This window comes from Streptomyces sp. NBC_00076 (genome assembly GCF_045041235.1).
Lineage (GTDB): Bacteria > Actinomycetota > Actinomycetes > Streptomycetales > Streptomycetaceae > Streptomyces.
On the sequence record NZ_CP108242.1, the window covers coordinates 5708160 to 5765830 of the forward strand.

At 70.4% G+C, this 57671-nt stretch carries 24 protein-coding genes (1 of these 24 only partly in view); 17 read left to right on the top strand and 7 right to left on the bottom strand.

Annotated features, from left to right (window positions below; all coding sequences use genetic code 11):
- The 12 genes from OHA64_RS26020 to OHA64_RS26075 all read left to right on the top strand — a co-directional run.
- On the top strand, positions 1-262 hold the 3' portion of the coding sequence (locus OHA64_RS26020; RefSeq protein WP_405617052.1) for an MMPL family transporter. Its footprint begins 2072 nt before the window's first position; the window shows 262 of its 2334 coding nt (coding positions 2073-2334); its start codon lies beyond the left edge, outside the window; it ends in the stop codon at positions 260-262.
- A gap of 232 nt (positions 263-494) precedes the next feature.
- A complete protein-coding gene (locus OHA64_RS26025; RefSeq protein WP_405617054.1) occupies positions 495-710 on the top strand; it encodes an MbtH family protein in 216 nt (71 codons plus the stop codon).
- A 98-nt stretch (positions 711-808) separates the two neighbouring features.
- Positions 809-5830, top strand: coding sequence for an amino acid adenylation domain-containing protein (locus tag OHA64_RS26030; RefSeq protein ID WP_405617056.1), 5022 nt, complete (start codon positions 809-811; stop codon positions 5828-5830).
- Complete coding sequence (locus OHA64_RS26035) at positions 5830-26139, top strand: amino acid adenylation domain-containing protein (protein ID WP_405617058.1); 20310 nt, start codon at positions 5830-5832, stop codon at positions 26137-26139. Before OHA64_RS26030 ends, OHA64_RS26035 begins: the two co-directional genes overlap by 1 nt.
- Before the next feature lie 118 nt (positions 26140-26257).
- Positions 26258-27208 (top strand): ornithine carbamoyltransferase, encoded by a 951-nt coding sequence (locus OHA64_RS26040; protein ID WP_405617061.1) that lies wholly within the window; start codon positions 26258-26260, stop codon positions 27206-27208.
- Positions 27205-28530, top strand: a complete 1326-nt coding sequence (locus OHA64_RS26045) for an MFS transporter (protein WP_405617063.1) — start codon at positions 27205-27207, stop codon at positions 28528-28530. The genes OHA64_RS26040 and OHA64_RS26045 overlap by 4 nt, the downstream gene beginning before the upstream one ends.
- A 151-nt stretch (positions 28531-28681) precedes the next feature.
- Entirely contained in the window at positions 28682-29665 is a 984-nt protein-coding gene (locus tag OHA64_RS26050; protein WP_405617065.1) for a TauD/TfdA family dioxygenase, read from the top strand.
- 7 nt (positions 29666-29672) lie between these two features.
- Complete coding sequence (locus tag OHA64_RS26055) at positions 29673-30443, top strand: thioesterase II family protein (RefSeq protein ID WP_405617067.1); 771 nt, start codon at positions 29673-29675, stop codon at positions 30441-30443.
- A 7-nt stretch (positions 30444-30450) separates the two neighbouring features.
- Positions 30451-30660, top strand: a complete 210-nt coding sequence (locus OHA64_RS26060; protein WP_405617069.1) for an MbtH family protein — start codon at positions 30451-30453, stop codon at positions 30658-30660.
- Between the two features lie 125 nt (positions 30661-30785).
- Entirely contained in the window at positions 30786-35387 is a 4602-nt protein-coding gene (locus OHA64_RS26065; protein ID WP_405617071.1) for an amino acid adenylation domain-containing protein, read from the top strand.
- On the top strand, positions 35384-41326 hold the full coding sequence (locus tag OHA64_RS26070; protein ID WP_405617072.1) for an amino acid adenylation domain-containing protein: 5943 nt from the start codon (positions 35384-35386) through the stop codon (positions 41324-41326). The genes OHA64_RS26065 and OHA64_RS26070 overlap by 4 nt, the downstream gene beginning before the upstream one ends.
- Positions 41327-41504: 178 nt before the next feature.
- Positions 41505-41675 carry a hypothetical protein gene (locus tag OHA64_RS26075; RefSeq protein WP_405617074.1) on the top strand — a complete coding sequence of 57 codons (171 nt, stop codon included), beginning with the start codon at positions 41505-41507 and terminating at the stop codon, positions 41673-41675.
- 30 nt (positions 41676-41705) lie between these two features.
- On the opposite strand, the gene OHA64_RS26080 is transcribed toward OHA64_RS26075, so the two are convergent.
- From OHA64_RS26080 to sbnB, 6 genes are all read right to left on the bottom strand, one after another.
- Positions 41706-42617 carry a LuxR C-terminal-related transcriptional regulator gene (locus tag OHA64_RS26080; protein WP_405617076.1) on the bottom strand — a complete coding sequence of 304 codons (912 nt, stop codon included), beginning with the start codon at positions 42615-42617 and terminating at the stop codon, positions 41706-41708.
- 164 nt (positions 42618-42781) lie between these two features.
- Positions 42782-43819, bottom strand: a complete 1038-nt coding sequence (locus OHA64_RS26085; RefSeq protein WP_405617078.1) for a helix-turn-helix domain-containing protein — start codon at positions 43817-43819, stop codon at positions 42782-42784.
- Between the two features lie 256 nt (positions 43820-44075).
- Positions 44076-45668, bottom strand: a complete 1593-nt coding sequence (gene serA / locus OHA64_RS26090; RefSeq protein WP_405617080.1) for a phosphoglycerate dehydrogenase — start codon at positions 45666-45668, stop codon at positions 44076-44078.
- Between the two features lie 172 nt (positions 45669-45840).
- Positions 45841-46779: a TauD/TfdA family dioxygenase gene (locus OHA64_RS26095; protein ID WP_405617082.1), complete on the bottom strand. Its 939-nt coding sequence runs from the start codon at positions 46777-46779 to the stop codon at positions 45841-45843.
- 32 nt (positions 46780-46811) lie between these two features.
- Positions 46812-47888 carry a hypothetical protein gene (locus tag OHA64_RS26100; protein WP_405617084.1) on the bottom strand — a complete coding sequence of 359 codons (1077 nt, stop codon included), beginning with the start codon at positions 47886-47888 and terminating at the stop codon, positions 46812-46814.
- A gap of 55 nt (positions 47889-47943) precedes the next feature.
- A complete protein-coding gene (gene sbnB, locus OHA64_RS26105; RefSeq protein WP_405617086.1) occupies positions 47944-48942 on the bottom strand; it encodes a 2,3-diaminopropionate biosynthesis protein SbnB in 999 nt (332 codons plus the stop codon).
- A 374-nt stretch (positions 48943-49316) separates the two neighbouring features.
- Here sbnB and OHA64_RS26110 point away from each other — a divergent pair, with 374 nt between their 5' ends.
- Both OHA64_RS26110 and OHA64_RS26115 read left to right on the top strand, forming a co-directional pair.
- A complete protein-coding gene (locus OHA64_RS26110; protein WP_405617089.1) occupies positions 49317-49919 on the top strand; it encodes a peptidoglycan-binding protein in 603 nt (200 codons plus the stop codon).
- Between the two features lie 151 nt (positions 49920-50070).
- Entirely contained in the window at positions 50071-50643 is a 573-nt protein-coding gene (locus OHA64_RS26115) for a GNAT family N-acetyltransferase (protein WP_405624119.1), read from the top strand.
- Between the two features lie 394 nt (positions 50644-51037).
- Here the strand turns inward: OHA64_RS26115 and OHA64_RS26120 are convergent, their stop codons facing one another.
- The gene (locus OHA64_RS26120) at positions 51038-52288 is read right to left on the bottom strand and encodes an IS701 family transposase (RefSeq protein WP_405624121.1); all 1251 of its coding nucleotides are present in this window, start codon (positions 52286-52288) and stop codon (positions 51038-51040) included.
- A gap of 123 nt (positions 52289-52411) precedes the next feature.
- Between OHA64_RS26120 and OHA64_RS26125 the strand changes: the two genes are divergently transcribed.
- From OHA64_RS26125 to OHA64_RS26135, 3 genes are read left to right on the top strand one after another with little or no spacing between them, the layout of a single operon-like run.
- The gene (locus OHA64_RS26125) at positions 52412-52777 is read left to right on the top strand and encodes a hypothetical protein (RefSeq protein ID WP_405617091.1); all 366 of its coding nucleotides are present in this window, start codon (positions 52412-52414) and stop codon (positions 52775-52777) included.
- Entirely contained in the window at positions 52767-57023 is a 4257-nt protein-coding gene (locus tag OHA64_RS26130; RefSeq protein WP_405617093.1) for a DUF6531 domain-containing protein, read from the top strand. Before OHA64_RS26125 ends, OHA64_RS26130 begins: the two co-directional genes overlap by 11 nt.
- A gap of 5 nt (positions 57024-57028) precedes the next feature.
- Entirely contained in the window at positions 57029-57526 is a 498-nt protein-coding gene (locus tag OHA64_RS26135) for a hypothetical protein (RefSeq protein WP_405617095.1), read from the top strand.
- Positions 57527-57671: the final 145 nt, after the last annotated feature.

The window sequence follows — 57671 nt, forward strand, 5'->3', positions numbered from 1 at the left end:
CACGCTGTCCATGCTCGACTACAAGATGCTCGGCATCGGCATGGCGGTGGCCATTCTGGTGGACGCCACGCTGGTGCGCGGCGTGCTGCTGCCCGCGGCGCTGGTCCTGCTCGGGGACCGCAGCTGGACACTGCCCCGGGCGTTCGCCTGGATCCCCGCGGTGGCCGCCGAGAAGAGCCCGGAACCGCCCGCCGCCGGCCACGAGAAGGCCACGGAGGACACCAGGACGGAGGAGAGGGACAAGGACGTCGAACGGGTCTGACACCCCGACCGTCCGGCACGCAGCGGCCCGGCCACCCCACCCGTGGGGCGGCCGGGCCGCCGTGTTCGCCGTCACGGCGCCCCGATAGCTCCGGTAGAGCCGGAGTATGGGAGCCCTCGGAAGGATGAACAGCACGATGCCCGCAGCCTGACGGACCTGTCCGCAGGCCACGGAGCCGGTGCCGCGTCACGGCGGGCAGCGCCGACACACCACCCCGACGAGGAGTTCTGTCATGGCCGACGAGCGTGCCGACGACCGTATGTACCACGTGGTCCTGAACGACGAAGAGCAGTACTCGATCTGGGCGGCGGACCGTGACCTCCCGGCCGGCTGGCGGGCCGAGGGCACCACAGGCACCCGCGAGGAGTGCCTGGCCCGGATCGGCGAGGTCTGGACCGACATGCGCCCGCTGAGCCTGCGCCGCCGCATGGAGCAGGCGAGCGCCTGACACCTGCCCGCCCTCCACCGCCGACGGTCGCCCGTCCGTCGGTGAGTCGTGCGCGGCCGAGCCGCACCCCATCCACCGCTGACCACCCAGGAGTACCCATGAAGTCCGAGTCGGCACGGCACGGCTCGCTCGACGAGGCCATCACCGTCCACGAGCTCGTCGCGAAGCGGGCGGCTCGGACGCCGGACGCGATCGCCGTCATCGACGGGTCGCAGGCCCTCACCTACGCGGAACTGGAGGCGCGGGCCAACCGGCTGGCACACCTCCTGCGTGACCACGGTGTCGTCGCGGACTCCAGGGTCGGCATCTGCCTGGGCCGGAGCCTGGACCTGGTGACCGCCGTGCTGGGCGTGTGGAAGGCGGGCGCGGCGTACGCGCCGATGGACCCGGCCCAGCCGGCCGCCCGGCTGGAATGGCTGCTGGAGGACCTGGGGGGCGGTCTCGTCCTGACCGACGAGGCGACGGCGTCCACCGCCGAACGCGTCGGCGTCCGCCCCCTGGTCCTCGGCTCCGGCGACACCGCACGGCAGCTCGCGGACCGGTCGGCGGCCCGGCCACCGGCCCTGGAGGTGCACCCGGCCCAGGTCGCGTACGCGATCTACACGTCCGGCTCCACCGGGCGGCCCAAGGGCGTGCTCGTCACCCACGAGGGCATCGCCAACCGGGTCCGCTGGGCGGTCGACACCCACGGCCTGGGCACCGGGGACCGGGTGTTGCAGAAGACGGCCGTCACCTTCGACGCCTCCTGCTGGGAGATCTTCGCCCCGCTCGTCGCCGGCGGCACGGTGGTGCTCGCCCCGCCCGGCGCCGAACGCGACCCCGCGGCCCTGCTGCGGGCGGTGGCCGAGCACGAGGTGAGCGTCCTCCAGGTCGTCCCCTCGGTCCTCCAGGCACTCGCCGAGGAGCCCGGCTGGGCGGACTGTGGCGCGCTGCGGCTGCTGTTCTCGGCCGGCGAGCCGCTGCACGCCGAACTGGCCCAGCGCATCCTGGCCCGCCGCCCCGGCCTGACGATCTGGAACACCTACGGCCCCACCGAGTGCGCCATCGACGTCACCGCGCACCGCTTCGACCCGGCGACGACGACCGGACCGGTGCCCATCGGCCGCCCCATCCCCGGCATGCGGGTGCTGGTGCTCGACGCGGCCGGCGCCCCCGCCGCGATCGGCGCGCCCGGTGAACTCCACGTCGGCGGGGTCGGCGTCGCCCGGGGCTACCTGGGCAGGCCGGACCTGACCGCCGACCGGTTCGTGCCCGACCCGTACGGCAGGACCGGCGGCGCCCGGCTCTATCGCACCGGCGACCGGGTCCGCTGGAACCCGAACGGCTACCTGGAGTACCTCGGCCGGTTCGACGACCAGACCAAGGTGAACGGCGTCCGGATCGAACCCGGAGAGATCGAGGCGGCGCTCGTCACCCACCCCGGCGTCCGGGCCGCCGTCGTCGTCCCCGTCGTCACCGGGGAGGACGGGGCCGTCCGACTCGCCGCGCACCTGCTGCTGGACACCCCCGAAGTCCTCGGCGAGCTGCGGGACTTCCTGCGTGACCGGCTGCCCGAGAGCCACCTGCCGGCCGCATTCACGGACACCGGGGAGTTCCCGCTCACCGCCCACGGCAAGGTCGACCGGGCCGCGCTCGCCGCCCGGGGCCTGGATGCCGGGCCGGCTCGCACCGCTCCCCGCACCGACGCCGAGAAGCTTGTCGCGGGCGTGTGGGAGCAACTGCTGAAGACCGAGGGCGTCGGCGTCCACGACGACTTCTTCCAGCTCGGCGGCTCCTCCCTCCAGCTCACCCGGCTCGCCAACCAGCTGCGCGCGGCGGCCAAACAGGACATCCCCCTGCGCGGCCTGCTGACGGCCACCACCGTCGAGGCCCAGGCCCTGCTCATCGCCCCGGAGACGGCTGCCCCCGCCGCGCACCCGGCGGCCCCCGACAGCATCCCGCCCCTCCCGCGCGGCGGGACCCTGCCGGTCTCCTCGGGCCAGCGCCGCCTGTGGGCCCTGGACCGGATGAACCCCGACAGCGCCGAGTACGTGGCCGGCGTGTTCCTGCCGGTGCCGCCGGAAGCGGACACCGCCGCGGTCCACACCGCACTGGACGCCCTCGTGGCACGGCACGAGTCGCTGCGCACCCGGTACGTCACCGAGGACGGCGAACCCCGCCAGTACATCGACGCACCCACGCCCGTGGCGGTCCGCGAGACGGAGACCACCCGGGAGGGACTCGCCGACCTGCTCGGCGCCGCCCTCAGCCACGGCTTCGACCTGGAACGCGGACCGCTGCTGCGGGCCACGCTCGTGCGCACCCTCGACGACCGGCAGCGCGTCCTGCTGCTGGCCGTGCACCACATCTGCAGCGACGGCTGGTCGACGCGGGTCCTCCAGCGGGACTTCCAGGAACTGGTCACCGCCGCCGTCGCCGGCCGGGAGCCCCTCCTGCCGCCGCTCGGCGTGCAGTACGCCGACTACGCGGGATGGCAGCGTGCCCAGCTGACCGACGAAGCGGTCGCACGTGAACTCGCCCACTGGCGTGCCGTCCTGGACGGCTCCACCCCGGTGGCCCCGCCCACCGACCGGGTGCGGCCCGCGGTCCGCGACGGACGGGGCTCGGCGGCGGCGTTCTCCGTCCCGGCCCCGGTCGTGACGGCTCTCACCGACCTCGGACGAAGCCGGGGCGCCACGCCGTTCATGACCCTGCTGACCGCCTACGCCACCCTGCTGGCCCGGCACACCGCCCAGTGGGACCTGCCGGTGGGCACGCCTGTCGCCGGGCGCAACCGCCCCGAACTCGAGGACGTCGTCGGCTTCTTCCTCAACACCGTGGTGCTGCGCTGCGGGCTCGACGCCGACCTCACCTTCGTCGAGGCCCTGGACCGCGTCCGCGACGCCTGCCGGGACGCCTTCGCCCATCAGGAGCTGCCGTTCGACCTCCTGGTCGAGGACCTGGCCCCCGAGCGCGACCTGTCCCGGACGCAGCTGTACCAGGTCGCCTTCGACCTGCACGACGAGGAGTTCACCGGCCGGGCCACCGGCCTGGAGGACAACGACGCCGTCGTGGACGCCTGGCGGCTCGCCCACACCGACCTCACCCTGCTGATGCGGGGGTCCGCCGACGGAGGCATGGACGGCGTCTTCGAGTACGCCACCGCGCTGTTCGAGCACACCACCATGGAGCGCCTGGCCGACCAGTTCCCGCACCTGCTGCGGGCGGTCGCGGCCGACCCGGGCGCCCGGCTCGCCGACCTGCCCGTCGTCCCGGCGCGCGAGGTCGAACTGCTGGCGGGCTGGTCGTCGGGTGTGGGGCCGGTGGTGGAGCGGTCGGTGGTGGAGGTGTTCGAGGAGTGGGTGTCGCGGGTGCCGGAGGCGCCGGCGGTGGTGTGTGGGGATGTGTCGGTGTCGTTTGCGGAGTTGGATGCGCGGGCGAATCGGCTGGCTCATCATTTGCGGGCTCTGGGTGTGGGGTCGGAGTCGGTTGTCGGTGTGCTGCTGGAGCGGGGCGTCGAGTTGTTGGTGGGGTTGTTGGCGGTGTGGAAGGCCGGTGGGGGGTTCGTTCCGCTGGATCCGGTGTTGCCGGGGCGGCGGGTGGCCGGGATGTTGGCGGATGCCGGGGTGGGGGTGCTGGTCACTGGGGGTGGTGTGGTGGCTGGTTTCGGCGGTGTGGTGGTTGATGTGGATGCGGATGCGGTGGTGATTGCGGGGCGTCCGTCGTCGAGGCCGGGGGGCCGGGTCGATGTCGATCAGGTGGCGTATGTGGTGTTCACGTCGGGTTCGACGGGTCGGCCCAAGGGTGTGGTGGTGTCGCATCGGGGTCTGGCCAACCATGTGGGCTGGGCGGTGCGGGAGCTTGCGTCGTGTGGTGAGGGTGGCGGGGCGGTGTTCTCGTCCGTTGCGTTTGATTTGGTGGTGCCGAATGTGTGGGCGCCGTTGTGTGCGGGGCAGCGGGTGGCTTTGTTCCCGGCGGGGGCGGGGCTGGATGAGCTGGGTGGCTGGCTGGTGGAGCGGGGGCCGTTCAGTTTTCTGAAGTTGACGCCGGGTCATCTGGAGGTGTTGTCGCATCAGGTGACGGCTCGGGAGGCGGCTGGGCTGGCGGGTGTGGTGGTGGTGGCTGGTGAGGTGCTGCCGGGTTCGCTGGGTGGTCGTTGGGCGGGGTGGCTGGGTGAGGGCCGGCTGGTCAATGAGTATGGGCCGACGGAGGCGTCGGTGGGGTCGACGGTTTATCCGGTGCCGGTGGGTGTGGAGGGTGTGGTGCCGATCGGGCGTCCGTTGCCGGGGATGCGGGTGCATGTGCTGGATGTGCGGATGCGGCCGGTGCCGGTGGGTGCGTTGGGTGAGTTGTATGTGGGTGGGGTGGGTGTGGCCCGGGGGTATGTGGGTCGGCCGGAGTTGACGGCGGAGCGGTTTGTGCCGGATCCGTTCGGGTCTGTGGGCGGCAGGTTGTATCGCACGGGGGATGTGGTGCGGTGGAACGCGGCTGGTGCGGTGGAGTTTTTGGGTCGGGTGGACGATCAGGTCAAGATCCGGGGTTATCGGGTGGAGCCCGCGGAGGTGGGTGCGGTGCTGGCGGCGTGTCCGTTGGTGCGTGAGGCCGTGGTGGTGGCTGATGTGGGTGGGGGGGAGACCCGGCTGGTGGGGTATGTGGTTCCCGCCGCGGGTCCGGGGTCTGCTCCGGTGGATGAGCTGGGCGGGTATCTGGCGGGGTTGTTGCCGGAGTACATGGTGCCGTCGGTTTTCGTGGAGCTGGACGTGGTCCCGCTGAACGCGAATGGCAAGGTCGACCGCAAGGCCCTGCCCGCCCCGACCACCGACACCGACGACCCCGACCGGGTCGCGCCGCGCAACGCCGTCGAGGAGCGGATCGCCGAGCTGTGGAGCGAGGTCCTCGACACGTCCGGGTTCGGTGTGCACGACAGCTTCTTCAAGGTCGGCGGCAACTCCATCCTCGCCATCCGCCTGATCGCCGCACTCCGCGCCGAATACGAGATCGACCTGCCGGTCCGCGCCCTGTTCGAGGGTCCGACCGTCGAGGCGCTCGCCGACTCGGTCGAGACCTGCATCAGAACCGAAATCGACATGATGTCCGACCTCGATGTGGCGGACTCGATGCTTCTGAAGGAGCAGAACTGATGAGCAACGGGGGCCCCGAGTCCAACGCCGTCCCTTCCGCCGCCGGATCTGCCCGTGAGGAGCTGCTGCGCCGACGGCTGGCCGGACGGCGCTCCGGTGGCAGCCGCTCGGTCATCCCGAGAGCCGACCGGGCCACGCCGCTGCCGCTGTCCTCCGGCCAGCAGCAGATGTGGTTCCTCCAACGCCTCGACCCGGACAGTACCGAGTACCTGATCCCCCTCGTGGTGCGTCTGCGGGGCCACCTGGACGCCGGGGCGCTGGAGCGGTCCCTCGGCGAGATCAGCGCGCGGCACGAGATCCTGCGCACCCGCTACGCGATGACGCCGGACGGGCAGCCGGCCCAGGTCGTCGACGCGCCCGCCGGGCCCGCCGCCGTCCTGCCGCGGGAACAGGTGCCCGGCGAGTCGGCAGCCGAGCGCGAGCACCGGCTCACCGAACTGGTCGCGGCGCAGACCTCGGCCCCGTTCGACCTGGAAACGGACTGGCCGCTGCGGGCCAGGCTGTTCCGCCTCACCGACGACGACCACGTCCTGTGCCTGGTCTTCCACCACATCGCCTGCGACGCCTGGTCCACCCGTATTCTCCTGACCGAACTCAGCGCTCTGTACGCCGCGTTCACCGAGGGCCGGCCGTCACCGCTGGAGCCGCTGCCGGTGCAGTACGGCGACTACGCGGCCTGGCAGCGGGAGCAGCTGACCGGCGACTCCCTGCGGCGGCAGCTCGCCCACTGGCGCCGTGCGCTGGAGGACGCCGCTCCCACCGAACTGCCGGCGGACCGGACGCGGCCCGCCGTGCGCGACCACACCGGCGCCGAGGTGCTCTTCGACTTCCCCGCGGGACTGCCGGAGTCGGTGCGCCGACTCGCCGCCGCGCACGAGACGACCCCCTTCACGGTCATGATTGCCGCGTTCCAGGCGGTCATCGCCCGCAGCACCGGGCAGAGCGACATATCGGTGGGCACGGTCGTCTCCGGCCGGGCCCGCCCCGAGCTCCAGTCGCTGATCGGCTACGGCATCAACAGCCTGGTCCTGCGCGGACACTGGGACGAGAACGCCGACCCCGCCTTCACCGACCTGCTCGACCGGACCCGCCGCACTGTCCTGGACGCCTTCGACCACCAGGAGGTGCCGTTCGCCACGCTGGTGAACGAACTCCAGCCGGAACGCGATCTGTCGCGCACCCCGCTGTACCAGATCGCGTTCACCATGCACGAGTCCCGGCTGGACGCCGTCGACCTGCCGGGTCTGCGGGTCGAACCGTTCTCCGGCGGCGCCCCGGTGGCCAAGTGCGACCTGACCCTCCAGGTCGAGGAGGCCACCGACGGCTCGTTCCACGGGCGCGTCGAGTACGCGAGCGCCCTGTTCGAACCGGAGACCGTCCAGCGCACGGTCCGCCACTTCCTCCAGCTCCTCCAGAGCGCCGTCGCGGCTCCGGCCACCCCCGTCTCGCGGCTGGAGATGCTCGACAGCGCCGAGCGCGCCATCGTCAGCGGAGTCCTCGACGGTCACGTCCCGTCGGCTCCGGTGCAGCGGTGCGTGCACGAGGTGTTCGAGGAGCGGGCGGCGCTGACGCCGGACGCGGTGGCGGTGGTCGCCGGTGACGTCTCCCTGACGTATGCGGAACTGGACGCGCGGGCCAACCAACTCGCCCACCACTTGCGAGGGTTGGGCGTAGGCCCGGAGTCGCTGGTGGGCGTGTGCCTGGAGCGCGGGCCGGACCTGATGCCGACGCTGCTGGGCGTGCTGAAGGCCGGGGCGGGTTATCTGCCGCTGGATCCGGCGAACCCCGCGGACCGGTTCGGGTTCGTCCTCGCGGACGCGGGAGCCCGGGTCGTGGTGACCTCCAGCAGTCTGGTGCAGGTCCTGGAGGACGTGTACGACGGCCGGCTGGTCGTCCTGGACCGGGACGCCGATCTCATCGCGTCCCGTCCGGAGTCGGCCCCGACATCGCTCGCCGTGCCGGACAACGTCGTGTACGTCATCTACACGTCCGGTTCGACGGGCCGCCCGAAGGGCGTGACGTTGGCGCACACGCAGGTCGTGCGGCTGCTGGAGAGTGCGCGGGAGCACTATGCCTACGGCGCGGACGATGTGTGGACGATGTTCCACTCGTACGCCTTCGACGTCTCGGTGTTCGAGATGTGGGGTGCGCTGCTGCACGGCGGCACCCTGGAGGTGGTGCCGCGTGAGGTGACGCGCTCCCCGGAGGAGTTCCTCGACCTGCTCGTCGAGCACGAGGTCACGGTGCTGTCGCAGACGCCGACGGCGTTCCGGTCGCTGGTGGCGGCGGCGGGCCAGGGCGATCCGCGGATCGACCGGCTGGCGCTACGCGCGGTGATCTTCGCGGGGGAGAAGCTGGAGGTCGGTGACCTGCGTCCGTGGACGGACCGGCTGGGGCTGGAGCGGCCCGTGCTGGCGAACATGTACGGCATCACCGAGACCACCGTCCACACCACCTACTACCAGGTCACCGAGGAGGACTTCGCACCGTCGGCGGCCAACCGCGTCGGGTACCCCCTCGGCGACCTTTCGGTGTATCTGCTGGACCGGTTCGGTCAGTTGGTGCCGGTGGGTGTGGCGGGTGAGATTCATGTGGGTGGTCCGGGTGTGGCCCGGGGTTATCTGAACCGGCCGGAGCTGACGGCGGAGCGGTTCGTACCGGATCCGTTCGGTCCGCCTGGTGGGCGTTTGTATCGCAGTGGTGACCTGGCGCGTCGGCGGGCGGACGGGAGTCTGGAGTTCCTGGGGCGCAGCGACGATCAGGTGAAGGTGCGGGGGTATCGGATCGAGCCGGGTGAGATCAGTGCCAGGCTGACGGCTCATTCCGCGGTCCGGGAAGCGGTGGTGGTCGTTCGTGACGAGCGGCTGGTCGCCTACCTCGTTGCCGATGCCGAGTTGCCTTCCACGGCCGAGTTGCGGCAGTTCGTGGCGGGGGCGTTGCCGGAGTACATGGTGCCGGCGGCGTTCGTGGTGTTGGAGCGGATTCCGCTGACGGTCAACGGCAAGCTGGACCAGCGCGCCCTTCCGGTGCCGGGTGAGGGGGCGTTCGCGGAGTCGGCGTTCGTGGCTCCTCGTACTCCGACCGAGGAGCGGGTGGCGGCTGTCTGGCAGGAGGTGCTGGGGGCCGAGCGGGTCGGTGTCGAGGACGGGTTCTTCGAGCTGGGCGGTGACTCGATTCGGGCCGTGGCCTTGGTGGGCGCGTTGCGTGCGGCCGGGTTCGACGTGGCGGTGCGGGACGTCTTCGAGCGCCGTACGGTCGCCGCTCTGGCGGAGTTGATCACGGGTCGGCCGGCGGTGTCGGACGCGGACCGTGGTGTCGAGCCGTTCGCGCTGATCGGCGAGGCCGACCGGGCGAAGCTCCCGGCGGGTGTGGTGGACGCCTATCCGCTGTCGCAGGTGCAGCTCGGCATGGTCGTCGAGATGCTGGTCGACGACAGCCGGAACAACTACCACAACGTCAGCACCTTCCGTGTCCTCGACGACCAGCCGTTCTCCTTCGCGGCTCTGGAGGCCGCGGGCCGGCTGGTGGTCGAGCGGCACGAGGCACTGCGCACCTCGATCGAGCTCAACGCCTACTCGGTACCCCTCCAGCTGGTCCACGCCACCGCCGAGCTCCCGCTCGGCACGCAGGACCTGCGCGGGATCGCCCCGGAGGCCGTGGAGCGGGAGCTGCGCGACTTCACCGCACGCGAGCGCGCCACGCTGTTCGATCTCCAAACGCCCTCCCTGATGCGTTTCTTCGCGCACGTCACCGACGGCGGCTGCTGGTGGATCTCGGTCACCGAATGCCACCCCGTCCTGGAGGGCTGGAGCCATCACTCCCTCCTGATGGAGATCCTGGCCGTGTACCGGCAGCTCCGGGACGGCCTGGAGCCGGAGCCGTACGACGCCCCGAGCGTGCGTTTCGCCGACTTCGTCGCCGGTGAGCTGGAGTCCCTGGCCTCCGCCGAGGACCGCGCCTACTGGCAGGGCGTCGTCGACCGGTACGCCCCGTTCTCCTTGCCCACCAGCTGGGGTGAGCAGCAGGACGGCCCGCGCGAGCTGTTCCAGGCCTGGACCTCGTGGGAGGACCTGGAGCGCGACCTGCGCAAGCTGGCGACGGACTCGAAGGCCTCGCTGAAGAGCGTGATGCTGGCGGCCCACCTCAAGGTGATGAGCCAGCTCACCGACGAGGACGCCTTCCACACCGGCGTCGTCTGCGACGCGCGCCCCGAGGTCCTGGGCGCCGACCGGGTGCTCGGCATGTACCTCAACACCCTTCCCTTCGCCGTGGACCGCAGTGCGCGGACCTGGCGCGAGCTGGTCCGGCAGGTCTTCGCCCGCGAGGTCGAGCTGTGGCCGCACCGGCGATTCCCCATGCCGGAGATCCAGCGGGACGCGGCCGGCGGCCGACGGCTGCTGGACGTCATGTTCAACTACCAGGACTTCCGGCAGATGGACTCCACCGTCGTGGACGACCGGGCCGGCCTGGACGACAGCCCGACCGAGTTCCCGCTGACGGTCTCCTCGCGTGCCGGTCACGTCATCCTGACCGCCGACCCCCGCCTGCTCAGCCGCGCCAACGCCGAGCGGCTGGTCGGCATGTACCGAGCCGTCCTGGAGGCCATGGCCACCGACGCGGACGGCGATGCCCGGGCGGTGTACCTGCCCGGCGACGAACGGGACCTGCTGCTCTCCGTGGCGGGTCCGGTGGTGCCGTCGGCTCGGGTGGAGCGGTGTGTGCACGAGATCTTCGAGGAGCGGGTGGCGGCGGGGCCGGATGCGGTGGCGGTCGTGTTCGGTGAGGTGTCGCTGACGTATGCGGAGCTGGATGCCCGTGCGAATCAACTCGCGCACCACTTGCGGGGGTTGGGGGTGGGTCCGGGGTCGTTGGTGGGTGTGTGTCTGGAGCGTGGTCTGGATCTGGTGCCGGCGTTGTTGGGTGTGCTGAAGGCGGGTGCGGGTTATCTGCCGTTGGATCCGGCGAGCCCGGCGGACCGGTTGGGGTATGTGCTGGCGGATGCGGGTGCCGGGGTCGTGGTGACGTCCGGTGCTGTGGTGTCGGTGTTGGAGGGTGTGTTCGGCGGTGAGTTGGTGGTCCTGGACCGGGACGCCGATGTCATCGGTGTCTGGCCTGCGACGGCGCCGGTTTCGTGCGTGGTGCCGGACAGCACGGTGTATGTGATTTACACGTCGGGTTCGACGGGGCGGCCGAAGGGTGTGGTGCTGGCGCACGCGAATGTGGTGCGGTTGTTCGAGACGGCGCAGGCTGAGTTCGGGTTCGGGCCGGATGATGTGTGGACGTTGTTCCATTCGTACGCGTTCGATTTTTCGGTGTGGGAGATTTTCGGCGCGTTGTTGCATGGTGGCCGGCTGGTGGTGGTGCCGGAGATGACGGCGCGGGAGCCGAGTCGTTTCCATGAGTTGTTGGTGCGTGAGGGTGTGACGGTGCTGAACCAGACGCCGTCGGCGTTCACCCAGCTCATCGAGGAGGACCGCACCCGCGGTGACGACGACCGACTCGCGCTGCGGACGGTCGTCTTCGGTGGCGCGGCTCTGGACTGCGGGGCGCTCGGTACCTGGGTGGCGCGGCATGGTCTGGAGCGGCCGCGTTTGGTGAACATGTACGGCATCACCGAGACGACGGTGCATGTGACGTATTACCCGGTCGGTGAGGAGGATGTCGCGGCCGGCGGGTCGGCCAGTCCGATCGGCCGTCCGTTGAACGACCTTTCGGTGTATCTGCTGGACCGGTTCGGTCAGTTGGTGCCGGTGGGTGTGGCGGGTGAGATTCATGTGGGTGGTCCGGGTGTGGCCCGGGGGTATCTGAACCGGCCGGAGCTGACGGCGGAGCGGTTTGTGCCGGATCCGTTCGGTTCGCCTGGTGGGCGTTTGTATCGCAGTGGTGACCTGGCGCGTCGGCGGGCGGACGGGAGTCTGGAGTTCCTGGGGCGCAGCGACGATCAGGTGAAGGTGCGGGGGTATCGGATCGAGCCGGGTGAGATCAGTGCCAGGCTGACGGCTCATTCCGCGGTCCGGGAAGCGGTGGTGGTCGTTCGTGACGAGCGGCTGGTCGCCTACCTCGTTGCCGAGGCCGAGCTGCCTTCCACGGCCGAGTTGCGGCAGTTCGTGGCGGGGGCGTTGCCGGAGTACATGGTGCCGGCGGCGTTCGTGGTGTTGGAGCGGCTTCCGCTGACGGTCAACGGCAAGCTGGACCAGCGCGCCCTGCCCGCGCCCGACGCCTCCGCCGTGGAGACCGGCCGCACCTACACCGCTCCTCGTACTCCGACCGAGGAGCGGGTGGCGGCTGTCTGGCAGGAGGTGCTGGGGGTCGAGCGGGTCGGTGTCGAGGACGGGTTCTTCGAGCTGGGCGGTGACTCGATCCGGGTTGTGGCGCTGGTGGGTGCGTTGCGTGCGGCCGGGTTCGACGTGGCGGTGCGGGACGTCTTCGAGCGCCGTACGGTCGCGGGAATCGGCGAACTGATCACCGGACTGCCCGCCCCCGAACTGGAGGAGCAGTCCGTCGCACCCTTCGCGCTGATCGGCGAGGAGGACCGGGCCCTGCTCCCGGAGAGCGTGGTGGACGCCTACCCGCTGTCGCAGGTGCAGCTCGGCATGATCGCCGAGCAGCTCGCCGACGACCGGCGGAACAACTACCACAACGTCAGCCTCTTCCGGATCCGCGACGACCGGCCCTTCGACGCCGACGCCCTGCGCGAGGCCGCGAGCATCCTCGTGGACCGGCACGAGGTGCTGCGCACCTCCGTCCACCTGGACGGGTTCGCGGTGCCGTTGCAGGTCGTCCACGGGGCCGCCGAGGTTCCGGTGACCGTGCGCGACCTGCGGGTGATGGACGACGCCGATACGCGCGAGCGTGCGCTGCGGGACTTCGTCGCGGCGGAGCGCGCCACGGTGTTCGACCTGGCCGCGGCCCCGCTGCTGCGGGTGTCCGCGCACCTGGAGAGCGACGGGGCGTGGTGGCTCGGTCTGACGGAGTCGCACGTCGTCCTCGAGGGCTGGAGCGTCAACTCGCTGTGCAGCGAGCTGCTGGAGGTCTACGGCCGACTGCGCGACGGGGCACGGCCGGAGCCCCACCGCGCGCCCCCCGTACGGTTCGCCGACGCCATCGCCGAGGAACTGCGGGCGCTGGAGTCGAAGGAGGACCGCGCGTACTGGCGCGAGGTGGTCACCGGGCACACCAAGTTCTCCCTGCCGTCCGGCTGGCACGGTGATCTCTCCGTTCCCGCCGAGCCGGTGGGCACAGCGTTCCGCCTGAACGAGCTGGAAGCGGGACTGCGGGCCCTCGCCTCGGCGGCCCAGGCCTCTCTGAAGAGTGTGTTGCTGGCCGCGCACTTGAAGGTGATGAGCCAGCTCACCGACGAGGACGCCTTCCACACCGGCGTCGTCTACCACACCCGTCCGGAGGCCCCGGGCGCCGACCAGGTGCTCGGCATGCACCTCAACACCCTGCCGTTCGCGGCCGATCGCACCGCCCGGACCTGGCGCGAGATGGTCCAGCGGGTGTTCGCGCGGGAGGTCGCCAACTGGTCCTACCGTCACTTCCCGATGCCGGCGATCCAGCGGGAGGTCGGCTCGACCGAGCGTCTCGTCGACGTGTTCTTCAACTACCTCGACTTCCACCAGGTCGACGGTGACCTGGTGGACGAGGGCGAGGAGATGGGGGAGAACCCCAACGAGTTCTCCCTCACCGTGACGGCGATCAGCGGCCGGCTCGGCGTACGCGGGGACTCCCACGTCATCAGCCAGGCCAACGTCGAGCGGCTGGTCGGCATGTACCGGGCGGTGCTGGAGTCGATGGCGGCCGACGTCGACGGTGACGCGCGCGCGGTCTACCTGCCCGCCGCCGACCGGGAGTTGCTGGCGGCGTCCGCTCTGCCCGTGAAGGCACTGGCTTCGGTGGAGCGGTGTGTCCACGAGCTGTTCGAGGAGCGGGCGGCGCTGACGCCGGACGCGGTGGCGGTGGTCGCCGGTGACGTCTCGCTGACGTATGCGGAGCTGGACGCGCGGGCCAACCAACTCGCCCACCACTTGCGGGGGTTGGGTGTGGGTCCGGAGTCGTTGGTGGGTGTGTGTCTGGAGCGCGGGCCTGATCTGATGCCGGCGTTGCTGGGTGTGCTGAAGGCGGGTGCGGGTTATCTGCCGCTGGATCCGGCGAACCCGGCGGACCGGTTGGGGTTCGTGGTGGCGGATGCGGGTGCCAGGGCCGTGGTGACGTCCGGTGCTCTGGTGTCGGTGCTGGAGGAGGTGTATGGCGGTGAGTTGGTGGTTGTGGACCGGGACGCGGATCTCATCGCGTCGCGTCCGGAGTCGGCCCCGGCGTCGCTGACTGTGCCGGACAACGTCGTGTACGTCATCTATACGTCGGGTTCGACGGGTCGGCCGAAGGGTGTGACGTTGGCGCATGCGCAGGTTGTGCGTCTGTTGGAGACGGTGCAGGAGCACTACGGCTTCGACGAGCACGATGTGTGGGCGTTGTTCCACTCGTACGCCTTCGATGTGTCGGTGTTCGAGATGTGGGGTGCGCTGCTGCACGGCGGCACTTTGGTGGTGGTGCCGCGTGAGGTGACGCGTTCTCCGGAGGAGTTCCTGGACCTGCTGGTCGAGCGTGAGGTCACGGTGCTGGCGCAGACCCCGACCGCGTTCCGCTCACTGGCGGCGGCGGCGAGCCAGGACGATCCGCGGATCGACCGGCTGGGTCTCCGTACGGTGATCTTCGCGGGGGAGAAGCTGGAGGTCGGCGACCTGCGTCCGTGGACGGACCGGCTGGGACTGGAGCGGCCCGGTCTCGTCAACATGTACGGGCCGACGGAGACCACGGTCTACTGCACCTATCACCGGCTCACCCCGCGTGACGTCGGTGCCGGCGGGTCCGCCCCGATCGGGCGTCCGCTCAGCGACACCACCCTCCATCTGCTGGACCGCTCCGGCGAGTTGGTCCCCGTCGGTGCCCCGGGCGAGCTCTACGTCGGTGGCCCCGGCGTGGCGCGCGGCTACCTGGGCCGGCCGGAGCTGACGGCGGAGCGGTTCGTGCCGGACCCGTTCGGTCCCCCGGGTGCGCGTTTGTACCGCACCGGCGACCTCGCGCGCCGCCGGCAGGACGGCAGCCTCGAGTTCCTCGGCCGGGCCGACGACCAGGTCAAGCTGCACGGGTACCGGATCGAGCCGGGTGAGATCAGCGCCAGGCTGACGGCTCACCCCGCGGTCCGGGAAGCGGTGGTGGTCGTTCGTGACGAGCGGCTGGTCGCCTACCTCGTCGCGGAGGGCGAGCTGCCGGCCGTGGCCGAGCTGCGGGCGTTCGCGGCGCAGGAACTGCCCGAGTACATGGTCCCGGCGGTGTTCGTGGCCGTCGAACGGATCCCGCTGACGGTCAACGGCAAGCTGGACCAGCGCGCCCTGCCCACGCCCGACGCCTCCGCCGTGGAGACGGGCGACACCTACACCGCTCCTCGTACTCCGACCGAGGAGCGGGTGGCGGCTGTCTGGCAGGAGGTGCTGGGGGCCGAGCGGGTCGGTGTCGAGGACGGGTTCTTCGAGCTGGGCGGTGACTCGATCCGGGCTGTGGCGTTGGTGGGCGCGTTGCGTGCGGCCGGGTTCGACGTGGCGGTGCGGGACGTCTTCGAGCGCCGTACGGTCGCCGCTCTGGCGGAGTTGATCACGGGTCGGCCGGCGGTGTCGGACGCGGACCGTGGTGTCGAGCCGTTCGCGCTGATCGGCGAGGCCGACCGGGCGAAGCTCCCGGCGGGTGTGGTGGACGCCTATCCGCTGTCGCAGGTGCAGCTCGGCATGGTCGTCGAGATGCTGGTCGACGACAGCCGGAACAACTACCACAACGTCAGCGGCTTCCGGATCCGGGACGACCGGCCCTTCGACGCCGACGCCCTGCGGGCCGCCGTGGACCTGGTCGCCGCGCGGCACGACGTCCTGCGCACGTCGTTCGACATGCACACGTACTCCGTGCCGATGCAGCTGGTGCACGCCGAGGCCGGCATCCCGCTGACCGTGCACGACCTGCGGCAGCTGGACGAGGACGGGCGCCGACAGGCGCTGCGCGACTTCGTGACGGCCGAGCGGGACACGGTCTTCGACCTGACGGCCGCGCCGCTGCTGCGGGCCGCCGTGCACATGGAGGACGACGCCGGCTGGCGTCTGACCTTCACCCAGACCCACGCCATCACCGAGGGCTGGAGCCAGCACTCCCTGCTGACGGAGGTCGTCTCCTGCTACCGGCGGTTGCGCGACGGTCTGGAGCCGGCTCCCTACGAGGTGCCGAGCGTGCGTTTCGCCGACTTCGTGGCCGGTGAGCTGGAGTCCCTGGCCTCCGCCGAGGACCGTGCCTACTGGCAGCACGTCGTCGACGAGTACACACCGCTGTCGCTGCCCTCCGCGTCGGGCCCGTCCGGCGAGCCGGGCGAGGACTACGCGGTCGTCGTGCCGTTGCGGGACCTGGAGGCACCGCTGCGCGCTTTCGCCACCCGGTCCAGGGTCTCGCTGAAGAGCGTGCTGCTGGCGGCCCACCTGAAGGTGATGAGCCAGCTCACCGACGAGAACGCCTTCCACACCGGCCTGGTCTGCGACGCGCGCCCCGAGGCGCTGGGCGCCGACCGGGTGCCGGGCATGTACCTCAACACCCTTCCGTTCGCCGTGGACCGCGGCGCGCGGACCTGGCGCGAGCTCGTGCAGCGGGTCTTCGCCCGCGAGGTCGAGCTCTGGCCGCACCGGCGGCACCCGCTGCCCGAGATCCAGCGCCAGGCCGGCGGCGGCCGACGGCTGCTGGACGTGATGTTCAACTACCTGAACTTCACGGGCGCCGTCGACACCGACGTCGTCGATGTGGACGCGGGTCTGGGCGCCGGCGCGATGGAGTTCTCGCTGGCCGTCACCACGGCGGCCGAGGGCCTGGTCCTGAAGACCGGCACCCAGCACTTCGACCGGGCCGACGGGGAGCGGCTGGCCGCGATGTACCGGACGGTCCTGGAGTCGATCGCCGACGACGACGAGGGTGACGCCCTCGTGCCGCGGCTGCCCGCCGGGGAACGGGAGCGGATCCTCGGAACCTGGAACGACACCGCTGCCGAGCGGACCGACGCCTGTCTGCACGAGCTGTTCGAGCGTCAGGCCGCGGCCACCCCGGACGCCGTGGCCGTGGTCTTCGAGGACCAGGAGGTCACCTACGCCGAGCTCGACACACGCGCCAACCGGCTCGCCCACCACCTGCGGGGCACGGGCGTGCGCCCGGGCACCCTCGTCGGGGTCTGTGTCGAGCGGTCCGTGGAGCTGGTCGCCACCGTGCTCGCGGTGTTCAAGTCGGGCGGTGTGTACGTGCCGCTGGACCCGGACTACCCGGCCGACCGGCTCTCCCACATGGTCCGCGACGCCAAGGCCGCCGTCCTGGTCACCCGCAGCGACCTGCTCCCGCTGGTCGAGGGCAGCGGCGCCACCGAGGTGCTGCTCGACGACGAGGCCCGCTGGAGCGGGCACGGCTCGCACACCCCGGAGCCCGTCACCGGCCCGGACGACGCCGCGTACCTCATCTACACCTCGGGCTCGACCGGCCGTCCCAAGGGTGTGCTCTGCGACCACCGGGGCCTGGTCAACCGCCTCGACTGGACGCAGCGCACCTACCTGCGGCTCACCGCCGCCGACGTGGTGCTCCAGAAGATCCCGATCGGGTTCGACCCGTCACTGGCCGAGATCTTCGGCCCGCTGATGGCCGGCGCCCGCATCGCTGTGGCCCGGCCCGGCGGGCACCGCGACCCCGCCTATCTGCGGGCGGCGATCGCCCGGTACGGGGTGACGAACCTGCACTTCGTGCCGTCGATGCTCGCCGCCGTCCTCGCCGTGGACGACCTGTCCGAACTGCGTTCCCTGCGGATCGTGGTGTCCGGCGGCGAAGACCTCTCCGTCGCCCTCGCGAAGGAGTTCACCACCCGGCTGCCGTGGGCGGAACTGCACAACCAGTACGGGCCCTGCGAGGCCGCGGTCGACGTCTCGGCCTGGCACTGCACGCCCGAGAGGCTGGAGCAACTGGCACGCGTGCCGCTCGGCGCGCCCATGCAGAACGTCACGATCCACGTCCTCGACTCCCGGATGCACCCGGTACCGGTCGGTGCCCCGGGCGAGCTGTACATCGGCGGCGTCGCGCTGGCCTTCGGCTACCTGAACCGGCCGGATTTGACCGCGCGTTCCTTCGTGCCCGACCCGTTCGGACCGGCGGGCGCCCGGCTCTACCGGACCGGCGACCGGGCGCGGTGGCGGGCCGACGGCACCGTGGAGTTCCTGGGCCGCACCGACGACCAGGTCAAGATCCGTGGCGCGCGCGTCGAGCCCGGTGAGACGGAGGCCGCGCTGAGCGCGCTGCCCGAGGTGTCGAACGCCGTGGTCGTGGTCCGCGAGGACAGCGCGGGCCTGCCCCGCCTGGTCGCCTACGTCGTCCCGGCCCCGGGCCAGTCGGCCGACCCGGCCGAACTGCGCGCCCGGCTCGCCCCCGAACTGCCCGAGGCGCTGCTTCCTTCGGCGTACGTACGGCTGGACGCCATGCCGCTGGGCGCGAACGGCAAGGCCGACCGGCGGTCCCTTCCGGCGCCTGGCCTGGACGCCTTCGCGGCCGGTGAGTACATCGCGCCCCGCTCCTGGCTGGAGGCCCGCGTGGCCGCCGTGTGGGGCGACGTGCTCGACCTCGAACGGGTCGGTGTCGAGGACGGCTTCTTCGAGCTGGGCGGTGACTCCATCCGGGCGGTCGCCCTGGCCGGAGGGCTGCGCGGCGCCGGCTTCGAGGTCGGCGTGCAGGAAGTCTTCGAACACCACACGGTCGCGCGGATGGCCTTGCTGCTGGCGGGCCGTACCCCGGCCGCCGGCCACGCGGTGGACGAGGACGCCGTACGGCCGTTCGCGCTGCTGCCGGAGGCCGACCGGGCCCGGCTGCCCGAGGACGCGGCGGACGCGTACCCGCTGACCCAGGCACAGCTGGGCATGGCGGCCGAACTGCTCTCCGACGAGGGCCGGAACAACTACCACAACGTCACCATGGTCCGCGTCCGGGACGAGGGCCCGTTCTCCGCCGAGGCGCTGCGCGCCGCCGTGGCGCTGCTGGTGGAGCGGCACGAGGTGCTGCGGACGTCGGTGCACCTGACGGGATACTCGGTGCCGCTCCAGATCGTCCGCACGACGGCCGAGGTGCCGGTCGGCTGGGCGGACCTGCGCGGGACGACCGACCGCAGGGCCGGCGAGCAGATGCTCGTCGACCACGCGGCCCAGGAGCGCGCCATGGTGTTCGACCTGGCCGTGGCGCCGCTGCTGCGGGTCTTCGCGCATCTGGAGAGCGACGACGCGTGGTGGCTGACGCTCACCCAGTCGCACGTCATCCTGGAGGGCTGGAGTCACCACTCGCTCCAGACGGAACTGCTCGAGTGCTATCGGCTCCTGCGGGACGGCCGCGCACCGGAGCCCTACCAGGCCCCCGCCGTGCGGTTCGCGGACTGCGTCGCCGGTGAACTGGAGTCCCTGGCCTCGGCCGAGGACCGGGCGTACTGGGAGCGGGTCGCCCTGGACCACCGGCCGCTCGCCCTGCCGGACGACTGGGCCGACACCTCCGGCCGCCCGCTGGAGGTGTACAGCGTCCGCGTCCCGGTCGAGGACCTCGCGGACCGGCTGCGAGCCCTGGCCGCCGCGGCGCAGGCCCCGGTCAAGAGCGTGCTGCTGGCGGCGCACCTGAAGGTGATGAGCCAGCTGACGGACGAGGAGGCCTTCCACACCGGCGTGGTGTTCCACACCCGTCCGGAGGCCCCGGGTGCCGAGCGGGTACTCGGTATGCACCTCAACACCCTGCCGTTCGCGTTCTCCCGCGGAACCCGGACCTGGCGCGAGACGGTGCGTCAGGTACTCGCCACGGAACTGTCCGGCTGGCGGCACCGGCGCTACCCCATGCCCGAGATCCAGCGCCAGTGGGGTGGCGGCCGCCGCCTGATCGACGCCTACTTCAACTACGTCGACTTCCATCAGGTGGACAGCGACGTCGTCGACACCGGAACAGGCATCAGCGACGCGCCCAACGAGTTCGAGCTGTCCGTGCACAGCCACGGCACCCACCACCTCACCCTCGCCACCCACAGCCACGCCGTCAGCCGCGCCAACGGCGACCGGCTGGCGGGCATGTACCGGGCGGTGCTGGAGTCGATGGCGGCGGACCCGGACGGTGACGCGAGGGCGGTGTACCTGCCCGCCGGTGAGCGGGAGGCGCTGCTCGGTGCGGTGTCGGCGGTGCAGACGGCTTCGGTGGAGCGGTGTGTCCATGAGCTGTTCGAGGAGCGGGCGGCGCTGACGCCGGACGCGGTGGCGGTGGTCGCCGGTGAGGTCTCGCTGACGTATGCGGAGCTGGACGCGCGTGCGAATCAACTCGCGCACCACTTGCGCGGGTTGGGTGTGGGTCCGGAGTCGTTGGTGGGTGTGTGTCTGGAGCGCGGGCCTGATCTGATGCCGGCGTTGCTGGGTGTGCTGAAGGCGGGTGCGGGTTATCTGCCGCTGGATCCGGCGAACCCGGCGGACCGGTTGGGGTTCGTGGTGGCGGATGCGGGTGCCAGGGCCGTGGTGACGTCCGGTGCTCTGGTGTCGGTGCTGGAGGAGGTGTATGGCGGTGAGTTGGTGGTTGTGGACCGGGACGCGGATCTCATCGCGTCGCGTCCGGAGTCGGCCCCGGCGTCGCTGACTGTGCCGGACAACGTCGTGTACGTCATCTATACGTCGGGTTCGACGGGTCGGCCGAAGGGTGTGACGTTGGCGCATGCGCAGGTTGTGCGTCTGTTGGAGACGGTGCAGGAGCACTACGGCTTCGACGAGCACGATGTGTGGGCGTTGTTCCACTCGTACGCCTTCGATGTGTCGGTGTTCGAGATGTGGGGTGCGCTGCTGCACGGTGGCACTTTGGTGGTGGTGCCGCGTGAGGTGACGCGTTCTCCGGAGGAGTTCCTGGACCTGCTGGTCGAGCGTGAGGTCACGGTGGTGGCGCAGACCCCTACCGCGTTCCGCTCACTGCTCGCCCAGGCGACCGCGCCGGGTGACCGGCGGCTCAAGCAGCTGTCGCTGCGCGCGGTGGTGCTGGCCGGCGAGAAGCTGGAGGTGGGCGACGTCCGCCCGTGGTCCGAACGGCTCGGCCTCGGCCGCACTGCCCTGGTCAACATGTACGGGCCGACGGAGACCACGGTCTACTGCACCTATCACCGGCTCACCCCGCGTGACGTCGGTGCCGGCGGGTCCGCCCCGATCGGGCGTCCGCTCAGCGACACCACCCTCCATCTGCTGGACCGCTCCGGCGAGTTGGTCCCCGTCGGTGCCCCGGGCGAGCTCTACGTCGGTGGCCCCGGCGTGGCGCGCGGCTACCTGGGCCGGCCGGAGCTGACGGCGGAGCGGTTCGTGCCGGACCCGTTCGGTCCGCCCGGTGCGCGTTTGTACCGCACCGGCGACCTCGCGCGCCGTCGGCAGGACGGCAGCCTCGAGTTCCTCGGCCGGGCCGACGACCAGGTCAAGCTGCACGGGTACCGGATCGAGCCGGGTGAGATCAGTGCCAGGCTGACGGCTCATTCCGCGGTCCGGGAAGCGGTGGTGGTCGTTCGTGACGAGCGGCTGGTCGCCTACCTCGTCGCGGAGGGCGAGCTGCCGGCCGTGGCCGAGCTGCGGGCGTTCGCGGCGCAGGGACTGCCCGAGTACATGGTCCCGGCGGTGTTCGTGGCCGTCGAACGGATCCCGCTGACGGTCAACGGCAAGCTGGACCAGCGCGCCCTGCCCACGCCCGACGCCTCCGCCGTGAGCACAGGGCGGGACTACACCGCCCCCCGTACCCCGCTGGAGGAACGGGTCGCCGCCATCTGGCAGGAGACCCTGGGCGTACGGCGGGTGGGAGTCGACGACGGCTTCTACGAACTGGGCGGCGACTCCATCCGGGCCGTGATGCTGGTCGGCGCCCTGCGCGAGGCCGGGTACGACGTCACCGTCCGCGAGACGCTGGAGGCGCAGACGCTCGGCGCGCTGTGCGATCGTCTCGCCGGCCGCCCGGCCGACGGCGGCTCCGCCACCGCGGCATCGGTCGCACCGTTCGCACTGGTCGGCGACGCCGACCGGGCACTGCTGCCCGAGGGCCTGGCCGACGCCTACCCGATGCTTCAGAACCAGATCGGCATGCTGGTCGAGATGCTCGGCGCGGGTGAGGGGCTGAACTACCACCTCGTGACGTCCCTGCGGGTCCGGGACGGACGGCCGGTCGTGGAGGAGGCCATGCGGTCCGCGGTCGCGGAACTGCTGCGTCGGCACGACGTGCTGCGCACCTCCCTGGAGCTCGACCGCTACTCCGTGCCCTTGCAACTGGTGCACGCGGACGTGCCCACGCCGGTGCGGTTCTTCGACCTGAGCGGCCGCACCGAAGCCGAACAGGACCGGATCCTGCGGGAGTTCGTCGACAGCGAGAGCACGACGGCGTTCGACCACTCCGCCGCACCCCTGGTGCGTATCGCGATCCACCAGTGCGCCGACGGCAGCTGGCAGTTCACCATCGCACAGTCCCATGTGGTGCTGGAGGGCTGGAGCTTCAGTGGCCTGCTCGCCGAACTGCTGGACATCTACCGGGCGTACGCTGACGGCCGGGAGCCCGAGCGGCCGTCGGCACCGGCCGTACGGTTCGCCGACACCGTCGCCGCAGAGCTGGCCGCACTGGCCTCACAGCGGCACCGGGACTACTGGCGTGACGTCGTCGTCGGGCGGGAGAAGTTCACGATGCCCGAGGGATGGGGCGACGCCCAGGACGCGAACCCCGAGAAGTACAAGCTGGAGGTGGCCTTCGACGACCTGACGGACCGGCTCCAGCTCCTCGCGACCGCGGCGAGGGTGTCGCTGAAGAGCGTGCTGCACACCGCCCACCTCAAGGTGCTCGGCCAGCTCACCCGCGAGCAGGAGTTCTTCACCGGCTTGGTCGCGCACGTCCGGCCCGAGGCGGTGGGCGCCGAGCGGGTGTACGGCATGTACCTCAACATCCTCCCGTTCGCGGTGGACCGTACGGCCCGCACGTGGCGGGAGCTGGTGCAGAACGTCTTCCGGCAGGAACTCGGCATGTGGGAGCACCGCCAGTTCCCGATGCCCGCCCTCCAGCAGGAGTTGGGCGGCGGCCGGCTCGTCGACGTGTACTTCAGCTACCAGGACTTCAGCGGCAGCGACACCAGCATGATCGACGCCTCGGCCAGCACCGGGAACAGCACCAACGAGTTCGGCTTCTCGGTGTCGACCGCGCCCGGCAGGATCAACCTGAGGGCCGACTCGCGCACGCTGAGCCGTGCGCACGCCGACCGGCTCGCGGGCATGTACCGCGCGGTTCTGGAGGCGATGGCCGCCGACCCGGACGGCGACGCCCAGCTCGTCCACCTGCCCGCCGACGAGGCGGAGACGCTGGCGGGCTGGTCGTCGGGTGTGGGGCCGGTGGTGGAGCGGTCGGTGGTGGAGGTGTTCGAGGAGTGGGTGTCGCGGGTGCCGGAGGCGCCGGCGGTGGTGTGTGGGGATGTGTCGGTGTCGTTTGCGGAGTTGGATGCGCGGGCGAATCGGCTGGCTCATCATTTGCGGGCTCTGGGTGTGGGGTCGGAGTCGGTTGTCGGTGTGCTGCTGGAGCGGGGCGTCGAGTTGTTGGTGGGGTTGTTGGCGGTGTGGAAGGCCGGTGGGGGGTTCGTTCCGCTGGATCCGGTGTTGCCGGGGCGGCGGGTGGCCGGGATGTTGGCGGATGCCGGGGTGGGGGTGCTGGTCACTGGGGGTGGTGTGGTGGCTGGTTTCGGCGGTGTGGTGGTTGATGTGGATGCGGATGCGGTGGTGATTGCGGGGCGTCCGTCGTCGAGGCCGGGGGGCCGGGTCGATGTCGATCAGGTGGCGTATGTGGTGTTCACGTCGGGTTCGACGGGTCGGCCCAAGGGTGTGGTGGTGTCGCATCGGGGTCTGGCCAACCATGTGGGCTGGGCGGTGCGGGAGCTTGCGTCGTGTGGTGAGGGTGGCGGGGCGGTGTTCTCGTCCGTTGCGTTTGATTTGGTGGTGCCGAATGTGTGGGCGCCGTTGTGTGCGGGGCAGCGGGTGGCTTTGTTCCCGGCGGGGGCGGGGCTGGATGAGCTGGGTGGCTGGCTGGTGGAGCGGGGGCCGTTCAGTTTTCTGAAGTTGACGCCGGGTCATCTGGAGGTGTTGTCGCATCAGGTGACGGCTCGGGAGGCGGCTGGGCTGGCGGGTGTGGTGGTGGTGGCTGGTGAGGTGCTGCCGGGTTCGCTGGGTGGTCGTTGGGCGGGGTGGCTGGGTGAGGGCCGGCTGGTCAATGAGTATGGGCCGACGGAGGCGTCGGTGGGGTCGACGGTTTATCCGGTGCCGGTGGGTGTGGAGGGTGTGGTGCCGATTGGGCGTCCGTTGCCGGGGATGCGGGTGCATGTGCTGGATGTGCGGATGCGGCCGGTGCCGGTGGGTGCGTTGGGTGAGTTGTATGTGGGTGGGGTGGGTGTGGCCCGGGGGTATGTGGGTCGGCCGGAGTTGACGGCGGAGCGGTTTGTGCCGGATCCGTTCGGGTCTGTGGGCGGCAGGTTGTATCGCACGGGGGATGTGGTGCGGTGGAACGCGGCTGGTGCGGTGGAGTTTTTGGGTCGGGTGGACGATCAGGTCAAGATCCGGGGTTATCGGGTGGAGCCCGCGGAGGTGGGTGCGGTGCTGGCGGCGTGTCCGTTGGTGCGTGAGGCCGTGGTGGTGGCTGATGTGGGTGAGGGGGAGACCCGGCTGGTGGGGTATGTGGTTCCCGCCGCGGGTCCGGGGTCTGCTCCGGTGGATGAGCTGGGCGGGTATCTGGCGGGGTTGTTGCCGGAGTACATGGTGCCGTCGGTTTTCGTGGAGCTGGACGTGGTCCCGCTGAACGCGAATGGCAAGGTCGACCGCAAGGCCCTGCCCGCCCCGACCACCGACACCGACGACACACAGCACGTCGCACCCGGTACGCCCACCGAGCGCAGACTCGCCGAGATCTGGAGCGAGGTCCTCGGCAAGGAGGGGATCAGCGCCACCGACAGCTTCTTCGATCTGGGCGGGCACTCGATCCTCGTCATCCAGGTGATTGCCGCCGCCCGCCGGGAAGGCCTGCCGCTGTCTCTGTTCATGCACTACCAGGCGCGGGACCTGACGGAACTGGCCGCCCTGATCGACGCGGCCGCCGAGGCCGAGGCCGAGGCGGACAAGGCCGAGCAGCGGGCGGAGCCTTCGGCGCCGTCGGCCGGAACGTCCCTGTCCGGCCTGCCCGCCGCGCTGGCCGAACACCGGGTTCCCGGGGCCCTGATCGCGGTCCTGGAGGGCGGCGAGCTCGTCGCCGTCGAAAGCTTCGGCACCCTGACCGCGGACGGGACCCACCCGGTCACCCAGGACACCGTCTTCCACGTCGGCTCGCTGAGCAAGCACATCACCGCGCTCGGCGTGCTCAAGCTCGTGGACGAGGGACGTCTGGACCTGGACGCGGACGTCAACCGGTACCTCGTCGACTGGCGGGTACCGGAAGACGCCGACGCGCCACCGGTGACCGCCCGGCACCTGCTGGGACACCTGTCGGGGCTCTCCCCGACCCCCGGCAAGGGCTTCCCGCGCGCCGGAGGTGAGGTGCCGTCGCTGCTCGACCTTCTGCACGGGCGGGCGCCGGCGACAACGCCCCCGGTCGGGCGCGAGGGTGTCCCGGGCAAGGAGTTCCGCAAGGCCAACGTCCACTACTCGGTGCTCCAGCAGCTCCTGACCGACATCACCGGCAGCCCCTTCGACGCGCTCATGCAGGACCTCGTGTTCGAACCGCTCGGCATGCGGGCGAGCAGCTTCGACCAGGCGTTCCCCGAGCGCTACGGCCGCCCGGTGGCCCTGGGGCACGACGAGGAGGGCCGGCCGGTCGACGGCGGCTGGCTGGTCCGCCCGGACCAGGCCGCGGCCGGTCTGTGGACGACCGCCGCCGACCTGGCCAAGGCCGCGCTGGAGCTCCGCCGTTCCGCGCTGGGCCGTCCGCTCAGCCTGCTGTCGCGTACGACGGCCGGCCTGATGCTGACGCCGAGCAGCGACAGCTTCTACGGCCTGGGCACGGTCGTGGACGGCACGAACGACGAGGTGCAGTTCGGCCACGCAGGCTCGCCGGTCGGCTACCAGGCGGTGTCGCTGTGCACCCTGCACGGCGGTGACGGCTTCGTCGCCCTCACCAACGGCGCGGCCGGCAAGAACGTCGTCGCCGCCATCGCCGAAGCGCTCGGCCACGGCGGCCGGCGCTCCCCGCTGGGGCTGCCCCACCAGGGCTGACCAGCGGGCGCCGGCGGACCCCGTGGTCCGCCGGCGCCGCACGGGCCGGCGGCACCCGTCCACAGACACTGCCGCCGGCCCCTCTTCCACCCGCACGACGCACCCCGAGGAGCGCCGCATGACCGCCCGACACCTGATATCCCTCGATGACCTCACCGACGCCGACCTGTGCCACCTCGTGGACCGGGGAGCCGCCTTCTCCGACGGCACGGCCCGGGCCGGCGCCGCGCTCGACGGCACCATCGCCGGCATCTACTTCCGGCGCACCTCGACCCGTACCCGTACGGCCTTCTCGGCGGGGGCGCTGCGGCTCGGCGCGCAGATCGTCGCGTACAACGGCGGTGATCTCCAGATCAACACCGGGGAGACCAGCGAGGACACCGGGCAGGTGTTCTCCCGGATGCTGGACGTCCTCGTCGCCAGGACGGCCGACGACCCCGCGGAGATGCGGGGCTGGGCGGCACAGCCCCGGATGTCCGTGATCAATGCCATGAGCTCCGACGAGCACCCCACCCAGGGGCTGACCGACCTCACCACCCTCAAGTGCCGCTTCGGCCGCGTCGAGGGGCTGCGGCTGCTGTACGTGGGGGAGGGGAACAACACCGCCGTCGCGCTGGCGCTCGGCCTGTCCCGGTTCGCCGGCACCGAACTGGAGCTGCGCACCCCGGCCGGCTACGGGCTGCCCGGCGACGTGCTGGCCCGCGCCCAGGCCCACGCGGAGCGCTCCGGCGCCACCGTGACCGAGCGGCACACGATGGACGAACTGCCCAAGGACGTCGACGTCGTCTACACCACCCGCTGGCAGACGACCGGCACCAGCAAGCCCGACCCCGACTGGCGCACCCTCTTCGCCCCGTTCCAGGTGACCCAGGACCTGTGGACGTACAACGCCGACGCGGTGTTCATGCACGACCTGCCCGCCCACCGGGGCGAGGAGGTCACCGCCGAGGTGCTCGACGGGCCGGCCAGCATCGCCTTCGACCAGGCCGAGAACAAGATGCACAGCGCCATGGCGGTGCTCGAGTGGTGCCGCCTGGGCGCCGTCGGCACGCCCGCCCCGACCGAATGAGCCTGACCGAGGAGCACCGCGGCGGAGACGGCGTCCGGGCCGGCACGGCGCCGCCCCCGCTGCGCAAGAACCGGGACTTCCTGCTGCTGTGGACCGGAGCCGGGCTCTCCCTGCTCGGCACCCGGGCGAGCACCGTCGCCTACCCGCTGCTGATGGTCTGGTACGGCGGCTCCCCGACCGGCGCCGGACTCGTGGGGTTCGCCGCGCTGCTGCCCCAACTGCTCCTGCAACTTCCCGCCGGCGCCCTGGTGGACCGTTGGGACCGGCGCCGCTTGATGATCGCGTGCGACATCGCCGGGCTGACGGCCATGGGCAGTGTCGCGGCCGCGCTGCTGAGCGGGCATCTGTGGCTGCCGCACCTGATGGCCGCCGCGTTCGTGGAGGGCTCGGCGGTGATCTTCTACCGGCTCGCCGAGCGGGCCGCCGTGCGCAACCTCGTCCATCCCGACCACCTGACCGTGGCACTCACCCGCAACGAGGCACGCGGACAGGGCGCGGGGCTGCTCGGCCAAGTCTCCGGCAGCTCGCTGTACGCCCTGGCCAAATGGCTGCCGTTCCTGCTCACCGCGGTGGCCCACCTGTGCGCCCTGGTCACCCTGCTGCTGATCCGGAAGAAGTTCCAGACCGAGCGCCCGCAGGAGCCCCACGATCTGCGCCGGGAGGTGCGCGAGGGGCTCGTGTGGGTGTGGCGGCAGCGGTTCATGCGGGCCGCCGTGGGACTGATCGCGGGCAGCAACATCCTCTTCCAGGTGCTGTCCCTGGCCCTGGTGCTCATCATCAAGGAGCACGGCGGGTCCCCGGCCACCATCGGCCTCATCGGGGCGGTGTCCGGCGTGGGCGGCATCTGCGGGGCCTTCACCGGTTCGTGGTGGCTGAAGCGGCTGTCGCCCGGCACCCTCGTCACCGGCACGCTGGCGGTGTGGGCGCTGCTGATGCTGCCGGTCGCCGTGGTGAGCCGGCCGGTCGTCATCGGCGCGCTGTTCGCGGGCATGTCCTTCGCCGGGGCACTGCTGAACGTGGCCGCCGGCGTGTACCAGGTGCAGATCACACCGGACGCCATGCAGGGCCGTGTGACCAGCGTCTTCGCGCTCATCGGCTCGGGCATGAACTCCGCCGGGGCGCTCGTCGGGGGATTCCTGCTGGCGGCCTTCGGCACCACCCCGACCGTCGCCGGAGTCGCGGCCGCGATGGCCGTCATGGCGCTGGCCGCCGTGGTGAGCCCGGCCATCCGGACCGCGGGACAGGAACCCGTCGAGGCCCGCCCGGAGGACGACGCGGCGGCGCACACCGAGGACGCGCCGCGGCGCACACCGGAGAAATGACCGAAGAAATATAGGCCGAACCCACACAGTGGGGAGGCGGACGGGACCAGCTCGCGCACGAGCGCCCGCGCAACACGCGATCCGGGGCCGCGGCGCGGCACGCCGCCCGCCTTCGGCATCCCACACCCTTTCAGGAAGGCACGCCACGACGATGTCCGCCCATCGCACAGCACCAGCGGGACAGCCACTGCCGCTCCTGGTCGAGGCCGAGCCGGAGGACCGGGACGTCACCCGCCTGATCAAGTCGGACCGTGAACGGCTGCGCGCACAGCTCAGGACGCACGGCGCGCTGCTGCTGCGCGGCTTCGACATCGGCGGCATCGACGGTTTCGACCAGGTCGTCCGGGACCTGTCCGGCGACCCGCTGACCTACTCCGAGCGGTCTTCCCCGCGCAGCACCATCAAGGGCAACGTCTACACCTCCACCGACTATCCGCCGGAGGAGGAGATCTTCGTCCACAACGAGAACTCCTACCAGTCGAGCTGGCCCAGGACGCTCTACTTCTACTGCGACCACCCGCCCGAGACCCAGGGGGCCACCCCGCTGACCGACGTCCGGCAGGTGTACGCCGCCATCGACCCGGCGGTCCGCGAGGAGTTCGCCCGGCGCGGCTGGATGGTCGTGCGCAACTTCCACGAGCGCTTCGGCGTGGCCTGGCGGGAGCTGTTCAACACCGACGAACGGTCCGAGGTGGAGGCGTACTGCCGCTCCAAGGACATCGAGTTCGAGTGGCTGGGCGCCGACGGGCTGCGCACCAGGGCTCGCCGCAAGGCGATCCACACCCACCCCGAGACGGGGGAGACGGTGTGGTTCAACCACATCGTGTTCTTCCACCACACCACGCTGCCCGCCGAGGTCCAGGAGGGCCTGATCGGCCTGTTCGGCGAGGACGGCCTGCCGACCAACACCTACTACGGCGACGGCGGCCGCATCCCCGACGAGGTGACGGACCATCTGCGGTCCTGCTACCGCGCGGCGACCGTGCGCTTCGACTGGCAGCAGGACGACGTGCTCGTCGTGGACAACATGCTGGCCGCGCACGGCCGGGAACCGTTCACCGGCACGCGCCGCATCGCCGTCGCCATGGCCGAGCCCTACGCACCGGACGCGCCGTCAGAGAGCGCCGGGGAGTGAACCACCCATGACCGTGCCCCACTCCACGGCCCCGGGCGCGTGGCTGCGCCGGTACGTTCCGCGTGCCGACGCCCGGCTGCGGCTGATCTGCTTCCCGCACGCCGGTGGCAGCGCGAGCGCCTTCCGGGGCTGGCCGGAGCTGCTGCCGCCCGACATCGAGCTGCTCGCCGTCCAGTATCCGGGCCGACAGGACCGGTACGCCGAGCCGCTCATCGGGGACTTCCCGAGCCTGGTGTCCGACGCCGCGCGGGCGATCCTGCCCTGCCTGGACCGGCCGGTGGCGTTCTTCGGCCACAGCCTCGGCGCGACCGTGGCCTACGAAGTCGCCCGCGCCCTGCGGGCCTCCGGGGCACCGGCGCTGAGCCGGCTGTTCGTCTCCGCGCGCAAAGCACCCTCGGTGCCTCGGCCGGACACCGTCCGGTTCGGCACCGAGGAGCAGATCATGGACTACATCCGGAACCTGGGCGGATCGGGCGCCACCCTGCTGGAGGACCCTGACCTGCTCCAGCTCATGCTGCCCATGCTGCGCAACGACTTCGGGCTCGTCGCCTCCTACCGCTACGTCCGCGGTTCCCTGCTGGACTGCCCCGTCACCGCGGCCATCGGGGACAAGGACGGCTCGGTCAGCGAGGGCGAGGTTCGGCAGTGGGCCCACCACACCGCGCGGCCGTTCGACCTGCACACCCTGCCCGGCGGCCACTTCTACACCGAGACGGCCACCGACCAGCTCGTGACGCTGGTGGCCGACCGGTTGAGCGACGTGGCGAGGAGGAGGTGATCACCTGATGAGCACCCACCCGTTCGAGGACCAGGACGCCGTTTACCACGTCCTGGTCAACGAGGAGGGGCAGCACTCGCTGTGGCCCGCGTTCGCGGACGTCCCGGCCGGCTGGACCGTCGTCCTGCACGAGGCCAGGCGCCAAGCGTGCGTCGAGTACGTCGACGCCCACTGGACGGACATGCGCCCCCGGAGCCTGCGCCGACGGACGGCGTGACCACACCGCCGTAACCGCGCCCTCTGCTCCTTCCGGACCGCGCACCCGCGCCGTCGCCCGACTGCTCTTCCGTACCCGGATCCTGGTGGTGGAACCCCATGCCCATACCCGAAACAGCACGAACCGTGAGTCTCCCCTTGTCGGCAGCGCAGGCGGGTGTCTGGGCAGGGCACGAACTCGATCCGACCGGGGCGAAATACAACATCTCGGAGTACATCACCTTCCACGGCGCCGTCGACCACGGGCTGCTGGAGGCCGCCTGGCACCAGCTGCTGGTCGACGCGGAGACGCTCCGGGTGCGGGCCGTCGTCAAGGAGGGCGAGGAACTGCGCCAGCTGGTCGCGCCGGAGCTGCGCCCCGGTCTGCCCCTGGTCGATCTCACCGCCCAGGACGACCCCGAGGCCGCGGCCCAGGAGTGGATGCACCGGGACCGGCACCGCCCCGTCGACCTCGCCGCGGGCGGCCTGACCACCTTCGCCCTGCTGAAGGTGGCCGACGACCGTTTCCACTTCTACGAGCGCATCCACCACATCCTGATCGACGCCTCCGGCGGACCGCTGATCACCGGCCGGATGGCGGAGGTCTACTCGGCCCTGGCACGCGGCGAGGAGTTCGGCCCGAGCGGGTTCGCCCCGCTGGTCCAGCTGGTGGAGGAGGACGCCGACTACCGGCGGTCGCCCACCTTCACCGCCGACCGGGAGTACTGGGCCGGCCTCCTCGCCGACGCCCCGGAACCGCCCCGCCTGGCGGACACCCCGGGGCTCGCACCGGCCGACGATCAGGTCCTGTTCCTGCGGCGGACCACCCGGCTGCCCGGGGCCGACTTCGACCGGCTTCGGGACGTGGCCCGAGGCCTGCGCACGATGTGGCCCGTCCTGACCATCACCGCCACCGCCGCCTATGTGGCCCGTATGACCGGCAGGCAGGACATCGTCCTCGGCCTCCCGGTGACCGCCCGCAAGACGCCGGCCGACCGCCGCACCCCCGTCCTGCGTTCCAACGTGGTGCCCCTGCGGGTCCGCGTCACCCCCGGCGACTCCCTCACGGCACTCGTCGCCCAGGTCACCCGTGCCACCCGCGCGGCCCTGAAGCACCAGCGCTACCGCTACGAGGACATCCGACGCGACCTCAAGCGCCTCGGCGACGGCCAGACACTGACCGGCCCCGTCGTCAACATGATGGACTTCGACTACGACCTGGACTTCGCGGGCCTGCGCACCACCGCCCACAACCTGTCCAACGGCCCCGTCGACGAACTGTCCGTCGCGGCGTACCACCGGGCCGACGGCGAGGGCCTGGTCCTCGCCTTCGACGCGAACCCGGCCTACTACGACGCCGACCTGCTCGCCGCCCACCAGGACCGTTTCCTGCGCTTCCTCCAAGGCGTGGTGGCCGAGCCGGAGCGTGCGACGGGCGAGGTCGAGGTGCTGTCGCCCGACGAGCGGCAGCAGCTGCTGACGCGGTGGAACGCGACGGACCGGGCGGTCCCGACCGGCCCTCTGGGCGAGCTGTTCGCGGCGCAGGCCGCGGCCACCCCGGACGAGGTCGCGGTGGCCTCCGACGGGGCGGAGCTGACCTACGCCGAACTGGACGCGCGCGTGAACCGGCTGGCGCGACGACTGGTGACGCTGGGCGTGACGACGGAGTCCCCGGTGGCGCTGCTGCTGGAGCGCTCCGTGGACGCGGTGGTGGCGACGCTGGCGGTGGTGCGCGCGGGCGGCGTCTACGTGCCCCTGCACTCGGGCCTGCCGCCCGAGCGGATGGCGTGGGTGGTGCGCGACGTCGGTGCCTCGGTGCTGCTCACCGACCGGGAGGTGCCGGACCTGCGGACGCAGGTGGTGACGCTCGACCGGGAGACGTGGACGGACGAGTCGGAGGACGGGAACCCCGGCGCCCCCGACATCACCGTGTTCCCGGACCAGCCGGCGTACGTGATGTACACGTCGGGTTCGACCGGCGTGCCCAAGGGCGTCGGGGTGCGGCACCGCGACGTCGCGGACTTCGCCTTCGACCGGCGCTGGCTCGGCGGCGCGCACGACCGCGTTCTCATGCACGCCCCGCAGTCCTTTGACGCCTCCACCTACGAGCTCTGGGTGCCGCTGCTGAACGGCGGCCGGGTCGTGGTGGCCCCACCCGGACAGGTGGACGGCGCCGTGGTGGAGCGCATGACCGCCGAACACGGCGTAACGGCCGCCTTCCTGACGACGGCCCTGTTCAACCTGATCGCAGACGACCACCCCGAGGCCTTCGCCGGGATGCGCACCGTGTGGACAGGCGGTGACGCGGCCTCCGCGGCGGCGATGCGCCGGGTCCTGGAGGCATGTCCCGGCATCACGGTGGGCAACGGCTACGGCCCCACGGAGACCACGACGTTCGCCGTGACCGCGCTCGCGCGCTCCGCCGACGACATCGGCACCGTTCCGCCCATCGGCACACCGCTGGACAACATGCGGGCGTACGTCCTGGACACGGGCCTGCAACCGGCGCCGATCGGCGTGGTGGGCGAGCTGTACGTGGCCGGCACCGGCCTGGCCCGCGGCTACCACAACCGCCCGACCCTGACAGCGGAACGGTTCGTCGCCTGCCCGTTCGGCGCCCCCGGGGAGCGGATGTACCGCACCGGGGACCTCGTCCGATGGCGGGCCGACGGACGACTGGAGTACGTGGGCCGCGCCGACCTCCAGGTGAAGGTGCGCGGCTTCCGCATCGAACTCGGCGAGGTGGAGGCGGTGCTGGCCGCCCACGCCTCGGTGGCCCAGGTGGTCGTGGTCGCCCGGGAGGACCGCCCCGGAGAGCGGCGACTGGTGGCGTACGTGGTGCCGGAGGACGACGGCGCCGACCCGGCGGTCCTGCGCGGCCACGCCGCCCGCGAACTGCCTCAGTACATGGTGCCGGCGGCGTTCGTGGTGTTGGAGCGGCTTCCGTTGACGGTGAACGGCAAGGTGGATCGGGGGGCGTTGCCGGCGCCGGAGTTTGTGTCGGGTGTGGGGCGTGGGCCGCGGTCGGGTGTGGAGGGGGTGTTGTGTTCGCTGTTCGCTGAGGTGTTGGGGCTTGATCGGGTGGGGGTGGGGGATTCCTTCTTCGATTGTGGTGGCGACAGCATCATGGCGATTCAGTTGGTGTCGCGTGCGCGTCGGGCGGGGTGGGTGGTGTCGGCGCGGGATGTGTTTCAGCATCCGTCGGTGGAGCGGTTGGCGCGGGTTGCGGTGCCGGTGGGTTCTGGTGGGGTGGTGGAGGCTGCGGGTGCCGGGGTGGGTGTGGTGCCGTTGACTCCGGTGATGGGGTGGTTGCGGGATTTGGGGGGGCCGGTTTCGGGGTTCCATCAGCATGTGGTGGTGGGTGTGCCGGGGGGTGTGGGCCGGGATCGGTTGGTCGGTGCGTTGCAGGCGGTGGTGGACCGGCATGACATGTTGCGGTCGCGGTTGGTGCGGGAGGGGGGTGAGTGGCGGCTGGAGGTGGCGGCGCCGGGCTCGGTGGATGCCGGCGGGTTGCTGGATCATGTCCCCACATCCCATCTCGACGAGGACTCCGTTCTCACCGCCATCGGTGAACGCGCTGAAGCCGAACGCCGACGGCTGGATCCCGATGCGGGTGCGGTCCTTCGAGCGGTCTGGTTCGAGCCGGGCCGGTTGCTGCTGGTGGCCCACCATCTGGTGGTGGACGGTGTGTCGTGGCGGATTCTGCTGGAGGATCTGAAGGCGGCCGCGGAGGGCCGGGAGCCCGAGCCGGTGCCGTCGTCGTTCCGGAGCTGGGCGCGGCGGCTTCGGGACCAGGCGGAGCAGGGAACCTACGCGGACCAGCTGGACTTCTGGCGTGAGGTGCTCGACCAGCCGAACCCGCCCCTCGGCTCCAGGAATCTCATCCCTGCCGAGGACACCACCGCGACGCAACGCGAACTCAGCCTCGACCTGCCGACAGACCTGACGGAGGCGTTGCTGACGCGGGTGCCGGCGTTGTTCCACGGTGGTGTGAACGATGTGTTGTTGACGGGTCTGGCGTTGGCGGTGCAGGAGTGGCAGTCGCGGCGTGGCCGGGAGGGGGGTGCGGGGGTTCTGGTCGATCTTGAGGGTCATGGCCGGGTGGAGGCGGCGGGGGTGGATCTGTCGCGGACGGTGGGGTGGTTCACGTCGATCCATCCGGTGCGTTTGGTTGCGGGTGGGGTGTCGTGGGATGAGGTGTGTGCTGGGGGGTTGGCTGCCGGGCGGGCGTTGAAGGTGGTCAAGGAGCAGGTGCGGGCGGTGCCGGACGATGGTGTCGGTTTTGGTGTGCTGCGGTATCTGGATGCCTCGGCGGGTGCGGAGCTGGCGGCTGGGGTGCGGCCGGAGCTGGGCTTCAACTATCTGGGCCGGTTCGCCGGTGGTGGTGGGGGCGGGGCGTGGGAGCTCAGTGCCCGGGCCGGGATGGTCGGGGGTGGTGCGGATGCGGGGCTGCCGCTGGCGCATGCGCTGGAGGTCAACGCGGTGACGTACGACCTGGCCGAGGGGTCGCGGTTGCGGGCGAGTTGGGCGTGGGCGGACGGGGTTTTGTCCGAGGCGGAGGTGGAGGAGCTGGCTCGGTTGTGGTTCCAGGCTCTGGAGGGGCTGGCCCGGCATGCCGACGCACCCGACGCGGGCGGGCTGACCCCCTCCGACCTGGACCTCGTCCAGCTCAGCCAGGCAGAGATCGAAGCGCTCGAGGGCTTCGAGAACGACGACGACTACGACCTTGACTGGGAGTTCTCAAAGTGAGCAGGTCGCGCATCGAGGACATACTTCCGCTGCAGCCGCTTCAGGAGGGTTTTCTGTTCCATTCGCTGGTGGCGGATGGTTCGGTGGATGTGTACACGTCGCAGGTGCGGTTCGATCTGGCCGGTGAGGTGGATGCGGTTGCGTTGCGTCGGGCGGGGGAGCGGTTGCTGGCCCGGCATGCGAATCTGCGGGCGGGTTTCCGGCATGAGGGTGTGAGCCGGCCGGTGCAGGTGGTGTACCGGCGGGTGCGGTTGCCGTGGGCCGAGGTGGATCTGTCGGACGCGGTGGATGTGGAGGCGCGGGCGGCGGAGGTGGCGTCGGCTGACCGGTTGCGTCCGTTCGATCTGGGGCGTCCTCCGTTGGTGCGGCTGTCGTTGTTGCGGCTGGGTGAGGGCCGGTTCCGGCTGTTGCTGACCGGTCATCACATTCTGTGGGACGGCTGGTCGGTGCCGGTGCTGGTGGAGGAGCTGTTCCGGCTGTATGCGGCGGGGGGCGAGGATGCGGGTCTGCCGGCGGTGACTCCGTACCGGGAGTACCTGGCGTGGCTGGGCCGGCAGGACCGGGAGGCGGCCGGGCAGGCATGGGCCACGGCACTGGAGGGACTCGCCGAACCGACCCTCGTCGCCCCCGACACCACCCACGACAAGACCGCACTCCAGGAGTACGTGACCACCGACCTCCCGCAGCACCTGCTGGACCGCGTCACCGCACTGGCCCGCCGGCACGGGCTGACGCTGAACACGGTGGTTCAGGGGATGTGGGGGTTGCTGCTGGCGCGGCAGACCGGGCGGGAGGACGTGGTCTTCGGGGCCACGGTCTCAGGGCGTCCGCCCGAGCTGGAGGGCGTCGAGCGGATGCTCGGCCTCTTCATCAACACCCTTCCGGTCCGGGTGCGTCTGCGTCCGGAGGAGTCGGTGATCGATCTGCTGACCCGGCTCCAGGAGGAACAGTCGGCGCTCATTCCCCACCACCACTACGGCCTGGCCGACATCCAGCGCCACACCGGCTTCGGCACCCTCTTCGACACCAGCATGGTCGTCGAGAACTACCCCCTGGACCCGGCAGCCTTCACCGCTGCCCTCGGCGACCTCGACCTCGTGGGCATCGGCTTCGACGACGCCACCCACTACCCGCTGTCCCTCGCCGCCATACCGGTCCCCGGAGCCGGCCTCACCCTCAAGGTGAGCTACCGCCCCGATGTCTACGCCCGTGACGAGGCCCAGCGGATCAGCGCACGCCTGGTTCACCTGCTCGAGACCGCCGTGGACGCCCCGGAACGCCCGATCCACACGGTCGACGTGCTGCCTCCCGAGGAGCGCGAGTTCCTCCTGTCCGTGGCGGGTCCGGTGGTGCCGTCGGCTCGGGTGGAGCGGTGTGTGCACGAGATCTTCGAGGAGCGGGTGGCGGCGGCGCCGGATGCGGTGGCGGTCGTGTTCGGTGAGGTGTCGCTGACGTATGCGGAGCTGGATGCCCGTGCGAATCAACTCGCGCACCACTTGCGGGGGTTGGGGGTGGGTCCGGGGTCGTTGGTGGGTGTGTGTCTGGAGCGTGGTCTGGATCTGGTGCCGGCGTTGTTGGGTGTGCTGAAGGCGGGTGCGGGTTATCTGCCGTTGGATCCGGCGAGCCCGGCGGACCGGTTGGGGTATGTGCTGGCGGATGCGGGTGCCGGGGTCGTGGTGACGTCCGGTGCTGTGGTGTCGGTGTTGGAGGGTGTGTTCGGCGGTGAGTTGGTGGTCCTGGACCGGGACGCCGATGTCATCGGTGTCTGGCCTGCGACGGCTCCGGTTTCGTGCGTGGTGCCGGACAGCACGGTGTATGTGATTTACACGTCGGGTTCGACGGGGCGGCCGAAGGGTGTGGTGCTGGCGCACGCGAATGTGGTGCGGTTGTTCGAGACGGCGCAGGCTGAGTTCGGGTTCGGGCCGGATGATGTGTGGACGTTGTTCCATTCGTACGCGTTCGATTTTTCGGTGTGGGAGATTTTCGGCGCGTTGTTGCATGGTGGCCGGCTGGTGGTGGTGCCGGAGATGACGGCGCGGGAGCCGAGTCGTTTCCATGAGTTGTTGGTGCGTGAGGGTGTGACGGTGCTGAACCAGACGCCGTCGGCGTTCACCCAGCTCATCGAGGAGGACCGTGTCCGTGCGGCCGAGACGGCCGGTCGACTCGCGCTGCGGACGGTCGTCTTCGGTGGCGCGGCTCTGGACTGCGGGGCGCTCGGTACCTGGGTGGCGCGGCATGGTCTGGAGCGGCCGCGTTTGGTGAACATGTACGGCATCACCGAGACGACGGTGCATGTGACGTATTACCCGGTCGGTGAGGAGGATGTCGCGGCCGGCGGGTCGGCCAGTCCGATCGGCCGTCCGTTGAACGACCTTTCGGTGTATCTGCTGGACCGGTTCGGTCAGTTGGTGCCGGTGGGTGTGGCGGGTGAGATTCATGTGGGTGGTCCGGGTGTGGCCCGGGGGTATCTGAACCGGCCGGAGCTGACGGCGGAGCGGTTTGTGCCGGATCCGTTCGGTCCGCCCGGTGGGCGTTTGTATCGCAGTGGTGACCTGGCGCGTCGGCGGGCGGACGGGAGTCTGGAGTTCCTGGGGCGCAGCGACGATCAGGTGAAGGTGCGGGGGTATCGGATCGAGCCGGGTGAGATCAGTGCCAGGCTGACGGCTCATTCCGCGGTCCGGGAAGCGGTGGTGGTCGTTCGTGACGAGCGGCTGGTCGCCTACCTCGTTGCCGATGCCGAGCTGCCTTCCACGGCCGAGTTGCGGCAGTTCGTGGCGGGGGCGTTGCCTCAGTACATGGTGCCGGCGGCGTTCGTGGTGTTGGAGCGGCTTCCGTTGACGGTGAACGGCAAGGTGGATCGGGGGGCGTTGCCGGCGCCGGAGTTTGTGTCGGGTGTGGGGCGTGGGCCGCGGTCGGGTGTGGAGGGGGTGTTGTGTTCGCTGTTCGCTGAGGTGTTGGGGCTTGATCGGGTGGGGGTGGGGGATTCCTTCTTCGATTGTGGTGGCGACAGCATCATGGCGATTCAGTTGGTGTCGCGTGCGCGTCGGGCGGGGTGGGTGGTGTCGGCGCGGGATGTGTTTCAGCATCCGTCGGTGGAGCGGTTGGCGCGGGTTGCGGTGCCGGTGGGTTCTGGTGGGGTGGTGGAGGCTGCGGGTGCCGGGGTGGGTGTGGTGCCGTTGACTCCGGTGATGGGGTGGTTGCGGGATTTGGGGGGGCCGGTTTCGGGGTTCCATCAGCATGTGGTGGTGGGTGTGCCGGGGGGTGTGGGCCGGGATCGGTTGGTCGGTGCGTTGCAGGCGGTGGTGGACCGGCATGACATGTTGCGGTCGCGGTTGGTGCGGGAGGGGGGTGAGTGGCGGCTGGAGGTGGCGGCGCCGGGCTTGGTGGATGCCGGCGGGTTGCTGGATCATGTCCCCACATCCCATCTCGACGAGGACTCCGTTCTCACCGCCATCGGTGAACGCGCTGAAGCCGAACGCCGACGGCTGGATCCCGATGCGGGTGCGGTCCTTCGAGCGGTCTGGTTCGAGCCGGGCCGGTTGCTGCTGGTGGCCCACCATCTGGTGGTGGACGGTGTGTCGTGGCGGATTCTGCTGGAGGATCTGAAGGCGGCCGCGGAGGGCCGGGAGCCCGAGCCGGTGCCGTCGTCGTTCCGGAGCTGGGCGCGGCGGCTTCGGGACCAGGCGGAGCAGGGAACCTACGCGGACCAGCTGGACTTCTGGCGGCGCATCGTGGGTGAACCCGCCCCCTCGCTGGGCGCACGGGCCCTCGATTCACAGAAGGACACCGTGGCCACCCGCCGGGTCATGGAACTGTCCCTCCCGCCGGAGAGCACCGAGGCGTTGCTGACGCGGGTGCCGGCGTTGTTCCACGGTGGTGTGAACGATGTGTTGTTGACGGGTCTGGCGTTGGCGGTGCAGGAGTGGCAGTCGCGGCGTGGCCGGGAGGGGGGTGCGGGGGTTCTGGTCGATCTTGAGGGTCATGGCCGGGTGGAGGCGGCGGGGGTGGATCTGTCGCGGACGGTGGGGTGGTTCACGTCGATCCATCCGGTGCGTTTGGTTGCGGGTGGGGTGTCGTGGGATGAGGTGTGTGCTGGGGGGTTGGCTGCCGGGCGGGCGTTGAAGGTGGTCAAGGAGCAGGTGCGGGCGGTGCCGGACGATGGTGTCGGTTTTGGTGTGCTGCGGTATCTGGATGCCTCGGCGGGTGCGGAGCTGGCGGCTGGGGTGCGGCCGGAGCTGGGCTTCAACTATCTGGGCCGGTTCGCCGGTGGTGGTGGGGGCGGGGCGTGGGAGCTCAGTGCCCGGGCCGGGATGGTCGGTGGTGGTGCGGATGCGGGGCTGCCGCTGGCGCATGCGCTGGAGGTCAACGCGGTGACGTACGACCTGGCCGAGGGGTCGCGGTTGCGGGCGAGTTGGGCGTGGGCGGACGGGGTTCTGTCCGAGGCGGAGGTGGAGGAGCTGGCTCGGTTGTGGTTCCAGGCCCTGGAGGGGCTGGCCCGGCATGCCGACGCACCCGACGCGGGCGGGCTGACCCCCTCCGACCTGGACCTCGTCCAGCTCGACCAGGCAGAGATCGAACTCCTGGAGGGCGGCGCGCCCGAGCTGGAGGACATCCTTCCGCTGCAGCCGCTTCAGGAGGGTTTTCTGTTCCATTCGCTGGTGGCGGATGGTTCGGTGGATGTGTACACGTCGCAGGTGCGGTTCGATCTGGCCGGTGAGGTGGATGCGGTTGCGTTGCGTCGGGCGGGGGAGCGGTTGCTGGCCCGGCATGCGAATCTGCGGGCGGGTTTCCGGCATGAGGGTGTGAGCCGGCCGGTGCAGGTGGTGTACCGGCGGGTGCGGTTGCCGTGGGCCGAGGTGGATCTGTCGGACGCGGTGGATGTGGAGGCGCGGGCGGCGGAGGTGGCGTCGGCTGACCGGTTGCGTCCGTTCGATCTGGGGCGTCCTCCGTTGGTGCGGCTGTCGTTGTTGCGGCTGGGTGAGGGCCGGTTCCGGCTGTTGCTGACCGGTCATCACATTCTGTGGGACGGCTGGTCGGTGCCGGTGCTGGTGGAGGAGCTGTTCCGGCTGTATGCGGCGGGGGGCGAGGATGCGGGTCTGCCGGCGGTGACTCCGTACCGGGAGTACCTGGCGTGGCTGGGCCGGCAGGACCGGGAGGCGGCCGGGCAGGCATGGGCCACGGCACTGGAGGGACTCGCCGAACCGACCCTCGTCGCCCCCGACACCACCCACGATCACAGTCCCGTGCAGGACATGGTCCGTACGGAGATGCCCAAGGAACTCGTCGAGGCACTGGCGGCGACCGGACGCCGCTACGGCGTCACCCTGAACACGGTGGTTCAGGGGATGTGGGGGTTGCTGCTGGCGCGGCAGACCGGGCGGGAGGACGTGGTCTTCGGGGCCACGGTCTCGGGGCGTCCGCCCGAGCTGGAGGGCGTCGAGCGGATGCTCGGCCTCTTCGTCAACACCCTTCCGGTCCGGGTGCGTCTGCGTCCGGAGGAGTCGGTGATCGATCTGCTGACCCGGCTCCAGGAGGAACAGTCGGCGCTCATTCCCCACCACCACTACGGCCTGTCCGACATCCAGCGCCACACCGGCTTCGGCACCCTCTTCGACACCACCACCGTGCTGACCAACTACCCCCTGGATCCGTCGGTCCTGGACACGGTCCTCGGCGACCTCGAAGTGCTCGACGTCGGCAACGACGACGCCACCCACTACCCGCTCCGCATGGCCGTCGTACCGGATGGCAGCGGCCTCGGCCTGCGGCTGGGATACCTGCCGGACCTGTACACCCGTGACGAGGCCCAACGGATGCTCGACCGGGTCCTGCACCTGCTGGAAACCCTGGCGGCAGACCCCGAACGTGCGGTGAGCAGCATCGATCTCCTCACCGAGGAGGAGCGACACCAACTCCTCGTGGAGTGGGGAGGTTACTGACCGCGCCTGGCACTTTCCTGCCATCGGCAGAAGCGGACATGATTTTCGCTGGCGGCCCGTGGAATTGCGCTGAAAGAATCAAACACACGGGCCGCACCATGGAGTTCGCGAGCCAAAGGCACAAGAACCGGTGCGGTCGAAACGAGGAATTAGCAAAAGCCAACATGAAAGGTGTCTTGTGAAGGGCCTGGGACGACTGAAGCTCGCTCTGCTGGTGCCGATTGTCGCCGTTCTGACCGCGACGGCGGCTGTGGCCGCGTCCCCTGTGTCCGGTCAGCAGACCGGCCAGGCACCGGCGTTCGGTGAGGAGGCGGCGTCGGCCCCTCTGGACAACACCTGGGGTCCGTGATCCCCGCGAGGGACCGCTCCCCATGGGCCGTCAGCCGCACAGCCAGCCGCGCGCGACGGCCAGCACACCGGCCTGGAAGCGACTGCCCGCGTTGAGGCGGGTCATCAGGCCGGCCGTCATCCGGCGCACGGTGCGTACGGACACGGCCAGCTTCTTGGCGATCATCTCGTCGGTGAAACCGCGGGCCAGAAGCTCCAGTACGGCCCGCTCCTGGGCGGTGAGCCCCTGAGCGTCGCGCGCACGGTCCGCGCCCAACGGAGAAGCCTGTTCCCAGGTGCGCTCGAAGAGGGCTTGCAGGGCGCTGACCACGCCCAGGTCCTCGAGGGCGATCACGGCAGCGTCGGCGACCTGCGGATTGACGGGAACGATCGCCAGAGCGCGATCGTAGATGAGCAGCCGGGTCGGCAGGTGCGGCACCGTCCGCACCTGCCCGCCCTGCTGGGTCAGCCACTGCGCGTACGCCGTGGTGGCCCCGTCGTTGCGGACGCTGTCGAGGTACACGTAGCGCACCCGCACGCCCCGCCCCAGGACCGCGGAGTCCAGCGGTTTCGCCGCTTCCAGGCTCTCCGCCGGCTGGCCTCCCCCGGTGGCGAAGACGGCGACCTCGGACGTGCAGTCGTCGGCCATGGTCCGGATCAGGGACTGGATGGCTTCCCTGCCCTCCAGCCGCCGGGTCCGTCTGTGGTGGTCCGCCGCGTCCGTCTCGGCGTATTCCGCGAGCAGTTGGAAGATCACCTGACGGCTGGTGGCGATCTCCTTCTGGCGGCGTATCAGCTCCTCCTCCTGGCGGTCGAGGAAGGAGATGAGACTGAGCCGTATGTGCGTGATCCTGCTGCTGGATGTCTCGCTTCCCGGACCCAGGGAGGAGAGGTGGATCAGTTTGTTGAAGGCCGAGGTAACCCTTTCGGGAGGCCAGCCGAGGGTGTCGGAAAGAGCCGCCACGCTGAGATTCGGCTTTTCCAACAACACTTGATAAACGAATTCTTCGTCCTGGCCCATTTTCGTGCTGTCCGACATGACTTTCCCCCTGGTGCTCTGGTCCGCAGGCGCCCGCGCGGAGTGCCGAGTGGTTATTCTGCCCCGGCGCAGAGCCAGCAGAATGAGAATTACCCCGACACCTGCGGCTCGGCCGTCGTGCGCGGTGTTCCGTCCTCGGCGTCGGGCAGCGGCACCCAGCCGCGGGTCGCCGCGAGCACTCCCGCCTGGAAACGGCTGCGGGCGCCGAGGCGGCTCATGAGCCCCGAGGTCAGACGCCGGCCGGTACGCACCGACACGCCGAGTCTGCGCGCGATCACCTCGTCGGTGTTGCCCAGGCAGAGCAGTTCGAGCAGGGTGCGCTCCTGGTCGGTGAACTCGTCCGCGTCGTCGTCCGCGGCGGAGCCCAGCGGGATGGCCTGCTCCCAGACCTTGTCGAACAGGCTGAGCAAAGCCGTGACGGCACCTGTGCCCTGGATCGCCACGGCCTCCGCTTCGGGCTGCGCGGGATCGATGGGCACGATGGCCGAGTAGCGGTCGAAGATGGTCACCTGGGGCGGCAGGTGCCGTGCCGTACGCACCTGACCGCCGCGCGCGGCCAGTCGGTCGGCGTACCGGACGGTCGCCGCGTCGCGGCGCGTGCCGTCGGGATAGACGCGGCGGACGTCGACTCCGCGGGCCAGCATCGCCGTGTCGAGCCGCTCGGCGGCCTCCAGTCGTTCGGCCGACCGGGAGTCGTTGACCTCCAGCGCCGCGATCTCCACCTCACAGGCAGCCGCGAACTGGTCGATCCTGTTCTGCACCGCCTCCGGTCCCGGCAGTCGCACGACGTCGGGGCGGTCCTCCGGGGCGTTGTAGGCGGCGATCACCTGGGTGACCGCGGTACTGCTGGCGGCCACCCGCCTGCGGTGTTCGAGCAGGGCGGCCTCCTCGTCCAGGAGCAGGGCGGCCAGGGCCAGTTCGGGCCGCACCAGGACAGGGCGGCCGGGGCTGTCCGGGGGCAGCTGGACGAGTGAGCGCCGGCTCAGCCGGTCGAGCGCGGCGGCGACTCTGCCGGTGGGCCAGCCGAGGTGTGCGGCGAGTTCGGTCACGCTCATGTGGGCGTTCGTCAGCATGGCCCGGTACGCGGACTCCTCGTCCGGGTGCAAGCCGAGGCTGTTGGTGAACACCGGCGTCTCCAAAACTGGCCCTGCGATCTGGCCGTGTCGCTCACTGGTCTGCTGTGGGGGACGTGCATGACGGCGAGCGCCGGTGATTCCCCCTCGCATGTCAGTTGTAGATCAATTGTGAATCTGTCGTAGATGTCCTACGGATTGTAAAGCAGTTGTTCCGATCGTGTGGCCTTGGATTTGACAGTGGCATTGATCCGTAAAATGCTCTTATTTAAAGTAAATGCCTTCTTTGCGGGTTGGTTGATATACCGCGTCAACCGGTGGCGGGAACGCTCCAGGCCAGGTCGGCGCCCACGGCGGCGGCTGCCCGGTCGAGCGCGGTGGCCGGGACGGGCGCGTCCACGCAGAAGCCCGCCAGCGCGGTGCTCCCGGAGCCGTCCCGGGAGACCTGCATGGCGGCGATGTTGACGCCCTCCGCCGCGAACTCGTCGCCGATCAGGCCGACCGCGCCCGGATGGTCCGGGTAGCGCAGGAAGGACAGATCGCCCGGGAGCGGCAGCTCCAGCTCGTGCCCGAACGCCTCGACCAGCTTCTCCCGGAGACGGACCCCGGCGAGGGTGCCGGTGACCGTGACGACGCGGCCGTCAGGCAGGACGCCGCTCAGGGTGACGGCGGAACGCTGACTTGCGCCCTCCTGCGGGCAGACCAGCCGCGAGGTGAGGCCGCGTTCCCGGGCCACCAGCGGGGCGTTCACATGGCTCACCGCGAGCGTCCCGGCCCGTTCCAGCACTCCCTTGAGAGCGGCGAGTTCCAGCACCCCGGCGGGCAGCTCGGCGATCTCGCCCCGCAGCCGGACCTCCAACTCGGCGGGGATCCCGCCCGCGGCCCGGGCGAAGACCTGGCCGAGCCGCTCGGTCAGCGGCAGCCACGGACGCAGCGCCTCCGCGACGGGGCCGCCCTGGACGTTGACAGCGTCGGGCACGTGGACGCCCGCGAGCGCGAGACGCACCGAGCGGGCCGCCGCGACACCAGCCTTCTCCTGGGCCTCGTCGGTGGCGGCGCCCAGGTGCGGGGTCACCACCACGTTGTCGAGCGCGAACAGGGGCGAGTCCGTGCACGGCTCGCTGGCGTACACATCGAGTGCGGCGCCCGCGACGCGGCCCTCCTTGAGCGCCGCGTACAGCTCGTTCTCGTCGACGATGCCGCCGCGTGCCGCGTTCACCACGCGCACGGTCGGCTTCATCCGACGGAAGGCGTCGAAGCCGATCAGACCCGTCGTCTCGGGGGTGCGCGGCAGATGGACGGTCAGGAAGTCGCACCGGGCGAGGAGTTCGTCAAGGGGCAGCAGCCGCACCCCTACGGCGGCCGCGTGGGCGGCGGTCACATACGGGTCGAAGGCCACCACGTCCATCCCGAAGGCGGCCATGCGCCCGGCGACGAGGCCGCCGATCCGGCCGAGGCCCACCACACCGAGGACCTTGCCGCTCAGCTCCACGCCGGACCAGCGGCCGCGCTGCCAGGAGCCGCTCTTCAGCGCGGCGTCGGCCTGGGGGATGTTGCGCGCGACGGCCAGCAGCAGACCGACGGTGAGTTCCGCGGCGCTGGTGACATTGGAGGTCGGGGCGTTGGCGACAAGGACACCAGCCTCGGTCGCGGCCGGGATGTCCACGTTGTCCAGGCCGACCCCGGCCCGGGCGATCACCCTCAGCCGCGGGCCGGCGGCGATCGCCTCCCGGTCCATCAGGGTGGCGCTGCGCACCAGGACCGCATCGGCGTCGGCGAGCGAGGGCAGCAGGGCGGCACGGTCGGAACCGTCGACATGGCGTACGTCGACACCGGCGCCGAGGGCCTCGACGGTGGCCGGGGAGAGCTCCTCGGCGATCAGGACGACGGGGCGGTGGGCCACGGTCTGGCCTTTCTGGCAGGCCGGGCGGACCCGCCCGGCGGGAAGTCGATGGAAGGCGGTCGCCGCGCGAGTGCGTACCGCGGCGCGGGCCGAAGCCGGGCGCGGCAACGGGGCCAGCACCGGTGAGGGACACCGGCCCTGGCCCCGCTGCGGACGCGGAATCGGGGTGTGCTCAGTCCGACATGGCGACCAGGACCCGCCGCGCTCCGGTGAACGGCCGACGGCCGTGCCCGACCAGCAGGTTGTCGATGACCAGCAGATCGCCCTCGCGCCAGTCGGCGTCCACCGCGTGCTCCAGACCCCGGTCACGCACTTGGAGCACGTACGCGTCCGGGATCGGGCTGCCGTCCGCGAAGGTCACGAACTGCGGCAGCTCGTCCGTCGGCATGATCTGGGCCAGCGCCTTGGCCGTCTCGTCGCCGAGCGAGGCCGGGTGCCACTGGTCGGACTGGTTGAACCAGACCTCTGCCCCGGTGACCGGGTGGCGGACCGTGGCGTGACGCACCTGGCTGACCTTGAGACTGTCGCCCGGCCCCCAGCCCCAGTCGGCCTGCGCCTCCTTGAGGAAGGCGTCGACCTCGTCCCGGTCGTCCGTCTCGAAGGTGTCCTGCCAGCTCTTGCCGAGCCCTCTGCCGCCATGCAGGTTCTGCGTGTACCGCACGCCGGCCGCGAAGGCCTCCCGCACCTCGTCGTCCAGCGACTCCAGCCACAGCGCCGCGTCGACGACCGGGGTGGCGCCACCGGTCGCGGGCGCGACGGCGCAGTAGAAGGCGAGACGGGTGGGCCATGCGTGGGCGTACGACATCTCGTTGTGCATCGAGATGGTGTACTCCTGCGGGTACTCCGTGGAGGTGTACACGTTCGAACCCACCTTGGTGCGCGGCGAGTTGCCGTGCACATAGGCGAGGCGGCGCGGCAGCAGACGGTCCAGCACCGGGTCCAGGCCGTCCTCGGGCACCTTGAACCCGCGGAAGGCCACGGCCTTCTCCCGGACGAGCAGCTCGTCCAGGCCGGCGGAGTCCAGGTACTCGACGAGCGCCTCGGCGGTGGCCTCGGCGCCGATGTCTCCCGGCGTCACCTCGAACGGCGCCCAGCCGTTGCGGTCGCTCATGGATCGGTTCCTCTCATGTGGGGCGCGGGAATTCAGCCGGTGGTCGGCGGGGCGAGCCGGGACAGGAAGGCGTTGTACCAGAACACCGAGTTGCCCTCGCTGTGCACGGCGTACAGCGACCCGTCGGAGCCGGAGGTCAGCTGGTCGACCTGGGCGCCCTTGGTCAGGGAGGTGTCCGACGCCCAGGCGGAGCCGGTCCAGCGGACCAGCTTCGGCGAGCCGTACAGACCGGCGTAGAGCTGACCGTTGTGGTAGGCGAACGACGGCCAGGACGCCGGTGTGTCATGGCGGGTCCAGGTCCTGCCGTTCCAGTGGCTGACCTTGTCGCCGGCGGCGACCCACACGTCGTTCGGTCCGGTGCTGATCACCTCGCGCAGGATGTACATATCGCCCGGGGTCTCCGGCACGGGCACTTCCCGCCACCCGGTGCCGTCGTAGTGCATGGCGAGGGGCTGGTAGTCGCCCGTGGTGTCGCCCTTGTCGCGGTAGCCCACGGCCCAGATGTCGGTGTCGGAGTTGACGTCGACGGCCTCGAACTCGCCCTCGATCCCGGTGAGCTTGGTGGTCTTCCAGCCGCTGCCGTCCCAGTGCGTCACCATCGGGTGCCAGCCGCCGCCGGTGGCGCGGTAGTTGCCGACCGCCCACACGCTGTCGCGGCTGACCGCCTTGGCGGCGAGAACCTCGGCGTTCTTCGGCTCCGGGTTGAGGTTCGACGTCCACTTGGTGCCGTCGTAGTGGTTGAACCGGTAGCTGCCGGTCGTCGCGTGCCGGCTGCCGAACACCCACAGGTCGTTCGTGCCGGTGCCCGCCAGCACGCCGACCTCGGCGTCGGCAGGCGGCGTCAGCTGCTTCCAGGCGGTGGCCGTCCGCTGCCACAGCTTGGGCGAGGAGGTGCACTCGTCGGAGCAGAACGGAGCGCTCTTGGCGTAGGCGTTCTGACTGTCGAAGGGCAGGACGGAGATGCTCGCGTAGGTGGTGGGCACGGTCAGCGACTCCCAGCTCGTCGCGGCGCTCGCGGGCGAGGCGACGAGACCGACGCCGACGGCCGCGGCCGCCGCCGCTGCGAGGACTGTGGCGGCACGCCGCCCGTGGGAGGTGCTCGTGGTCATGTGTGTGCTCCCATGTCGTTTCCGGCGAGGTGCGTACGTCCGTGACGGGTCGGCGTCACGGCAGGAATCCCTCCACCTCCACACCGAGCCCCTGGGCGCGGGCGGAGGCGAGGACGTCGTCGGCCAAGGCCATGTCCAGGACCCCGAGCCCGAACGGCGCGTAGACGATCGTGCGGCCCGGCTCCGGGGTGAACGCGCCCTCCGCGCCCTCCTCGAGCAGCAGCCGGCCGATCGTCGGATCGATGAACTCGCGGTGTCCCGCCGCCTGTACGGCCACGTCGAGCGAGGTGCGCTCGCGCACCGCGTGGTCGACGTCGTCGACGATGTTGTGCGCGTCGAGCAACGACTCCGGCAGCAGGTCGCGCAGCGAGATGTGCAGCACCACCGTGCCCGGCACCGCCGCCTTCAGGTTCAGATGCGGTTCGATGGCCGACGTGGCGACGGAGACCAGGCCGTGCGCCGCGAGCGCCTGCTCCGCGCTGTCCACCGTCACCACCTCGGCGCCGGGTACCAGCGCGGCCGCACGGGCGGCGAAATCGGCGGCCCGCCGAGCCGAACTGTCGTACAGCGACACCGTCTTCAGACCGGGCAGCGCCGCCCGCACATGCCGCAGGATCTCCAGGTTGATCACCCCGCACCCGATCAGCGCCAGGCCGTCGGGGCGTCGGTCGCGGGTGAGCAGCTCGGCGGCGAGCGCGGCGCTGGCCGCGGTGCGCGCGGCGGAGATCAGCGAGCCCTCTATCAGGGCCTCGGGCCGGCCGGTCTCCAGCGAGTTGAGGATGATCGCCGCACTGGCCCGCTCGATCCCCCGCTCGATGTTGGCCGGGAAGGACGCGATCCACTTCATGCCCGCGACCGGGCGGTCCCCGCCCCGGTAGGCGGGCAGGCCGATGATGCGGTTGCGCGGCTGCCCGGGGAAGCGGAGGAACACGGAGTGCGGCACCGCGGTGTCGCCCTGCGCGTGCACGCGGTAGGCGTCGGCCACGGTGCGGATGTTGTCGAGTTCACGGCCGTCGAGGATCTGCGCGACCTCGGAGTGCCGCAGGATAAGCATGACGGGATTCAGTCCTTCCTCAGGTACGCGACGGCCCCGGAACACAGCCGGCGCCGACACGTCGGAACGGATCGGGTCGAGGTCGAGAGCGCGATCACCGCCGCGCGGCCCGGGAGGCGGAGACCGCCGGACCGACGGTCCTCCCCGAGCACCGCGGGTCCCGCTCGGATCACCGGGCACGACGGTCACCTCCCGCGTACCGATCCTGCGGGGAGCGCCTATCAAGGGCCTATACGGCCGGTATGCCGTCGTCCTTCGATGCGGGCCGGTCGGCGACGGGACCGCCCGAGGCCGGGTGCGCGGCGGCCCGGGCGCGAGGTCGGGGCTGGACATCGGTCACTCCATCCGGGAAACGGGATTCTGAAAAGGCGGACATGTCAGCTCGGCATGACCGGCCGACACGGGTACGGGGAAACAGGTGTGACGCAGTTCCGGCCTGTGGACATGGCCGTTCGATCAGGCCCGCGGCAACATGGCCGCGCGGTGCCGCCAGGCATCAAGGAACGGCGACATCACCCGCGAACCAGCGACTCTCCGACACGGGCACCAAGCGACACGGGCCCCCGCGCACCCCCGACAGCGACGCTCTTCTCATTGCCCTTGCGGGAGCGCCGGCTGTCGCGGCATCCCACGGTGCTTCTGCGGCCGCAACAGTGTCCAGCACTCAAGCGGCACACAAGTTGAACCATCCAGGAAACCTCGTGGCTGAGGGACCGGGCGACATATGCAACTACACCAAGAGTCGGCCGAGTCTTCAGCAGGGGGCATCGGGGCCAGCGGTTCAACAGGCCCAGTGCTATCTGAATCAGGCCATAGGCGCAGGCCTGGACGAGGACGGAGACTTTGGCCAGCTCACGCAGACCGCAACGAAAAGCTTCCAGCGATGTGCCGGCATCGTCGTAGACGGGCTCATCGGAGCGCAAACTTGGTCGTTCCTGTCCTTCTGGGCCAACTCCTCGGGTGCTCCCTTCTGTTGATGGGGCCCGGGGCTTAATGGTCCTGTAGAAGGAGAAGCGTCGATGCATGCCGAACGACCTTGCCTTTGGGCTCGGTTCAGTGCTACTCGCGCCCCCGCAAGCAGGGCGTACGCAGTGGCCGCAGCAGGTCGCACCCGGCAGGATCAATGCCATGGACTATCGACATGCCGTTGCGGCCGATGCCCCGGCCATGGCTGAACTGTTCGCGGCCAACCACCATGACGCGCTCACGGAGCAGGAGCGTGCGAGGCAGGGCTTCGTGCAGGGCGGCTTCGATGCCGACACACTGCGCTCGATGGCCGAGAACGGGAGCTTGCTCGTCGCGGACGATGACGGACGCCTGGCCGGCCTGCTCGGACTGGCCTCCCCGGAGAACATGCCCAGTCCGCCCCCGCCGGTCCAGGCACTGCTGGACGCGCAGGATTCGCTGGAGTGGGAAGGACGCCCGCTCCGTTCCACACCCTTCCTGTTCTACGGGCCTGTGGTGGTCGCCGCCGCCTACCGTGGCAAGGGGGTGGCCCGGGGACTGTTCACCGCGGCCCTTGAGGCAGCCTCAGGACGAGCCGACGCCATGGTCGCCTTCATCGAACTGGCCAACCAGGCATCGTGGAGAGTCCACGTGGACGGCTTCGGCATGACCCCTTTGGGAGAGTTCACCATCGGCGATCGTGCCTATGGTGTCGTCGGTGCGTCCACCCGACCAGCGGCGACCCCTGGCACCTGAGCAACCCCCTGACCGCCATGAGATGAGGGGCACCACTGTCGCGCTTACGGACCCAAGCGCGGCCACCAGCCCGAAGGGCTGAGCCAAGCTTCTCCCTCCGCTCACCCTTGAAACCCCCATCATGTCGGTCGCCTCGTCGAGGACGCGAATGAAGCGTTCGACGCTGCGCGGTCGCCCAGTTGGCTGGAGACGACGGACTCGACCTCATCCATGGGTGTCCTCGCGCCAGTACATTGCTTGCGTATACCGTTGTATGGCCATCTCTTGACTTCTCTCCCCCTAGTAGGGCCTGGTCAGGTTCGTATGGGGGTGGGTATGTCGCGGTGGCAGGTGGGGCAGGCACCGTTCCAGGTGGCGAGGAGTGTCTGGAGGTCGCGGACGACCTGGTAGAGGCTCAGACCTGCACGGCGTCTTTTGGGTCTCGTGCCAGTCGTTGCAGGGTGCAGAAGGCGTGGGCGGCGGAGACGAGGGTGACGTGGTGGTGCCAGCCGTTCCAGGTGCGGCCCTCGAAGTGGGCAAGTCCCAGGGCCTGTTTCATCTCGCGGTAGTCGTGCTCGATGCGCCAGCGCAGCTTGGCCAGCCGCACCAAAGTGGCCAGCGGCATCCCGGAGGGCAGGTCTGAGAGCCAGAACTGCACCGGTTCGGGTTCGGTGGCGGGCCACTCGGCCAGCAGCCAGCGTTCGGGCAGTTCAGGACCGTCGCTGGTCTTGCGGACGCCTCGTCCGGCGGGTCGCACGCGTAGGGCCACGAACCGCGAGTACATGCGTTTGAAGGCGCTGATCCCCTTGCCGGGCCGGGAGCCTTCCCTCCAGGACACCGGCCTGGCAGCTGCCCGCCCGGCTGCGATGACCAGCTCTTTCATGGTCTGCGCAGGCTCGGGGTACTGCATTGCCGGTGGCCGGCCGGTGCCCGCGTAAGCGGGCTGGACGGGCCGGGCGTCGGCCGGATGAGCGGTGTGGCGGGAGGAAATGCCCACCACATAGGACAGGTTGCGTTCTTCCAGGCCGTGGCGGAAAGCGGCGGCATCCCCGTAACCGGCGTCCGTGACGACCAGGGGAATGTCGATGCCCCACGACCGGGTCTCGTCGATCATGTCCAGGGCCAGCTGCCACTTCTCCACATGCCCCACCCGGTCGGGGATGCCGCAGCGGGTGCGGCGGGCGACCTTGTCCGGGTCCGCCTCCGCAGAGGCCGGATCCCAGGACGCGGGCATAAACAGCCGCCAGTTCACCGCGGCCGAGGCATGATCCCGGGCCAGATGCAGCGACACCCCGACCTGGCATTTGGTGACCTTGCCCGCGGTGCCGGTGTACTGCCGCGACACACACGCCGGGGCGTCCCCGTCCTTCAAGAAGCCGGTGTCGTCGACGATCAACGCCTCCGCCCCGATCGCCTCCTGCATTCTCCAGGCCGTCCGGGCCCGCACATGCGCCGGATCCCACGGGCTCGTCGTCACAAAGTGGGCCAGCGCCTGCCGGTTGCCGTCCTCACCGAGGCGGGCCGCCATCGGCTCCACCGACTTGCGCCGGCCGTCCAGTAGCAGCCCGCGCACATACGCCTGCCCCCACCGCCTCTGGTCCGCACGGAAGAACCCGTCGAACAACTCCGCCGCGAATGCCTCCAGGTCCTCCCGGACCGAGGCCATCTCCTCAGGTGTCACACCACCCCAACGACCCTCATGGACCAGCGGACACTCCACCCACGAGTGAAGGTGACCAAGCCCTACTAGGGTCGGAATCCGCAGCTGCGAGCGGGGGAGGCAACAGCGATGGGTGACGGCAAGGATCCCGCGAAGGTCCTGGACATCAGGACGGCCGACATCAAGGCGGCGGCACCGGCCTTCCATCAAGGCGCCGTCGATCTGAGCAAGGCGCTGACCACCCTCATCAAGACCCTGGACGGTCTGGGTGAGCCCTGGGGCCACGACGAGCAGGGCGAGAAGTTCGGCAACGCCTACAAACCGCAGCAGAAGAAGATCGAGAGCGGGGCGGGCGTGCTGGTGCTCGGCCTGACGAGCATTCACGAAGCCTTGGTCGACCTGTCGGACGGACAGGTCGACAACGACGAGCTCATCGCGGGCATGTTCACGAAGGTGAAGACCGACCAGCAGAGCGACGGTGCCGGTGAGCGTTGAGGACGAGGCCCGGAAGATCCTGCTCCATCTGGGGCTGTGGTGGCCGGAGGGCGACTCCGACAAGCTGCGCAGCGCGGCGGACGCCTGGCGCACCTTCGCCGAGGCCGTCGACGACGTACGGGCGCCCGTGCACCGCAGCGCGTCCTCGGTCATCCATCACAACACCGGTGAGTCGATCGAGGCGTTCGGCACGTTCTGGGGCCGTTACGCCAAGGACAAGGACGGCGGCTGGCTCAGTGACCTGGCCGACTCCGCGCGGGAGATGGCCAAGGCGCTGGACAAGTTCGCCGACGCGATCGACGACGCCATCACCAAGCTGTGGACGCAGATAGGCATCGACGCCGCCGTGATCGCGGGCGGTGTGGCGCTGGCGTTCTTCACCGCGGGCCTGGCCTCCGGCGCGGCCGTCGCGGCGGCCGACGCCGTCATCGAGTTCGGCGCCACGATGGGCGTCGCCGTCACCGCCACGGTCGCCGAGATCGCGGGCGGCACCCTGGTGGCCGCCGCCTTCGGCGGGGTCGAGTCGATCGCCGTCGACCTCGCGGTGGCGCAGCCGCTGAAGATCGCGACGGGGCTGCAGGACGGCTTCAGTCTGGACGAGGTGAACCAGGCCGCCAAGGACGGCATGATCTTCGGCGGCGCGCTCGGCGCCGGCAGCGGTGTCCTCAAGGCGGGCATGGAGGGCGCGTTCAGCGACACCACCCCGCTGCTGCTGCGCCCGCCCTCGCTCCGCCCCGACCTGGTCGAGCTGGGTCCGGCCGCACGCAACGCCGAACGCACCCCCTGCGTGGGCGAGCCGATCGACGTGGCGACCGGCGCGATGCTGATGACGCAGACGGACCTGACGCTGCCGGCGAGCCTGCCGCTTCAGTTCACGCGCACCCACTTGTCCTCCTACCGGGGTGGTGTCTGCTTCGGCGCGACCTGGATCTCCACCCTCGACGAGTGTCTCCAGATCGACGGCGAGGGCGTTGTGTTCGCGGCTGCCGACGGCATGCGCCTGGTCTATCCGGTGCCCGAGCCGGGTGTTCCGACGATGCCGGTGAAGGGCGCCCGATGGCCGCTGGAGTGGGACGGCAAGCCCGACAGCGCGATGACGGTCACCGACCCTGCCACCGGCGTGGTCCGCACCTTCGCCGCGCCCGTGCCGTCGCCTTCCTTCGGCGTCTTCCATCTGGCGCTGGACTCCTGGAGCGACCGCAACGGCGCGCGGATGGACGTCGAACGCGACGACGACGGCGTGCCGTTCGGCATCCGCCACTCGGGCGGTTACTACGTGGCCGTCGACACCGAGGGCCCGCGTATCACGGCCCTGCGCCTGCTCGACGAACCTCCGTCCCGGTACGGCCCCGACGGCCCGGTGGGCGAGGGAACGGTCGTCATGCGGTACGGCTACGACGGCTCGGGCAACCTCACCGAGGTCATCAATTCCAGCGGCGAGCCCCTGCGTTTCACGTACGACACCGGGGGCCGCGTCACCCGCTGGACCGACCGTAACGGCACCTGGTTCGGCTACGTCTACGACGACCGCGGCCGGGTGACCCGCACCGAAGGCGTCGACGGCATCCTCTCCGGCACCCTGAGCTACGACGACACCACCCGCACGACGACGTACACCGACTCCCAGGGTCACGCCTCGGTCCACCGGTACAACGCCGAGGGCCTGGTGGTGGAGGAGACGGACGCGCTCGGGTACGTCACCCGGACTGAGTGGGACGAGTACGGCGCCCGGCCTGTGGCCATCGCCGACCCCTTGGGCCACACCACGCGGTACACGTACGACGACGCCGGCAACCTCACCGGCGTGGTCCTCCCCGACGGCACACAGGCTCAGGCGGAGTACACGGCGCTCGGCCTACCGACCGAGGTGGTCGAACCGGGCGGGGCAGTCTGGCGGCACACGTACGACGAGCGGGGCAACCGGCTGACAACGGTCGATCCCCTAGGCGCCGAGACACGGTACGCGTACGACGAGGCGGGCCGTCCGACGGCGGTCACGAACGCATTGGGCCATACCCGTACCACGATCCCGAACTCCGCCGGGCTTCCCATATCGGTTACCGACGAACTCGGGCAGACCACCAGCCTCCGCCGTGACGCCTTCGGGCGCATCGCCGAAGTCACCGACCCGCTCGGCCATGTAACGCGGACAGGTTGGACCATCGAGAGCAAGCCCGCCTGGCGTGAACTCCCCAACGGCACTCGCGAGGTGTGGACTTGGGATGGCGAGGGCAACCTCCTCACCCACACTGATCCAGCGGGAAACATCACACGACACACTCGTGGCCTGTTCGACGTCCCCGCGACGCGCACCGATCCCGAGGGCGCCCACTACGCATTCGCCTACGACACCGAACTACGTCTCACGGCCGTCACCAACCCCCAAGGCCTGCAATGGAGCTACACCTACGACGCAGCGGGCCGCCTGATCGCAGAGACCGATTTCAACGGCCGCACCATCACCTACGCGCACGATGCGGCAGGCCGCCTCACCACTCGAACCAACGGCGCAGGCGAGTCCCTCCACTACGTCCGGGACGTCCTGGGCCAAGTCGTTGAACAGCGCGGCGAGGCAGGCGACATCTCGACGTACGCCTACGATCCCAGCGGAGCCCTCAGCCGCGCCACCAACGCCGACGCCGAAGTGGTGCTGACGTACGACGCGTTGGGCCGCTTGTTGTCGGACAGCGTCAACAGCCGCACCACGCTGTACACATACGACGCCCTGGGGCAGCGCACCAGTCGCGTCACCCCCACCGGCCTGGCCACCGACTGGACCTATGACGCGGCGGGTCGCCTCGCCGGACTCCACTCGGAGCACGGTTCGCTGGCCTTCACATACGACGCCGCGGGACGCGAGACCCAGCGACGGATCGGCGTCGGCGCCATCCTTACCCAGGGCTGGGACAGCGCCGACCGCCTCACCACGCAGACCCTGAGCGCCCCGACCTCGGCCCCGGACGCCGAAGGCCTGCTCCAACACCGCAGCTATGCCTACCGCACCGACGGCTACGTCTCCGAGATCCGCGAGCTCACCTCCGGCACCCGACGCTTCGACCTCGACGCGGCCGGCCGGGCCACAGCGGTCCGTGCCCTCGGCTGGTCCGAGACCTACGTGTACGACACCACGGGCAACCTCACGCGGGCCACCGCTCCAGGCCACCCAGAGCCCGACGGACGCTCCTTCACCGGCACGCTCCTGCGCACCGCGGGCCGCACCGCGTACGAACACGATGCTCAGGGCCGCCTGGTCCGCAAGACCCGCAGACTACTCAACGGCCAGACCCGAATCTGGTCCTACACGTGGGATGCGGAAGACCGCCTCACCGCAGCAACCACTCCGGACGGAGAGTGCTGGCAATACACGTACGACCCACTGGGCCGTCGCATCTCCAAACGCCGTGAGGCCACCGACAGCTGCGCAGCCTCGACAACTGACTTCAGCTGGGACGACACCCGGCTCGCAGAGCAGACTGGGACGGACGGGCGAGTCACGACCTGGGCCTACACCCCAGGAACTCACCGCCCACTCACTCAGACCGATCACTGGTCTCACACGCGCACTTCGGGGACGTCCTTCCTGGCTCAGCTCGCCGAGGAGACACATGCGGATCGCACCGCGCACTTCCACGCGATCGTCACCGATCTCGTAGGCACTCCTACCGAACTCGTCTCTCTTGACGGCAAGTTGGCATGGCAGCACCGCACCGCGCTATGGGGAACCCGGTTTCCCGCAGTGGCAGACGACCAGACAACCGTGGAATGTCTGCTCCGCTTCCCCGGACAGTACGCCGATGCGGAAACCGGCCTGAACTACAACCACTTCCGCTACTACGATCCCGAGACCGCCCGATATCTCAGCCCCGATCCCCTGGGCCTCGAACCCGCACCCAACCACCACGCCTACGTGGCAGCGCCTCTGTCGATAGCGGATCCTCTCGGGCTGACACCCTGCGGCATAGCATCGGTGAAGGGGCCCGCAGGGGAAACGCTGCCCCTCCCCAAGGGCGCGACCGGTACGCCTGTCACAACAGGGAAAGGCTGGGCTTACGACATTCCAGCCGGCACCAAGGGGCTCGATCCACGGGTTACGCAAGTACGGGTCATGGATGCGGTGACGACTGGAAAATATCAGTACCCTAATGGATATGTGGTGTATATGAACAAGGCGGGGCAGTCAGTGAACCCCCTAACCGGCCAGACGGTCAGCAAGGCTGACCCTTACAATCACATCCCGATTCCATGATCTCAGTGAACAGCCTCGTTGCATCGAGGCGAGAAATCTCCGCTCTCGCCGAGGCGGCCGATCCGGATCCCCTGAGGGAGGCGGACGCCCTGCAAGAAGCCCAATTGCTCGACTCCCGCGTGTGTCAGCTGACCTCGACGGCTGCGCTACTCTTCGAACTGCGCACCTCACTGCAATTCGACGTCGGTAACGCCGCGCTACTGGTCGTGCGCGGACTGAGGTCTTTCGGCTGGAAATCTTCAGCAGCGCCAGTTCCTCTGGCCGCCATGACCGTAGTATCTGACCTGCCCGATCGTGCTCCCGGTTCGTTCCGCGCGAGATTCGGGTTCTTCCCTGACGCCCAGCTCGACGTCGCGGGTGCGCAGGCAGAGTTCTACGTCCTGGAGGTGGACGGGATCAGTGACGTTCCGCCTGACTACTCGGCCATGAGCCAGGAGCACATCGCACAAGAGCTGCCCGAATGGTCCTCCATGTGCAATCCGCTTCAGGTGTCGAGTACGTAGCGCCGGCCTTCGGGGACGGTTGGCATCGCCGCTGACTGGAGACCGAGACCTGAGATGCCTACGACAGCGAACTCGGCCTCGCATCCGTCACCAATCCGCTGGGTCTGGCCTGGTCGTACACCTACGACGAGGCCGGCCGCCTCGG

What these genes read in the sequence shown, in the direction of transcription:
- OHA64_RS26025 (WP_405617054.1), top strand. Translation starts at nt 495, where the DNA reads ATGGCCGACGAGCGTGCCGACGACCGTATGTACCACGTGGTCCTGAAC.
- OHA64_RS26030 (WP_405617056.1), top strand. Translation starts at nt 809, where the DNA reads ATGAAGTCCGAGTCGGCACGGCACGGCTCGCTCGACGAGGCCATCACC.
- OHA64_RS26035 (WP_405617058.1), top strand. Translation starts at nt 5,830, where the DNA reads ATGAGCAACGGGGGCCCCGAGTCCAACGCCGTCCCTTCCGCCGCCGGA.
- OHA64_RS26040 (WP_405617061.1), top strand. Translation starts at nt 26,258, where the DNA reads ATGACCGCCCGACACCTGATATCCCTCGATGACCTCACCGACGCCGAC.
- OHA64_RS26045 (WP_405617063.1), top strand. Translation starts at nt 27,205, where the DNA reads ATGAGCCTGACCGAGGAGCACCGCGGCGGAGACGGCGTCCGGGCCGGC.
- OHA64_RS26050 (WP_405617065.1), top strand. Translation starts at nt 28,682, where the DNA reads ATGTCCGCCCATCGCACAGCACCAGCGGGACAGCCACTGCCGCTCCTG.
- OHA64_RS26055 (WP_405617067.1), top strand. Translation starts at nt 29,673, where the DNA reads ATGACCGTGCCCCACTCCACGGCCCCGGGCGCGTGGCTGCGCCGGTAC.
- OHA64_RS26060 (WP_405617069.1), top strand. Translation starts at nt 30,451, where the DNA reads ATGAGCACCCACCCGTTCGAGGACCAGGACGCCGTTTACCACGTCCTG.
- OHA64_RS26095 (WP_405617082.1), bottom strand. Translation starts at nt 46,779, where the DNA reads ATGAGCGACCGCAACGGCTGGGCGCCGTTCGAGGTGACGCCGGGAGAC.
- OHA64_RS26100 (WP_405617084.1), bottom strand. Translation starts at nt 47,888, where the DNA reads ATGACCACGAGCACCTCCCACGGGCGGCGTGCCGCCACAGTCCTCGCA.
- sbnB (WP_405617086.1), bottom strand. Translation starts at nt 48,942, where the DNA reads ATGCTTATCCTGCGGCACTCCGAGGTCGCGCAGATCCTCGACGGCCGT.
- OHA64_RS26110 (WP_405617089.1), top strand. Translation starts at nt 49,317, where the DNA reads ATGTCAGCTCGGCATGACCGGCCGACACGGGTACGGGGAAACAGGTGT.
- OHA64_RS26115 (WP_405624119.1), top strand. Translation starts at nt 50,071, where the DNA reads ATGGACTATCGACATGCCGTTGCGGCCGATGCCCCGGCCATGGCTGAA.
- OHA64_RS26120 (WP_405624121.1), bottom strand. Translation starts at nt 52,288, where the DNA reads ATGGCCTCGGTCCGGGAGGACCTGGAGGCATTCGCGGCGGAGTTGTTC.
- OHA64_RS26125 (WP_405617091.1), top strand. Translation starts at nt 52,412, where the DNA reads ATGGGTGACGGCAAGGATCCCGCGAAGGTCCTGGACATCAGGACGGCC.